The following is a 48810-nucleotide window of genomic DNA, read 5'->3' as shown; positions in this document are numbered from 1 at the left end:
CCCATCAGGCCGAGCACGCCGGTGATCATGGCGAAGAACGCCCCGGACTTGACCGCGAACACCGGCATGACGCGCACACCGACGACGTTGGTCTCGGTGCGGCCCGGGCCGGGGAACTGCGTGTGCTTCTGGAACCACACGAGCGCCAGGTGGGCACCGATCAGCGCCAGGATGATGCCAGGGATCAGCAGGATGTGCAGGGCGTACAGACGCGGGATCAGCACGGTGCCGGGGAAGTCGCCGCCGAACAGCGCCCAGTGCAACCAGGTGCCGATCACAGGCATACCCAGGGTGATCGAGGACAGCGCGGCGCGCAGGCCGATGCCGGACAGCAGGTCGTCGGGCAGCGAGTAGCCGAAGTAACCCTCGAACATGGCCAGGATCAACAGCAGCGAGCCGATGACCCAGTTGGCCTCACGCGGACGCCGGAACGCACCCGTGAAGAAGATGCGGGCCATGTGCACCATGATCGACGCGGCGAACATCAGGGCGGCCCAGTGGTGGATCTGGCGGACGAACAGACCGCCGCGGATCTCGAAGCTGATGTCCAGTGCCGTCTCGTAGGCACGTGACATCTGCACGCCCCGAAGTGGTTGGTACACACCGTTGTAGGTGACCTCGGCCATCGACGGATCGAAGAACAGGGTCAGCCACACACCGGTGATCAGCAGCACGATGAAGCTGTACAGCGCGATCTCACCCAGCAGAAACGACCAGTGGGTGGGGAAAACCTTGTTCAGCTGACGGCGTACCGCCGCTGACGGGTGATACCGCGAGTCGATCGCATCGCCTTGCGCGGCAGCCATCTTGGCAAGGTCAGGGCTCATGATTTGCGCTCCCAGAATGCCGGTCCGACGGGCTCGATGAAGTTGCCGTTGGCAACCAGGTAACCGTCTTTGTCAATGGTGATGGGCAGCTGCGCCAACGCGCGCGCAGCCGGACCGAAGATGGGCTTGGCGAAGTGCAACGCGTCGAACTGCGACTGGTGGCACGGGCACAGGATCCGATAGGTCTGCTGCTCGTACAGCGACGAGGGGCAGCCCAGATGCGAGCACACCTTGGTGAAGGCGAACAGCTCACCGAAGTTGAAGCTCTCCTGACCCTTACGCTTGACCACGCGGTGCATGTCCGCCGGCTTGATGCGGATCAGCATGACGGGGTTGCGCACGCCCATGGCGATCTCGGTCAGCTTGTGGTTGGACTCGACAGTGGTGCCGTCGCCATCCTCTTCGCGCCAAGGGAATACGGTTTCCATACCGCCCGCGTCCAGATCCTCGGGCCGCATCTTGACGAAGGGCGAGGAGCCGGGAACGCCGGTGGCGCGAGCGAGGTAGATGGTCTCGCCGTGGAACCGCGGCGTCCAGCCCGAGGTCCACAGCACGGCTTCCTTGCCATTGGCGGTGGGAACGACCGGCTTCCACGGGTTCTTGATCAGACCACCGATGAACGCCACCAGGGTGCCTGCACCGAACGCGCCGAGACCGATACCCAGCGACAGACCGATGAGCTTGCGCCGCTTGATGGTCGAGCCTTCAAGAGCGTCGGTCAGGTTGGCTGCGACGGTCTTGCGGGCCACCTCGGTGGAACGCCCGTCGTGGCGGTCCTGGATCGAGATTTCCTCGGGGATGAACTTCTTCTGGAACAGCACCGCGCCGACACCGATGGCCAGGACCGACAGACCGAAGGTCAGGCCGTACAGCGGGGTGGCCAGCGAGTAGAGGAACTGGCCCTCGGAACCGAAGGGCTTGTACTCCCATGGCCAGAAGATGAACACCAGCAGCAGGGCCAGGCCCGAAAGTCCGGCCAGCAGAAGCCAATACGCGACCAGACGCTCGGAGCGCTTCTCGGCCTTGGTACCCGGAACCGGCCAGCGCGGCTCCTTGAAGATGGTCTCGACTCCGTCGATCTTGCCGCCGAGTTCGACGAGTTCCTCACGCGTCATCGATGCCAGTTCGGCGTCGGTCGGCGTGCCTTCAGGGGTATTGGCGCTCATGCGCGTGCTCCGATCCACATCGCGATGCCGATGGCCGCGACGATTCCGATGATCCACATCGCCATACCTTCGGGCGCGGGGCCGAAGCCACCGAGGCCGTAACCGCCGTAGCTCGGGGTCTCGGCCGACTCGCGGACGTAGGCCACGATGTCGCGCTTCTCCTCGGGCGAGAGCTGGCGGTCGGAGAACTTGGGCATGTTCTGCGGACCGGTCAGCATCGCGGTGTAGATCTGGGCCGGGTTGGCCTCACCGAGATCAGGTGCGTACTTACCGGAGGACAGTGCGCCGCCCTTGCCGGTGAAGTTGTGGCACGACGCGCAGTTCAGGCGGAACAGGTCGCCACCGCGGGCCACGTTCGGACCGATCAGCGATTCCTGGGCAACCCCACCGTTGGCGTCACGGACGACGGTCGGGCCGCCGCCGTTGGCCTGAACGTAGGCACCCAACGCGTCGATCTGGGACTCGTCGAAGTGCTCGGGCTTGCGCGGGGCCTGGGCCTCGCCGCGCATGGCAGGCATACGGCCGGTGGACACCTGGAAGTACACGGCGGCCTCGCCGGTACCGATCAAGCTGGGCCCACGGTCGGGAACACCCTGCAGGTTGGCGCCATGGCAAGACACGCAGGACGTGTCAAACAGCTGCTTGCCGGTGCGCAGCAGGGCCGACTGTGATTCATCAGCGACCGCTACCTGCGGTGTCGGCGTCAGCGTTGCCGCCACACCCCCCGCGACTGCCAGGCCGATCAACAGCAGTAGGCCTGCTGACAATCGCCGGCGCAGCCGACGGCGCGACTTGCTGGTCATCGAACTCCTTCTCATCGGACTCATCGGCCGTCCGACTAGCGGACGAAGTAGATGGTGGCGAACAGTGCGATCCACACGATGTCGACGAAGTGCCAGTAGTACGAGACGACGATCGCCGCGGTGGCCTGCGCGGGAGTGAACTTACTCATCTTGGTGCGCGCGAGCAGGAAGATGAACGCAACCAGACCGCCGATCACGTGCATGCCGTGGAAACCGGTCGCCAGGTAGAACACCGAGCCATAGGCGCTGCTCGGGATCGTGGTGCCCTCGTGCACGAGCATGAAGTACTCGTACGCCTGGCCGCCGACGAAGAACGCGCCCATGAAGAAAGTCAGGACGTACCACCGGCGCAGGCCGAACACGTCACCGCGCTCGGCGGCGAACACGCCCATCTGGCAGGTGAACGACGACGCGATCAGCACCAGCGTCACCGGCACTGCCTCGGCGAGGTTCAGGTGCGTGGGTGGTGGTGGCCACACACCATCAGCCTGGGCGCGGGCCGTGAAGTACATCGCAAATAGCCCAGCAAAGAACATCAACTCACTGGAAAGCCATACTATGGTGCCAACACTCACCATATTCGGGCGGTTCAGCGAATGAACACGCGAGGTGATGGCGGTTCCCGAGGTGCCTACAGCGCTCGTCACCCCGCAAGTATGACGCTTTGTAGTTGTCGAACTCCACCCGGGTCGAGCAATTGGTCGGATTCGTGTCGCGGAGCCCCGGGCCGAACCGGGCCGGATCGACATCGGCGATCACGCCGGGCGATAGCATTCGGCGGTGGTCACCGGATCCTCGCAACCGTCCTCATCCCCGTCTCGCCCCGACGGAGCGCCGACGTGGCCGCACGTTCTGGGGCGGCTGACCACCGGGCAGAGCCTGCCCAACGGGCATGCGACATGGGCGATGGACCAGATCATGACGGGCGCGGCGACCCCCGCGCAGATCGCCGGTTTCGCGGTCGCCATGAAGATGAAACGGCCGACCTCGGCAGAAGTGGGCGAGCTGGCTGACAACATGCTGTCCCACGCCCGCCTGGTGCCCACCGACCGGATCGGCACCGAGACCGTCGACATCGTCGGTACCGGCGGCGACGGGGCCAACACCGTGAACCTGTCGACGATGGCGGCCATCGTGGTGGCCGCCGGCGGCGTCCCTGTCGTCAAACACGGCAACCGCGCGGCATCGTCACTGTCGGGCGGGGCGGACACGCTCGAAGCGCTCGGCGTCAAGATCGACCTCGGCGCCGACGACCTGGCCCGCAGCGTCGATGAGGTGGGCATCGGCTTCGCGTTCGCGCCGCAGTTCCATCCGTCCTACCGGCACGCATCGGTGGTTCGTCGCGAGATCGGCGTGCCGACGGTCTTCAATCTGCTTGGGCCGCTGACCAACCCGGCCCGGCCACGAGCCGGTCTGATCGGTTGCGCGTGGGCCGACCTGGCCGAGGTGATGGCGGGTGTTTTCGCCGCCCGCGGCTCCAGTGTGCTCGTGGTCCACGGCGACGACGGCCTCGACGAGCTCACCACCACGACCACCAGCACCATCTGGCGCGTGCAGGCCGGCACCGTGGAACGCCTGACGTTCGACCCGGCCGCCTTCGGCTTCGCCCGCGCGGAGATCACCGAGCTCGTCGGCGGTGACGCCGCCACCAACGCCGCCGAGGCGCGAGCTGTCCTGGGCGGAGCCAAGGGCCCGGTGCGCGACGCCGTGGTGCTCAACGCGGCGGGCGCGATGGTCGCCCACGCCGGACTAGCCAGCGACGCCAAGTGGGTTCCTGCGTGGGAGTCCGGTTTGGCTCGGGCCACCGAGGCGATCGACTCCGGAGCGGCCGAACAACTGCTCGCGCGTTGGGTGCGGTTCGGTCAGCAGCTCTGAGGGGGCCACTTCCTGCTGGGCTGCCACCCGGGCCGACCTTGCCGTCGCCGCCCACTGGGCGTAACGGCCCGCCGACTCCCGCGGCGTCGCCCAACCCACATCGGCTCGGACGATCCGTATCCCCGGCTGCGCCAGCCAGCGGGCGATGAGCCCCGTCTCCTCGACGAGTGCACCGCCGAGCGGGCCGTCGTCCGGCAGCACCACCTGCGCCGCCGCGCACAGCGCGTCCACGACCGGCATCGGCGGCACCCCGCGCGCGGCAACACCGGCCGCGGCCAGCTGACCGGACCGGATGACCGTCAGCTGCCAACCGCCGTTGCCGTCGCTGCGCGCGGCCACCAGCTCCGGTACGGCGACCAGGGCCCGCAGCCGCTGACCCCGCCACAGCGTCTCGATGGCCACGGCGGCATGGTCACGCACCCGGGCCGCGGTCTCGTAGCGGTTGGCCGCGGCGAGCTCGTCGATATGAGCGAGCACGGCTGCCAGCGGCGCACTTGAGGTCCCGTCGATCAGCGCGATGACGCGCTCGGGAGCGGCGGCATACGCGGCGGCGTCGGCGCCCTGCAGTGCCGGACACGGCGACAGCTCGCGTTCCGGGCACCGGTGCACGGCGGCGGCGCCGAATCGGGCGGTGCAGGTACGCATCCCGGTGAACCGGGCCAGCAGGTCGCCGGTCTGCACGGCGTCGGCGCGGGCCGAGAACGGCCCGATGGCAGTGCGCCGCCCAGGGTTTCGCACGACCGAGAAACGCGGGAACGCCTCATCGGTGAGCGCCAGCCACCACCAGCGCTGCGGAAACTTGGACCGGCGGTTGTAGGGCGGCGCGTGGGCCGCCAACAGCCGCAGCTCGCGTACCCCGGCCTCCAGCTCGTGTGCGCACTCGACGTGGTCGACCGCGCGGGCCAACGACGTCATCTCCTTCATGCTGGCCCGCGGGTCGGCACCGGTGAAGTACTGGCGGACCCGACGACGCAGGTCGACGGCGGTGCCGACATAGAGAACCTCGTCGGACGGCCCGCGGAACAGATACACCCCGGGCCGGTTCGGCAGCCGGTCGGCCAAAGCCCGGTTGCGGCGCTGAGCGGGTGTGGTGTTGGGCAGGTATGACCGCAGATCGGCGAATGTGTGGATGCCCTGATTGCCGACCCGCTCGATCAGGCCGTGCAGGACGTCGACGGTGGCCCGGGCATCGTCGAGGGCGCGGTGCGTCGGCGTGGTCGATGCGCCGAACAGTCGGGCCAGCGCGGCGAGTCGAACGCTTGGCGCCTCGTCGCGGGTGAGGACGCGGCGCGCCAGCTTCACCGTGCACAGCACTGGCGGACGCGGCCACGGCAGCTGAGCGCGTTGCGCCGCCGCCCGCAGGAAGCCGATGTCGAAGCCCGCGTTGTGGGCCACCAGCACCGCGCCCCGAGAGAATTCGAGGAATGCGGGCAGGACGCTGTCGATCCGTGGGGCGTCGCGCACCATAGCCGTTGTGATGCCGGTCAGTTGGACGATCTGCGGGGGGATGGCCCGGCCGGGGTCGATCAGGGTGGCCAGCTCGCCGAGCACTTCGCCGCCGCGCACCTTGACCGCGCCGATCTCGGTGATGGCGTCGTAGCCGCCGCCCGGCTGCGTCGCGGTGGCGCGCCCACCCGTGGTTTCCAGGTCGACCACCACGAAGGTGGTGTCGGCGAGGCTGACGGCCTCCAGCTCGTTCTCGAAGTCCAACGGCAGCTGCCCGGTGTCGGCGACGCGGCGCTGGCCCATGGCACAAGACGCTAGGCACAACCACCGACATCGCGACGCCGCCGCGCCAATCCGCTCCGCTAAATGTCGGTGCCCCCCGTTAGCGTGCGCCTAACACCGATCGAGAGGACGGTCAAGATGACATCTGCGCACCAACCGGGCAGGCCCGCGCCTGACATCGGCAGCGTGACCATCGACTGCGACGACTGCGCGGTCCGCGGTCCCGGCTGTCAGGACTGCGTTGTGAGCGTTTTGCTCGGCGTGCCTGAGAAGTTGCTGGACGACGAGCGCCGGGCGCTGGAAGTGCTGGCAGACGCGGGTTTGGCGCCCCGACTGCGGCTCGTGCCGATTCACCGAAACGGCACACCCGGGGTCGCCTGACGACACGCATCGCCGGTTGCGCAGGAAAATATTCCTCTGGGGCTGTTAGATTTGCATCTCCCGTCGGAGATTTCCATCTCCTGTTGGACAAGACCGATGCCGTTTCGTAACCTATCTGAGACCTAAGAGCAGTTCGAGGCGGCTCGCTAACGCCAGTTGTGAGGACGAAAACTTGAGGCACGACCGCGCGCACGGGCCCACAAGTCGTGTCAAGCGACCCATTGCAGGTGCAATCGCGGGCTTGACCGTAATGGCCGGACTTCTTGCCGGCGCTGCGCAGGCGGACCCTGCGCAGGACGCTCTGGCAAAGCTGAATGAGTTATCTAGGCAGGCCGAGCAGACTACCGAGGCGATGCACTCGGCGCAAATCGATCTGAACAAAAAGCTTGCGGCGCAACAGGATGCGGACAAGCGGCATGCTGATGACGTCGCGGCCGTCGATGCCGCCAAGGCTCAGTTGGCAACGTTCCAGACTGCCGTGGACAAGGTCGCCGCGACGCAGTACATGGGTGGCCGGACATCGGGCTTCGACGCGATGCTGACCGCCGACTCGCCGCAGCAGCTGATCGACCAACTCGCCGTCCAGCGCGTGATGGCCGCCGAGATGGCCGGGCAGATGCAGAGCTACCGCGAGGTCGGCAACAAGGCCGCTGACGCCGAGGCGGCGTCGGCCAAGTCCGCGGCCGATGCGAAGACCGCGGCCGAGCAGGCTGCCGCAGTGCGCGCGGACCTGCAATCCAAGCAAAGCCAGTTGCAGGTCCAGATCGCGATCGTCAAGTCGCAGTACCAGGCCCTCACCCCGGGACAGCGCGAAGCGCTCGCAGCTACGCCGCCGGCACCGGTCGCCCCGCCGCCACCAGCTCCGCAGGCGTTGCCACCGGCGGAGGATCCCAGCATCCAGGCCTCCGCACCCGACGGCATCCCGCCCGGCGACGTAGCGCCGCCTGCGGCAGCGACGCCCGGCGGTAGCGAGCATTCGGCAACGGTCATCCAGGCCGCACTGAGCCGCATCGGCTCGCCGTACTCCTGGGGTGCGGCCGGCCCGGGCTCGTTCGACTGCTCGGGTCTGGTGATGTGGTCGTTCCAGCAGGCCGGTATCTCGCTTCCGCACTCCAGCCAGGCCCTGGCTGCGGGTGGACAGCCGGTCTCCATGGATCAGATCCAGCCCGGCGATCTGGTGACGTACTACTCGGATGCCTCGCATGTGGGCATCTACATCGGCGACGGAATGATGGTGCACGCGTCGACTTATGGCGTCCCCGTTCGGGTCGCCCCGGTCAACAATGCGCCGATCTACGACATCCGTCGGTACTGATCCGTCGGTCTCTCGGCCGGTTCTGGGCACCGCTTTACTGGCTGAGCTGATCGCGGCGGCCGCCGTACTGTGGCCCGCCGCGGCACCCGCTCAATCCCCGTCGCCCCCGCCGTCGGCCCTGCCCGCGGTGAGCGTGGTTCCCGCCGTCAGCGCCCCGGACCCGGTGACATCGGTGGTCCTGCCCGATGGCCGCACAGCCCAGCTGCTCGGGCTGGGTGGTGAACGCACTGCGGCTCTGCTGGGCCGCCTCGACACCGAGTTGGGTACCGCCGCGACAGTGGTCACCGGCTTCTGGGGGCCCGACTGGCCCCATCAGATCAACCTGGTAGTCGCCGGATCCGACGACCAATTCCGGGTGCTGGCCGGGGGCGCAGAGGACATCGCCGCGACCACCACGGCGCAGCGCATCATGTTCGCCCCCGGGGCTGCCGACATGAGCCGGCCGGCACTGCGAATCGTGCTGCGCCACGAGCTGTTCCATTACGCGTCGAGAGCACGTACCGCACCCGACGCACCCCGCTGGCTCACCGAAGGCGTCGCCGATTACGTCGGGCGCCCGGCCGAGCCGCTCCCAGGTCCGACGCGCGCCGCCGAACTGGCCCAGTTGCCCACCGATGCCGACCTGGACTCGATCGGTGCCGCGAGATCGCTCGCCTACGACCGGGCCTGGTGGTTCAGCCGCTACGTCGCCGACCGGTACGGCCCACGTGCACTGCGTGATCTGTATCTGCGTGCCTGCGGATTCGGTCATCCCGACGTGGGTACCGCGGTGCACGATGTGCTCGGGATCGATCTTGATCAGGTACTCACCGACTGGCGGCAGTGGCTCAGCCGCTAGCCTGAAGCCGATGGTTAAGGTGAGGGCACAATGACGCGGGTTCTGTTGGTCACCAACGATTTTCCGCCGCGGCGTGGGGGCATCCAGTCATATCTCGAGGCGTTCGTCGGGCAGTTGACGAGCTCGGGTGAACATCGGTTGACGGTCTACGCGCCGAAATGGAAAGGCGCCGAGGCTTACGACGCGGCCGCCGCGTCCGCCTACCAGGTGGTGCGGCACCCGACCACGCTGATGATCCCGGAGCCGACGGTCGCAACGCGGATGTGCCGGCTCATCGGTGAACACGACATCGACACCGTCTGGTTCGGCGCGGCCGCACCACTGGCCCTGCTGGGACCGTTGGCGCGGCGAGCCGGAGCGAGCCGGGTGGTCGCCAGCACCCACGGGCACGAGGTGGGCTGGTCGATGCTGCCGGTGGCCCGCAGCGCGCTGCGCCGCATCGGCGATGACGCCGACGTCGTGACGTTCGTCAGCCACTACACGCGGGGACGGTTCGCTTCGGCGTTCGGACCCCGTGCCGCCCTCGAACACCTGCCGCCCGGGGTCGACACCGACCGGTTCCAGCCCGACCCGGCGGCTCGCGCCGAACTGCGCAAGCGCTACGGCTTGGGCGGAAGCCCTGTGGTGGTGTGCCTGTCGCGACTGGTGCCGCGCAAGGGCCAGGACATGCTCATCCGGGCGCTACCTGCGATCCGGCGGCGAGTGCCCGGCACCATTCTGGTCGTCGTCGGCGGTGGACCGTATCTGGACAAGCTCAAGCAGCTGGCGCACGAGTGCGACGTGGCCGAGCAGGTGGTGTTCACCGGCGGGGTGCCGAGTGACGAACTGCCCGCCCACCACGCCATGGCGGACGTGTTCGCGATGCCGTGCCGCACGCGGGGCGCCGGGTTGGATGTCGAGGGCCTCGGCATCGTCTACCTGGAGGCCTCGGCCAGTGGCGTGCCTGTGGTCGCCGGAACCTCCGGCGGGGCACCCGAAACCGTGCTCGACGGGCAGACCGGCACCGTCGTCGACGGCACCGACGTCACCGCGATCGTGACCGCTGTCGGTGATCTCCTGGCGGATCCGGGGCGGGCCGCCGCGATGGGCGTCGCGGGACGGCACTGGGCGGTGGACAACTGGCAGTGGCGGGCCAAGGGCGCCCGCCTCGCCGAGTTGCTTTCCGGCTGAACCGAATACCGCCGGCGGCGCTCAGCCGTAGAGCGCCGCGATCTCGTCGGCGAACTTCTCCGCGACGACCTTGCGCTTGACCTTCAGCGTCGGCGTCAGCTCGCCGGTCTCCTCGGTGAAGTCCACCGGCAGGATGCGGAACTTGCGGATGGCCTCGGCCTTGGACACCGCCTCATCGGCCTCCTTGACCGCCAGGTCGATCTCGGAAACCAGATCCGGATCGTTGGTCAGGTCGGCCACGGTGGCCGCGGCGTCCTTGCCGTTGCGCTGCTTCCAGCCCTCGAACGCCTCGGGGTCGATGGTGATCAGCGCGGCGATGAAGGGCTGCTGGTCGCCGACGCACATGGCCTGGCTGATCAGCGGGTGCGCCCGCAGGCGGTCTTCCAGGATGGCGGGGGCGACGTTCTTGCCGCCCGCGGTCACGATGATCTCCTTCTTGCGGCCCACGATGGTCAGGAAGCCGTCGTCGTCGATGGCGCCGAGATCGCCCGTGTGGAACCAGCCGTCTTCGATGGCCTCGGCGGTGGCTTGCTCGTTGTGCCAGTAGCCGTTGAACACCACGCCACCCTTGACCAGCAGCTCACCGTCGTCGGCGAGGCGCATGCTGTTGCCGGGCAACAACTTTCCGACCGAGCCGACCTTGAGCGCACCGACCTGGTTGACGGTGATGGCCGCGCTGGTCTCGGTCAGCCCGTAACCCTCGTAGATGGTCAGGCCGACGCCGCGGTAGAAGTGCCCGAGCCGCGCGCCCAGCGGTGCGCCGCCGGAGATGGACGCGCGGCAGTCCCCGCCGAGCGCCGCGCGCAGCTTGCCGTACACCAGCTTGTCGAACAGCGTGTGCTTGAGCTTGAGCAGCAAGCTCGGGCCACCGTGATCCAGGGCCTGGCTGTATTCGATCGCGGTGGCCACGGCCTGGTCGAAGATCCAGCCCTTGCCGTCGTTGCGGGCATTCTGCTCGGCGGTGTTGTACACCTTCTCGAACACGCGGGGCACCGACACCACCAGAGTCGGCTTGAACACCGCGAACATCGGAACCAGGTTCTTGATGTCGCTGCTGAAGCCGAGCGCCACTTTGTTGGTGAAGGCGGCCACGGTGATCGCCCGCGACAGCACGTGGGCCAGGGGCAGGAACACCAGCATCCGCTGACCCTTGGTCAAGAGGTCCGGGAACGCGGCTTTGGCGCCGTGGATCTCCGAGAGCAGATTGGCGTGGGTGAGCTGGCAGCCCTTGGGCAGACCCGTGGTGCCCGAGGTGTAGATGAGGGTGGCCGGATCCGACGACTTGACCGCGGCCAACCGGGTTTGCAGCTCGGCGGGGTCAGTGGACGCGCCGGCCTCGGCCAGTGCATCCAGTGCGGCGGGGCCGGTCCCGTCGATGCGCAGCACCTTGCGCACGGTGGGCAGCCGATCGCGCAACTGCTCGACCCGTTCGGCGTGGGCATCGGTCTCGGCGACCACCAGCACGGCCGAGGAGTTGTCCAGCACGTGGCGGATCTGCTCGGGCGCCGAGGTCTCGTAGATCGGCACCGTGACCGCGCCGATCGACAAGATGGCGAAATCGACGATGGGCCATTCGTACCGGGTGGCCGACAGGATCGCGACCCGGTCGCCGGGCTGCACGCCTTCGGCGATCAAACCCAAAGCGGTCGAGCGGATCTGTGCGGCGACCTGCGCGCAGGTGACGTCGGTCCAGGCGCCGTCGACGAGCCGCTGGAAGATGACGTAGTCGGGATCCTCGCGCTCGTGGGTGTATACGGCGTCGACAACCGTGTCGTGTTCGCCGATCTGAAACGTTGCCGGAACGCTGTACTCACGCACGATCTTGGGCCCCTTAGTCGCCGGTGGCAGAACTTCCGCGCGACAAGCCTAGTCGGCCCCGTCGATCACTCGGCAGCGCATATGTGAAGCTAGGTCCTCATGAACAGCGTCCAGATCGCGGATGAGACCTTCGTCTGCGCAGATCCCGCCGACGTCGGGCGTGCCGTTGCCGATTCCGCCGACTGGCGCCGCTGGTGGCCGGACCTGCGGCTCACAGTCATCGAGGACCGGGCCGAGAAGGGGCAGCGCTGGACCGTTGCCGGCGCCCTGACCGGCACCATGGAGGTCTGGCTCGAAGAGGCGCTGGACGGCGTGATCCTGCACTACTTCCTGCACGCCGAACCCGCCGGTGCCTCGGCGTGGGAACTGGCCAAGATGGATCTGGCCAAACTGAATCACCAGCGCCGCGTCGCGGGCAAGGTGATGGCGTTCGAGATCAAGCAACGGCTGGAGGCATCCCGACCTGTCGGGGTTTCCCGCGTGGTCTGACAACGCACCGCAGGCGATGCGGGAGAGTAGATTTTTCCGCGAAGGCGGTGGCAACTCCGCGTGGTGGGGAGAAGGGCGTGCAGTGGCCGACAAGACGGCGCAGACCATCTATATCGAGGCCGATCCGGCGACGGTGATGGACGTCATCGCCGACATCGACTCTTATCCGGAGTGGGTGGCCGAGTACAAGGAGACCGAGGTACTCGACGTCGACGAGAACGGCCTGCCGAAGAAGGCCCGGCTGGTGCTCGACGCGGCGGTACTCAAGGACACCATGGTGTTGTCCTACGTATGGCCCGCCGACCGGACATCGGTCAGCTGGACGTTGGAGTCGAGTTCGCTGCTGCGTGCGCTGGAGGGCACATATCGCCTGGCGCCCAAGGGATCCGGCACGGACGTCACCTATGAACTCTCGGTCGACCTGATGATCCCGATGATCGGGCTGCTCAAGCGGAAGGCGGAACGGCGGCTCACCGACACCGCGCTCAAAGACCTCAAGAAGCGAGTCGAGGTGCACTGACCTGAGCGGTGATGGGGCGCGGATCAGCCTGTTCGTCGGCAAGGGCGGGGTGGGCAAGTCGACGCTGGCAACCGCGACCGCGGTACGTGACGCCCGGGCCGGGCTACGGGTGCTCATCGTCTCCACCGACCAGGCGCATTCGACGGGTGACGTCCTCGGCACTGTGCTGACCCCGACCGGGCAGCGGGCACCTACCAGGGTCCTGGCCGACGATGCCGACGTCGGCGGCGGCTTTCTCGATGCCCTTGCGCTGGACACCCTGGCCCTGCTGGAGGCCCGCTGGCTCGAGGTGGTCACGCCGCTGTCCGAGCGGTTCAGCGAATCGGATCTGGGAGACGTTGCGCCGGAGGAACTTTCGGCGCTGCCGGGGATTCAGGAAGTGCTCGGCCTGCACGAGGTGGGGGAGCTCGCCGCGTCGGGTCGGTGGGACCACGTCGTGGTGGACTGCGCCTCCACCGCCGACGCGTTGCGGATGCTCACTCTGCCAGCGACATTCGGGCTGTACCTGGAACGGGCCTGGCCCCGGCATCGCCGGTTGTCGGGCGGCGCTGAGAACGCGGCCATCGTGGCGTTGCTCGAGCGCATCGATGCGGGCGTCTCGCGCTTGAGTTCCCTGCTCACCGACGGCGAGCAGGTGAGCGCCCATCTGGTGCTCACGGCTGAGCGCGTGGTCGCTGCCGAGGCGATCCGCACGCTGGGGTCGCTGGCGTTGATGGGCGTGGGTGTGGCCGAACTGATCGTCAATCAGGTTTTGGTGCAGGATGATTCGTTCGAGTATTCGAATCTTCCCGCGCATCCGGCGTTCGACTGGTACTCCGAGCGGATCGCCGAGCAGCGCACCGTGCTGGACCAACTCGCCGGGTCCATCGGCGACGTGCAGCTGGTGATGGTGCCGCACCTGGCCGGGGAACCGATCGGCCCCAAGGCGCTGGGGGAGCTGCTCGAGTGCGCCCGCAGGCGCGACGGCACGCCACCGCCGGGGCCGTTGCGTCCGGTCGTGGACCGCGAATCGGGGTCTGGGCTCGAGGCGGTCTACCGGTTACGGCTAGAGTTGCCGCAGGTCGACTCATCCGCGCTGACGCTTGGCCGGGTAGGCGACGACTTGATCATCGGTGTTTCAGGTGTGCGACGCCGGGTTCGGTTGGCGTCCGTGCTGCGGCGATGCATCGTGACGGACGCCCAGTTACGGGGCAGTGAGCTGACGGTGCGTTTTCGACCGGATCCGGAGGTATGGCCGGCATGAGTGGGTCTCATCCCGACCTGGGCCCGGAGCTACGGGAGTTGGCACAGGCCATCCTCGACCGGCTCGACCCTGCCGTACGGCTCGCGGCGGCCGGTTTGGCCGCAAGCGCGGCCGGGGTTCCCGGCAAATGCCAGCAGGTGTGGTGCCCGGTGTGCGCGCTGGCGGCACTGATCAACGGTGAGCAGCATCCGCTGCTCGGCGTGATCGCCGAGCACAGTGTCGCGCTGCTGACGGTGATCCGTGCGGTGCTCGACAACGATGCGCACCCCCCGGAACCGCCGACTCCTGACGGTGGACCGGATTCTCCGTCGCCCGACGATTCACCACCCGCAGGGCCCGGCCGCTACCAGCACATTCCCGTCACCGTCGAGGAGTGAGACCGGTCTCGCAGACGGGCGGTCCGGTGGTAGCCGCCACAACCCCTGAGTACAGTTGTCCCAGAGCATTCCGATGGGGAGGGTCCATGTGGTACTGGCTTTTCAAGTTCATCTTCATGGGACCCTTGCTGTCCTTGCTCGGTCGGCCGAAAGTCACTGGGCTTGAGCATGTTCCGGCGTCCGGTGCGGTGATCTTGGCCAGTAACCATCTGGCGGTGGCAGACAGTTTCTATCTGCCGCTGGTGGTGAGCCGCCGCATCACCTTCCTGGCCAAGGCCGAGTACTTCACCGGAACGGGGATCAAGGGCTGGTTCACCCGGTGGTTCTACACGGTGGCCGGACAGGTTCCGATCGACCGGACCGATGCCGATTCGGCGCAGAGCGCGTTGACCACCGCCGAACGCATCCTCAGCGAGGGCAAGCTGCTCGGCATGTACCCAGAGGGCACCCGTTCCCCGGACGGACGGCTCTACAAGGGCAAGACCGGCCTGGCCCGGCTGGCCCTGCAGACCGGAGTTCCGGTCATTCCGGTCGCGATGGTCGGCACCAATGTCGTGAACCCGCCCGGAAGCAAGATGTGGAAGTTCGGCCGCGTCGAGGTGCGATTCGGCAAGCCGATGGACTTCAGCCGTTTCGACGGCCTGGCGGGCAACCGCTTCATCGAGCGTGCGGTGATCGACGAGGTGATGTACGAGCTGATGAGCCTGTCCGGCCAGGAGTACGTCGACCTCTACGCCGCGGACGTGAAGTCCGGTCCCGCGAGCGCCGCGACGGGGAATCCGGCAGCGCGCCTTCCGCAGGCGGCCGCCGGCTGAGCCGGCAGTTCAGCCTGGGCCAGCTGAGCTGGTTTATCGGTACGACGCAACCGCTGCGTGGCTGGTGCGGTCGCCGGCATGTGCCGTCGACGTCAGCCCGGTCACCGCGATCACGGCCAGCGCCCACCACACATACGAGCAGCCGACCAGCTGCCGCCACAGGGATGCGGCAGTCTCGTGGTGCGGTGACATCAGAGTGATCGGTGTCCAGATCGTCAGCGCCATCCCGGCCACCGTGACCGCGGTCAGCGCGGCGTTGCGGCGCCGATAAGCGACGACTCCGGTCACCAGCAGTGTCGGCAGCGTCCAGACCCAGTGGTGCGACCACGACACCGGGGAGACGACCAGCCCGAACATAGCCACGCAGATCAACGCCAGCATCGACGACGCGTCGGCCTGGTCCGGATCGATCGATGCGACGCGCAGCGCGCGATGCGCGGCCCACACGGTCAGCGCCAACACCGCCAGGCAGGCCAGCACCCACAGCACGAAGCGGGGGGCCTCGCCGAGGCCTAGGCGAGCCAGCACGCCCGCGATGTTCTGGTTCGTGTTCAGCGTCGCGGTGCCGATCCGGTCGGTGTTGCGGACGGTTTCGGTCCAGTACTCCACCGAATCCCGAGCGGCCAGGGCGAAGCCGGCGAGTGTCGCGACGACGGTCGAGCCGGCAGTCCACAGCAGGGTCCGGACATCGCGGCGCAACAGGAAGTACAGCAGGAACACGGCGGGGGTGAGCTTGACCGCGATGGCCACGCCCAGCAGGATGCCGCGCGGCCACGGGGTACGCCGCGGTACGCAGTCCGCGATCACCAGTGTCATCAGCACGACGTTGATCTGGCCGAACTCGAAGTTGGACCGAATCGGCTCGAGGTAGACCACCGCGGGAGCGACCACGGCGGCGGCCAGCCAGCAGCGACGCAGCCAGGCCGGTTCGGAGGTGACCGTGGTCTGCGGCCAGACATCGAGCCGGGTCAGCACCAGGACGGTCGAGGCGATCAGCAACACCAGCGTGGTCAGCGTGATCGCGGCGCTGGCGGCAGGCAGGGACAGCCAGGCGAACGGAGCAAACGAGATGGCGGCCAGCGGGGGATAGGTGAACGGCAGATCCAGCCCGCCCTGAGTGTGGAAGATGGCGCCGTCGGAGTACAGCGGCTTGCCGTCCAGCCAGGCCCTTCCGCCCATCCGGTAGACGTCGATGTCGATGCGGTACGGGGTGTGGCCGAGCAGCTTGTAACCAGCCCAGGCCAGCGCCGCCAAAGTCAGCAGCTGGAAAATTCGCCATGCGATGGTCGGTGCCCAACCAGCCCAGCCGGGCGCCTTCCGCGTACTCATGTCCTCAACAGACTATCGGTGGCCACCTGGCACGGGTGAATCCACGGCCCCGGCGCGCTCTGCTCGGCGTAAGTTTTGTCAGCGTGCACGTGACCGCCCACCTCTATCTCGTGACCCGCGATCGCCTGCCCTTGCTGTGCTGCCTGGTGGCGTTCATCCTCACGTTCTTCGTGACCCGAACCCTGGTGCGTTACATCCGTCGGCACGCAAACAGCGACAAGCCGCCCAAGTGGTGGCAGCCCCGCAACATCTCGGTTTCGCAGGGCGGCGGCGGCATGCACATTCACCACATGGTGATCGGAATCATCCTGGTGATGCTCTCCGGGATCACGATGGTGACGTTGTCGGTCAGTGGTGGGGTTCCCGAATTCGCCGTGGCCTCGACGTTCTTCGGCATCGGTGCGGCGCTGGTGCTCGACGAGTTCGCGCTGGTCCTTCACCTTTCCGACGTGTACTGGGAGGAGGACGGTCGCACCTCGGTGGACGCGGTGTTCGCCGCTGTGGCCGTGGCGGGGTTGCTGATCCTGGGTTTCAATCCGCTGTCATTTTTCGATATCAATATCTGGCGTGAGGATCAGACCGTCTTCGCAAGGACGGTCGTGGTGGTGGTCGCGGTGATCACCCTGCTGCTCGCGGTCGTGGTGTTGCTCAAAGGCAAGGTGTGGACCGGATTGGTGGGTATGTTCATCACCCCGTTGCTGTTCGTCGGGGCCATCAGGCTGTCGCGGCCGCATGCGCCGTGGGCGCGTTGGCGCTACACCACCAGGCCCCGCAAGATGCACCGCGCCCTGGAGCGTGAGCGCTGGTTGCGCCGTCCGGTGGTGCAGGCCAAGCTGTGGGTCCAGGACGCGATCGCCGGGACACCGAAGTTCCCCGACGACGCCGCGGTCGACAAGCAGCTGGATCGGGAGATCCACGCCGCGCCTGCGCCGGGGCAGGTGGCCTGATGCGTTACTTCTACGACACCGAGTTCATCGACGACGGTCGCACCATCGACCTGATCTCGATCGGCGTGGTCGCCGAAGACGGTCGCGAATACTACGCGATATCAACGGAATTCGACCCGGAACGGGCGGGCCGCTGGGTGCGCAAGCATGTGCTGCCGAAGCTGCCCTCGCCGTCGTCGAAGCTGTGGCGGTCCCGCCGCCAGATTCGCGAGGAGCTCGAGGAATTCTTCGGCATCGACGGTGACGAGCCGATCGAGCTGTGGGCCTGGGTGGGGGCCTACGACCATGTGGTGCTGTGTCAGCTGTGGGGCCCGATGACCGAGCTGCCGCAGGCCATCCCTCGGTTCACCCGTGAGCTGCGCCAGCTCTGGGAGGATCGCGGTTCGCCGCGGATGCCACCGCGATCGCGCGACGCGCACGACGCGCTCGTCGACGCGCGGCAGAACCTGGAGCGGTTCCACTTGATCAGCGCAACGGGGCAGGCGCCGCAGGTCCACTTGATCAGCGGAACGGGGCCCGCACCGCAGGTCGAGTCCACTCAGGCCACAGAAACCGGCCTTAACCGGCGGTTACCATGAACGGGTGAACTGGACCGTCGACATTCCCATCGAGCAGCTGCCGCCGCTGCCACCGTTGACCGACGAGCTGCGGCAGCGTCTGGACGCCGCCCTGGCCCGGCCGGCCGCACAGCAGCCCAGCTGGGACGCCGATGCCGCCAAGGCCATGCGGACGGTTCTGGAGAGTGTGCCGCCGGTCACCGTGCCGTCGGAGATCGAGAAGCTCAAGGGTCAGCTCGCCGAGGTTGCGCTCGGCAAGGCGTTCCTGCTGCAGGGCGGTGACTGCGCCGAGACGTTCGTCGACAACACCGAGCCCCACATCAGGGCCAACATCCGCACGTTGCTGCAGATGGCCGTTGTGCTGACGTACGGCGCGAGCATGCCGGTGGTGAAGGTGGCGCGCATCGCCGGGCAGTACGCCAAGCCGCGGTCGACCGACATCGACGCGTTGGGCTTGGAGTCCTACCGCGGCGACATGGTCAACGGATTCGCCCCGGACGCCGCGGTCCGCGCCCACGATCCGTCGCGGTTGGTGCGCGCCTACGCCAACGCCAGCGCGGCGATGAACATGGTCCGCGCGTTGACCTCGTCGGGCCTGGCTTCGCTGCATCTCGTGCACGACTGGAACCGCGAGTTCGTCCGGACCTCGCCGGCGGGTGCCCGGTACGAGGCGCTCGCCGGTGAGATCGACCGGGGGTTGCGATTCATGTCGGCGTGTGGGGTGGCCGATCGCAACCTGCAGACCGCGGAGATCTTCGCCAGCCACGAGGCCCTCGTGCTGGATTACGAGCGCGCGATGCTGCGGCTGTCCGACGAGCTGGACGGCACGCCCCGGCTGTACAACCAGTCCGCGCATTACCTGTGGATCGGTGAGCGCACCCGGCAACTCGACGGCGCGCACATCGCCTTCGCCGAGGTGATCGCCAACCCGATCGGGGTGAAGCTGGGGCCGACGACGTCGCCGGAACTGGCCGTCGAGTACGTCGAACGGCTCGATCCGCACAACGAGCCCGGCCGGCTGACCCTGGTGACCCGCATGGGCAACAACAAGGTGCGCGATCTGCTGCCTCCGATCATCGAGAAGGTGCAGGCCACCGGCCATCAGGTGGTCTGGCAGTGCGACCCGATGCACGGCAACACCCACGAATCGTCGACCGGCTACAAGACCCGGCATTTCGACCGCATCGTGGACGAGGTGCAGGGCTTCTTCGAGGTGCACCACGCTCTCGGCACTCATCCGGGTGGCATCCACGTCGAGATCACCGGCGAGAACGTCACCGAATGTCTCGGTGGGGCGCAGGACATTTCGGATTCGGACCTGGCCGGCCGCTACGAGACGGCGTGCGATCCGAGGCTCAACACCCAGCAGAGCCTTGAGCTGGCATTCCTGGTCGCGGAGATGTTGCGCGACTAGGACATTCGGCCGTGGCGGTCAGATGAGCGCAGCGATGTTGCTGCCCAGCGTCCACGCCGCCGCGGCCACGAGCCCGGTGAACGTCAGCACGGCGATCACCCAGAACGCCAGCGCACGCTTCGCGCGTTGCTGCGCCCAGTAGAACTCGCTCATCTCGATTCCGGCGAATCTCGTTGCCGCAGCCCGGTATTCGGTGTATTCGCCGGAGTCGTCAGCAACCGCCACCCAGTCTTGGTCTCGGGTCAGTTCTCGCGTCAGTTGCCGGGGCGGCACCGGGGGATGAGCCGGTTGCGGCGCAGGCGGTGGCGTCATCTCGGCGGGCGGATCCTGGCGGCTGTGGACCCGCGTCGCTGCCAGGTGCTGTGCGGAGTTCCGCGGTGCCGGGACCCGGAAGGCGGGCAGCCCGAGTTCGGCGACGATATCGTGCAGATCGTCGCCCATCTCGTCGGCGTCGGCGTAGCGGTCCGCGGGGTCGCGCGCGGTGGCCCGGCGCACCAGCGCGTCGAACTCCGGTGGCACACCGGCGATCACGGTGCTGGGCGGTCGCACGTCGTGGTCCATCCGCTGATAGGCGACGGAGAGCGCGGAGTCGCCGGTGAACGGCGTCGTGCCGGAGAGCAGTTCGTACGTCAGGATGCCCACTGCGTAGACGTCGCTGCGTGGGTCGGCGTCACCGGTGCTGACCTGCTCGGGCGACAGGTATGCCGCCGTACCGAGAATCACGCTGGTGGAAGTGATCTTGGCTTCGGCGACCGCGCGCACGAGCCCGAAATCGGCGATCTTCACGTCGCCGCCATCGGAGATCAGCACGTTCTCCGGCTTGATGTCACGATGTACCAGGCCTGCGCGGTGCGCCACGGCGAGCCCGCCCAGTACCGGGGTCAGGACGGCGGCCACTGCGTGCGGCGGCATCGGGCCCCGCTCGGTCAGCAACTCCCGTAGCGTTCCGCCCTCGATGAGCTCCATCACGAGAAACGGCGGCTGATGAGCGGTGCCCCCGCCGCCCTGGTCGTAGACCGCCACCAGCCCGGGATGGCTCAGCCGGGCCACCGCCCGGGCCTCCCGCTGGAACCGTGCGAGGAAATGGGCGTCACCGGCGTACCGCGAATCCATGACCTTGATGGCGACCGGACGGTCGAGTCGGGTGTCGAGTCCGCGATAGACCGTCGACATCCCACCGGTGGCGATCGGAGTCTGAACCTCATACCGCCGATCCAGCACGGTGCCGACGAGCGGGTCCGATTGCTGGTGCGCCTCCACCGAACACATGTTACGAGTCGCCCGGGTAGTCCTAGAATCGGTGCGGTGAGCAGCATTCCGGCCGCCGATGACGTTCTTGATCCCGGTGAAGCCGTCTATGACCTTCCTACTGTCGCCGACATGCTCGGCATTTCCGTCACCAAAGTGCACCAACAACTGCGTGAAGGCCACCTCATCGCGGTGCGCCGCGACGGGGTGCTCGTGGTGCCCAAGATCTTCTTCGATGCCTCCGGGCATGTGGTGAAGTCCCTGCCGGGATTGCTCGTGGTGCTCAGTGACGGGGGTTATCGCAGCACCGAGATCGTGCGCTGGTTGTTCACGCCCGATGCGTCGCTGACCATCAGCCGCGACGGCTCGACCGACCGGCAGGCCAATGCGCGCCCGGTTGACGCGCTGCATTCCCACCAGGCCCGTGAGGTGGTCCGCCGAGCCCAGGCCATGGCGTACTGATCCCGTTGCGCTTGCACCGCTCCACTTGCACCGCGAGTGTGCGCGTCTGCTGCCCGACACGCCGCTGACCGCCAACGCCTAACGCACGTTCATGCGAGACGCGCGTGCGCGGAATGACGGCATGACCCGGCGTGTCGGCCGGCAGACACGCACGCTCGGCAGGATTAGGCGGCGGCAGGCTCGGGTTCGTCGGCTGTCGCGGCGTCGGGCTCGGGCGCCCGGTATAGCGAATACCACGCGATTGCAGCGCACGCCGTGGTGAGGAGCACATGCGCCCACGAGTACATGCCGTGGGCGCCGTCGGGCTTCCACATCACCATGATCCAGGTGGAGAACCCGGCGACCGCCGCTATCGCGGGCCGGGTCTGGATCAACGCGGCGGCGACCGCCAGCGGCCAGGTGTAGTACCAGGGGAGTGCCGCAGGCACGAACAACACCACGACGACCATCGCGAGGGCGATACCGGTGAGTGCTTCCCGGTCGGTGTGCCGGAAGCGCCACCACAGCAGCGGCAGCGCAACCACGATCACGACGATGCCGATGATCCGCGCAACCTCGAGCACCGCGTAGAAGTTCACCGGGAAGAGCAGGCCGCCAACGGCGTTGATGAGGTTGGACGCCGCGGTCGGGATGGTCAGCCAGTTGATGATCTTCACCGAGCCTGCCAGCGCGGTCAGCCAACCCAAGCCGACACCGGCCGCGAGTGACAACACGGCGAACACCGCCACGAAGATCAGGGCCGACGCCGCCGTGGCGGTCGCGAACGCCCGCACCGGGCGCAGGTTGCGGCGTTCCTGCAGTTGCCGCATCCATACCCAGACCAGAAACGGAAGGGCAAGTCCCGCGGTGGCTTTCACTGCGACGGCCACCGCGATGAGGCTTACTCCCCACACCGGGCGTCCCGCGAATGTCAACGCGATCGCGGCCATCATCAGGCCGACCATCAGCATCTCGTTGTGCACGCCGCCCATCAGGTGAATGATCACCAGCGGGTTCAGTACGCAGATCCACAGCGCCGCAGCGCCGTTGCCTCCGACGTGGCGGGCGACCCGCGGCGAGGCCCAGATCAGCAACACCAAACCGGGCAGCATGCACAGCCTCAACAGCATGGTGCCCGAGACGATGTCGTTGCCGACCAGCAGCGTGACGAACTTCGCGACGAGAATGAAGGCCGGCCCGTACGGTGCGGTGGTCGTGGTCCAGATCGGGCTGACGTCGTCCAACAAGGAGTTCGGGTTGTCCACCGGCCCAACCACATACGGGTCGAGTCCGTCACGCAGCAGGGCACCCTGAGCCAGGTAGGAGTAAGTGTCGCGGCTGAACAACGGCACGCTCAGCAGCAGCGGAGCCAGCCAGAAGCCGGTGGTGGCGACCATGGTGTATTCGGTTGCGGTGCGGTCGATCACCCGTCGGCCCAGCCACAGCCAGGCCATCAGCATCAAGGCGACGCCGACCCACAACAGCACCGACGAGAGCACCAGGCCGTGGCCGAACCGCAACCAGGACAGGTGCAGTGACTCCAGCAGGGGATCGTGCTGCCGGGTACTGCCCGCGCCGAGCCCGCCGATGGTCAGCAGCACGGCACCGAGGAACCCCAGCCGCGCCTGAGCGCCCTGCGGGGACATGGCGAACCCGACGAGACGCGAAATATGGTGCATCAAACCGCTGTTCGAGGTCGCAGACGCGGTGGGCGCGCTCATGCCGACCGGTTGGCGGCGAGCCGCGCGAGTTCGGCCAGGCCGGCCTTGGCCGGGGTGTGCACGGGAGCCGCGGTCAGCACCTCGAGCGCGCGCCGGGTGAGCATCCCGATGTGTTCTTCCACAGCGGCCAACGCTCCGACCGATTCGATGGCAAGGCGCAGCTCCCGGACCTGGACGTCGGTCAGGTCTGTGCCGACGGAGGTGCGCAGCAGTTTGGCCGCGACGGGATCGGTCTTGTCGGCCAGTTCAAGCGCTTCGGCGAGCAGTACCGTGCGCTTGCCCGACCGCAGGTCGTCGCCGGAGGGCTTCCCGGTCACCGCGGGGTCGCCGTACACGCCGAGCACGTCGTCGCGCAGCTGGAACGCCACGCCGAGGTCATTGCCGATGTGGTGGAAGATCTCCTGCACATCGGGCCGGTCGGCGGCCGCGGCGGCGCCCAGTTGCAGTGGCCGGGCCACGGTGTAGGACGCCGTCTTGTAGGTGTTGACGTTCATCGCCGAGGCCACCGATTCCGCACCGCTGGATTCGGCGACGATGTCGAGGTATTGGCCGCCCAGCACCTCGGTGCGGATGTGTGCCCACACCTGCTGGACACGCAGCCGCGCGTCGGCGGGTAGATCGGCGGTGGCCACGATGTCGTCGGCCCAGGCCAGGGCCAGGTCACCGAGCAGGATCGCGGCCGACAGACCGAACTGTTCGGAGGATCCGCGCCAGCGCCGCTCGCGATGCCGCTCAGTGAAGAGGCGGTGGACCGTGGGCAGGCCGCGCCGGGTCGCCGAATCGTCGATCACGTCGTCGTGCACCAACGCGCACGCCTGCAGGAGTTCCAGGGCCGCGAACAGGCGTAGGACCCCGGCGTCGGCCTGCGTATCCGGGGCATCGGCGACGGCGCGCCAACCCCAGTAGGCGAACGCGGGGCGCACCCGCTTGCCGCCGCGAAGCACGAATTCTTCGAGGGCCGCGGTCAGCTCCGCGTAGTCGGTGCCGATGTAAGCGCAGTCCTGCCGGCGTTCGTGCAGGTACTCGCGCAACTGTTCGGTGACGGCGCCGGCCAACTCCGCAGCCGATGGTGCCGCTGCATCCACGCTCAGCGCCCTACCCCTTTCGTTGTGTGTTCGCGCCCCCGCGGTGCCTTCAGCGTAGAGCCTGCTGCGGTCTTTTCAGGAACGGTTCGTCAGTCGTGCGTGGTCACGGGCTCGCCGGGTTTGGGCGTGCGGTCCCGGCTGTGCCAGGCGAGCCCGCCGATCACACCGGCGACCACGAACGCGCCCACCGCGAGCCAGATGGCGGCTGTGGTGAAGGAGCGGGCGCTGGGATCGGTGTAGCGGGCCTGCGCGCTCATCGTGCTCACGACGCCAGGCCGCAGCTTCCACTCCACGATCGACGAGCTCACCCGGGAACCGTTGGTGGAGGTCACCTCGCCGGGGAAGGACACGGTCAGCAGCACGTCGGCCTGCGGGTCGTTGAGCGTGGTGAGGTCGACACGCCCCTCGAGGATGACGAGTTCACCGGCGCGTCGCAGGGAGATGTCCACGCCTGCGGAATCGCGGTTCATCCCGGCCAGCTGCGGCAGCTCGGAGAAGCTGAGGTCGGAGAACACGGCCTGTGAGCCCACGTAGTCGTCGCGGCTGTAGGGGCTGACGGCGACCTTGGTGGCAAACGGCAGGTTGTTCAGCAGCTGCGGGCCCTTGTCGTTTGCGTCGCGGGGTTTGGCAGCGGCGATGATCTGGCCCGACACGCGATCGTCGGGAGAGACGGTCAGCGACGCGCGGACGCGGACGCACCCCACAGCCATCGGCAGTACCAGCAACAGCAGGATCACCAGTGCTGGTAGTCGGCTCCTGTTCCGGGAGCGGGCTCGTTCCACGCGTGAGGTGGACCATATCAACCGCTTGCGCACCTGGTCATCGTGCCAGATGGGGTGGGAATCACAGCGGCAGGGCGCGGCCGAGGATCGCGAAGGCGCGGGGGTCGCCTGCGAAGTGGTAACCGCGGATGACGTCGGTGAATCCCAATCGGCGGTACAGCCGCCACGCGCGGTTGGCCTCACCGTTGATCTCCGGCGTGGACAGCAACACGTGGGATTCTCCGCGTCCGGCGAGCAGCCGCCTGGTCAGGGCCTCGCCCAGCCCGCGACCCTGCGCCCGGGGCTCGATGTGCAGTTCGGTGAGCTCGAAATAGCTGCTCATCAGCTCGGAGATGTGGGCAGGATCGGCGCCGACCTGGCGCAAACCCGCCACCACCTGCTGCTGCCACCACTGATCGGGCGCGCCGCAGTAGCCGTAGGCGATGCCGAGCAGTGGGGCAGTGGCCAGCACCTCGCTGCTGGGCGTGCCGTCGTTGCTGAGCGCCGACTCGTCGACCTCGACGGCCGCGACACCCTTCCACCCGAGCCGTCGGGTGTGTTCGAGCCACAGCGACGCTCGCTGCTCCTCGGTGCCACGGGGGTACCGCATGGCGTCGACGTAGACCCGCAGCGCATCGGGAAGCCGGCGCTGCATGTCGTCCGGCGACAGATCGATGAGATACATCGCCAATTCGGTAGCCCTCCCGGCGGCTGTCGTTGCGGTCACACTCGATTATCGAAGTCATTATCCGGGCGGCGAGGTGCCCGGTCCCCGTTGTGCCCAACGACATACAATCGACGGCGAACTAGGTGGTACGGCTCGGATCGACCTCGTATCATTACTGTTAGGTGTCCGTGATGAACGGGCATCGAAGAATTTGGTCAGACTACTTCGGACAATGCGACGGCGGCGTCGGCAAGGAGGGACGAATGCCACTCTCCGATCATGAGCAGCGCATGCTCGATCAGATCGAGAGCGCGCTCTATGCCGAGGACCCCAAGTTCGCGTCGAGCGTTCGCGGTGGGACTCTACGCGCGCCTTCGGCGCGCCGCAGGCTGCAGGGCGCTCTCCTGTTCGTCCTCGGCCTGGCGATGCTCGTCGTCGGTGTCGCTGTGAAGGCGACCATGATCGGCGGCTTCCCGGTGTTGTCGGTCCTCGGCTTTGTGGTGATGTTCGCCGGCGTGGTGTTCGCCATCACGGGCCCGCGGGTGACGGGCGGGCGTGATCGCTCGGCTGCGGCACCCGGCTCGCCGCGGCAGCGCCGTCAGCGTGGTGGTTCGTTCACCAACCGGATGGAAGACCGTTTCCGCAGGCGTTTCGACGAGTAGGCCGGGACCGGTTCCGGGGTAGCCCACATGGGCTACCCCTTTTTTTGTGTTTCCGGCGAGTCTGCGACACGCCAGCGCGGGGCTGTCCGTGGTCATTTCCCCCACTCCGCCCCACTTCTGCCGCATGCTTGTCGACCTGGGGATTTTCCGTCGGTAGGTGGATGACGACGGGCTGTCCGCGTGAAAACACCAGTACTTTGCAGCCGAGCGTGGGGCGTTGCAACCAACTCGTGCCATCAATTGGAGCAAAGTGGGGGATTGTGGGGTAAAGTGGCGGCCAGCGGGGAAACCGGAACCCCGTGTGGGAGGTGGCCAGATGTTTCTGGGCACCTACACGCCCAAGCTCGACGACAAGGGGCGGCTGACGCTGCCCGCCAAGTTCCGCGACGCGCTGGCAGGAGGACTGATGGTCACCAAAAGCCAAGATCACAGCCTCGCCGTCTACCCGCGCGACGAGTTCGAAAAGCTGGCCCGACGCGCCTCACAGGCCTCCCGGAGCAATCCGGAAGCCCGTGCGTTCCTGCGTAACCTGGCCGCCGCAACCGATGAGCAGCACCCCGACGCGCAGGGCCGGATCACCCTGTCGGCAGATCACCGCCGCTACGCGAACCTCTCGAAGGATTGCGTGGTGATCGGCTCGGTCGACTACTTGGAGATCTGGGACGCCCAAGCCTGGCAGGAGTACCAACAGATCCACGAAGAGAACTTCTCCGCGGCCACTGATGAAACTCTGCGCGACATCATTTGATTCGGACGCTGACCCGAACGAGGCCCGTGCGGCGTGGCCTCTGCCCGAGCCGGCCCTGGCGTACTTCCCCAACGCCAGGTCCAAGGTTTCGGACAGAGACCTCGTCGCAGGGGCAGGCCATAGCGGAGGTATTGGTGTGGACGCGAACGTGGGGGACCACGGTCATATCCCAGTCCTGCTGGACCGCTGTGTCGAACTGCTCGGCCCCGCGCTGACCCGTCGCCACAACGATGGATCCGAAGCCGTGCTCATCGACGGCACCCTCGGTGCCGGCGGGCACTCCGAGCGCTTTCTCACCCAGTTCCCGGGTCTCCGATTGATCGCGCTGGATCGCGACCCCAATGCACTGGCCATCGCAGGTGCCCGGCTGGCCCCGTTCGCCGACCGGGTGACGTTCGTGCGCACCCGCTACGACGGCATCCCCGCAGCCATGGCCGAAGCCGGTGTCGACCGCGTCGACGGCGTGCTGTTCGACCTCGGCGTGTCCTCGATGCAACTCGACCAGAAGCAGCGGGGATTCTCCTACTCGGTCGACGCGCCACTGGACATGCGGATGGATCCCGATGCACGGCTGACCGCCGCGGAGATCCTCAACACGTACGACGCCAAAGACTTGGCGCGCGTGCTGCGGGACTTCGGCGAGGAGCGGTTCGCAGGGCGGATCGCCGACAAGATCGTCCGGCGGCGTGCCGAGCAGCCCTTCGAGACCACGGGCGAACTGGTCGAATTGCTCTACGAGGCCATTCCGGCCCCGGCGCGGCGGACCGGAGGGCACCCGGCCAAGCGCACGTTCCAAGCCCTGCGCATCGCGGTCAACGGTGAGCTCGAATCGCTGCGCGCCGCGGTGCCTGCCGCGTTGGCGGCATTGCGCCCCGGGGGACGCATCGTCGTGATGGCCTACCAGTCGTTGGAGGACCGGATCGTCAAGAACGCGTTCGCCACCGCGACGGCGTCCCGGACGCCACCTGGCCTGCCCATCGAATTGCCAGGGCACGAACCGGAATTCGTGACTCTGACCCGAGGCGCCGAGCGGGCCCGCGCCGATGAGATCGAACGTAATCCGCGTAGCGCCCCGGTGCGGCTGCGAGCACTCGAAAAGGTTGGGGGAAGGGGCAACTCATGAAGACGAAGCGACCTGCACCGGCGTCTGAGAGCAAGCGTCGACGCAACGCACGCAAGCCGGGCCGGGCCGTGGCCCGCCGGGCCACCGAGGCGCCGCCCCGCGCCCGCACCCGCAGGCCCGATGTCGATCAGCGGCGGGGCCGTTCGGCGCCCGCTACCGGTCCGATCCCGCGGCCCAAGACCCAGCCGGCCCGTCCCAAGAGCGCCAGCCAGGCCAAGGCCCGAGCCAAGGCCCGGAAAGCCAAGGCGCCCAAGGTTGTACGCCCGCCACTGCGGGAACGGTTGCTGGTCAGACTGGCTTCTGTCGAACTGAACCCGCGCGAGCTGATCGCCAGGGTTCCGTTCGTCGCCCTCGTGATCGCGGCGCTGGGCTTCGGGTTGGGCGTAACGCTGTGGCTGTCGACCGGCTCCGCCGAGCGGACCTACGAGTTGGGCCACGCCCGGCAGACGACGCAGGGCCTGCAGCAGCAGAAAGAGGCGCTGGAACGCGATGTGCTCGAAGCGCAGGCCGCTCCCGCGTTGGCGGAGGCGGCCCGCAACCTGGGCATGATTCCGTCGCGCGACACCGCGCATCTGGTTCAGGACCCCACGGGCAGTTGGACCGTGGTGGGTACCCCCAAGCCTGCCGAAGGCGTACCGCCGCCGCCGATGAATGTTCCGCTGCCCGACCCGACCACGCCGCCCCCGGCACCTCCCGCGCCGCGGGTGGTCGATCCCCGCGAGGTGACCGTGCACATGCCAGCCACGGGTCAGGTGCTGCCCGGTCAGCCGGTCCCGGGGCAGCTGCCCGGCCAGCCACTGGCAGCACCGGCGGCTCCCGGCGTCGTTCCGGCACCGGTGCCCGCGTCCGCGCCGCAGATCGCCGCACCGCCTGCGGCGCCGCAGGCCGAGGTGCCCGCACCGGTGCCCGCGGCACCTGTGCCCGCGCTGGCGCCGCCTCCTGAGGCCCCACCGGTCGCGGCTCCGGTCGCCCCGGCACCGGTCGCGGCGGCGCCGGTGCCAGGCGTGCCGTTGCCCGCCGGCCCGGTCCCAGGCGCCGAACAGGTCGTCCCGGCCCCCGCTCCCGTCCCCGCACCGGCGGCATGAGGGGGCGGCCGCAGCCGCCCAGGAAGGCGGACCAGACCGGCCAGGGGCGTCCGGCGAAGGCCCGGCGAGTTCGAGTCGCCACCCAAAGTGGTTCGGGCAGTGCGTCGTTCATGTTCCGCCACCGGACCGGCAACATCGTCATCTTCTCCGTGCTGGCCATCGCGGTGGCGCAGCTGTTCAGCCTGCAGGTTCCGCGCGCGGCGGGTCTGCGGGCCGAGGCAGCCAGCCAGCTCAAGGTCACCGATGTCGAACCGGCGTTGCGCGGCAGCATCATCGACCGCAACGGCGACAAGCTGGCGTTCACCATCGAGGCCAAGGCGCTGACGTTCCAGCCGGTGCGGGTCCGCAAGCAGTTGGCCGACGCCAAGGCCAAGTCGCCGAAGGCGCCCGATCCCGATCGCAGGCTCTCCGACATCGCCAATGAGGTGGCGGCGCGGCTGAACAACAAGCCCGACGCCAAGACGGTGCTGCGCAAGCTCAAGAGCGACGACTCGTTCGTGTATCTGGCGCGTGCGGTCGATCCCGCGATCGCCAGCGCCATCATGGACAAGTTTCCCGAGGTCGGCGCTGAACGACAGGATCTGCGCCAGTACCCCGGTGGAGCGCTGGCCGCCAACATCGTCGGCGGTATCGACTGGGACGGTCACGGACTGCTCGGTATGGAGGATTCGCTCGACGCCGAACTTTCCGGTTCGGACGGCTCGCTCACCTACGACCGCGGTTCCGACGGTGTGGTGATCCCGGGCAGCTACCGCAACCGCCACGACGCGGTCAACGGTTCCACGGTGCAGCTGACGCTCGACGACGACATCCAGTACTACGTGCAGCAGCAAGTGCAGATGGCCAAGGACGCCTCCGGCGCGAAGAACGTCTCCGCGGTGGTACTCGACCCGAAAACCGGTGAGGTACTGGCGATGTCGAACGACAACACGTTCGACCCCTCGCAGGACATCGGCAGGCAGGGCGAGCGGCAGATGGGCAACCTGCCGGTGTCCTCACCGTTCGAGCCCGGTTCGGTCAACAAGATCATCACGGCGTCCACGGCGATCGAGCTGGGCCTGACCAATCCCGATGAGGTGCTGCAGGTTCCGGGTTCGATCAACATGGGCGGGGTCACGGTCCGCGACGCCTGGAATCACGGCGTGATGCCGTATACGACGACCGGGGTGTTCGGTAAGTCGTCCAACGTCGGCACGCTGATGCTGGCCCAGCGGATCGGGCCGGACCGGTTCTACGACATGGTCCGCAAGTTCGGGCTGGGGCAGCGCACCAACGTCGGTCTGCCCGGTGAAAGCTCCGGGCTGGTGCCGCCCATCGACCAGTGGTCGGGCAGCTCGTTCGCGAACCTGCCCATCGGCCAAGGCCTTTCGATGACGCTGCTGCAGATGACCTCGATGTACCAGACCATCGCCAACGACGGCGTCCGGATCCCGCCGCGGATCATCAAGTCGACCATCGGCCCGGACGGCAGCGTCAAGGACGAGCCCCGCCCGGACGGTGTGCGGGTGGTGTCGCCCGATACGGCACGCACGGTGCGCAACATGTTCCGTGCCATCGTGCAGCGCGATCCGATGGGTTACCAGCAGGGCACGGGTCCGCAGGCGGCGGTCGAGGGCTACCAGATCGCGGGGAAGACCGGCACCGCCCAGCAGATCAACCCGGCGTGCGGCTGCTACTTCGACAACGTCTACTGGATCACCTTCGCGGGCATGGCGCCTGCGGACGATCCGCGCTACGTGGTGGGGATCATGATGGATGCGCCGCAGCGCGCGGCCGACGGTTCGCCGGGTTCGTCGGCGGCGCCGCTGTTCCACAACATCGCGTCGTGGTTGCTGCAGCGCCACAATGTGCCGCTGTCGGCGGACCCCGGTGCACGGCTGACGCTGCAGGCGACCTGACTGGGCAGCTCGCCGGATCGGCGGTAGGTACTGTGGCAGGGCCATGAAGCCGCGTCCCAGTCATTCCGCCGGCGAACTTCTCGTGTCGCTCGCCGAACAGATCCAGGCTGTTCCCTCAGGTGCTTCCGGATTACCCGAGCTCCGGGTGACCGGTGTGACGCTGCGCGGTCAGGACGCGCGGCCCGGCGATCTGTTCGCCGCGCTGCCGGGTTCTGCCGCTCACGGCGCACGCTACGCGGCCGATGCGGCGGCGCGCGGCGCGGTGACCGTGCTGACCGACGCGAACGGCGTCGCCGAACTTCCGGACCTGCCCGGCGTGCCGGTGCTGATCCATCCGGACCCGAGATCGGTGCTCGGCGAGCTGGCGGCCGCCGTGTACGGCCACCCGGCAGACCGGCTGCGGGTCATCGGTGTCACCGGAACCTCGGGCAAGACGACCACCACCTATCTGGTGGAGGCGGGGCTGCGGGCCGCGGGCCGGGTGGCGGGCCTGATCGGCACCGTCGGGGTCCGGATCGACGGCAACGACCTGCCCAGCGCGCTGACCACCCCCGAGGCGCCCGACCTGCAGGCGCTGCTGGCCGTCATGGTCGAGCGCGGGGTCGACACCGTGGTGATGGAGGTGTCCAGCCACGCATTGGTGCTCGGACGGGTGGACGGGCTGCGGTTCGCGGTCGGAGGGTTCACCAACCTCTCGCGCGATCATCTGGATTTCCACCCGACGATGCAGGACTACTTCGAGGCAAAGGCCCGGTTGTTCGATCCCGCATCGCCCAACCACGCGGCCGCGGCCGTGATCTGCGTCGACGACGAGGCCGGTCAGGCCATGGCGGAGCGCGCCGAGGACCCGGTGACCGTCAGCGCGACCGGTCGCCCTGCGAATTGGGCTGTCCAGGCGGTCGCCGCGGCAGGGGCAGGCGCCCAGGAATTCAGCGTGACCGACCCGGCCGGCGTGCATCACCAACTCGGCATCGGGCTGCCCGGCCGGTACAACGTGGCCAACGCCGCGCTGGCTCTGGCGCTGCTGGATGCGGTGGGGGTTTCGCCCGAGCAGGCGGCCCCGGGGCTGCGCAATGCGGCTGTTCCGGGCCGCCTGCAGGCCATCGACCGGGGCCAGCCGTTTCTGGCGCTGGTGGATTACGCCCACAAGCCGGGTGCGCTGGAGGCGGTGCTGCAGACGCTTCGGCAGAGCGCCGACAGCCGTGCCCGGCTGGCCGTGGTGTTCGGGGCGGGCGGCAACCGGGACGCGGGCAAGCGCGAGCCGATGGGCCGGGTGGCCGCGGACCTGGCCGATCTGGTGGTGGTCACCGACGACAATCCGCGCGATGAGGATCCTGCGACGATTCGGGCCGCGATCTTGGCCGGCGCGACCGCCGGAGCCGCCGAAGTGGTCGAGGTGGGCGACCGCCGGGCGGCCATCGAGCATGCGGTGGCCTGGGCGCGGCCGGGCGACATCGTGTTGATCGCGGGCAAGGGCCATGAGTCCGGGCAGACCAGCGGTGGCCAGACCAGGCCGTTCGACGATCGCGACGAGCTCGCGGCGGCACTGGAGAAGTTGCAGGCAGAGGCACAGCGGGTCGGGGAGCCAGGAGAGTCGGGCGCATGATCGAGATGACCGTCGCCAGGATCGCCGAGATCGTGGGCGGCGAACTGGCCGACATCACCGCCGAGCAGGCCGCGCAGACGCGGGTCACCGGCACCGTCGAGTTCGATTCGCGAGCCGTCGGCCCGGGTGGCCTGTTCCTGGCGCTGCCCGGGGCCCGATCGGACGGCCACGACTTCGCCGCGACCGCCGTGGCGGCGGGTGCCGTCGCGGTGCTCGCCGCACGACCGGTCGGGGTGCCCGCGATCGTCGTGCGGCCCGAACCCGGGGCAGCCGACGCGGCGTCGGGCGCGCTCGAACATGACACCGACGGTTCGGGGGCGGCGGTGCTGGCGGCGCTGGCTCGGCTGGCCGCCGCGGTGGCCGCCGAACTGGCCGAAGGTGGGCTCAAGATCATCGGGGTCACCGGGTCGTCCGGTAAGACCTCGACTAAGGATCTGCTGGCGGCGGTGCTCGCCCCGCTGGGTGAGGTGGTCGCCCCGCCGGGGTCCTTCAACAATGAGCTCGGCCATCCGTGGACGGTGCTGCGCGCCACCAGGGACACCGACTTCCTGATCCTGGAGATGTCGGCGCGGCACCCCGGCAACATCGCGGCGCTGGCCGCGATCGCCAGGCCGTCGATCGCCGTCGTGCTCAACGTCGGTACCGCACATCTGGGCGAGTTCGGCTCACGTGAAGTCATCGCCCAGACGAAAGGTGAACTGCCGCAATCAGTTCCGAGTTCCGGCGTGGTGGTGCTCAATGCCGACGACACCGCGGTGGCGGCGATGGCCGCGCTGACCGACGCACGGGTGGTGCGAGTGTCGCGCGAGCCGGGGACGACGGTGGACGTGTGGGCCGGTCCCGTCACGCTCGACGAGTTGGCCCGCCCGCGGTTCACCTTGCACACCGCCGACGGGCAGGTCGAGATCGCCCTGGCGGTGCACGGAGACCATCAGGTCTCCAATGCGCTGAGCGCGGCTGCGGTGGCCCTGGAGTGCGGCGCGACGCTGGAGCAGGTCGCCGAAGCGCTGGCGGGTGCCGGGCCGGTGTCGCGGCACCGCATGCAGGTGAGCACCCGGGCCGACGGCGTCACGGTCATCAACGACGCCTACAACGCCAACCCGGATTCGATGCGCGCCGGGCTGAAGGCATTGGCCTGGATGGCCAGTGACAGGACCAGCGAACGCGGCACCGGGCGGCGCAGCTGGGCGGTGCTCGGTGAGATGGCCGAGTTGGGCGAGGATGCGATAGCCGAGCACGATCGCATCGGTCGACTGGCGGTGCGCTTAGATGTTTCTCGACTCATCGTCGTCGGAACCGGGAGGTCGTTGGGCGCCATGCACCACGGGGCGGTAATGGAGGGTTCGTGGGGTTCGGAGTCCACGATGGTCGCCGACGCGGATGCCGCACTGGAGCTTTTGCGCGCCGAGCTGCAGCCGGGTGACGTCGTGCTGGTGAAGGCGTCCAATTCGGCGGGGCTCGGTGCGCTGGCCGACGCCATCGCTTTCGATGCCGGTGCCGCCGGAGCCGGCCGATGAAGCTGATCCTCATCGCCGTCGGCATCGCGTTGACGGTCTCTATTCTGCTGACCCCGGCGTTGATCCGGTTGTTCACCAAGCGGGGTCTCGGCCACGAGATCCGCGAAGACGGCCCGGCCAGCCACGCCAAGAAGCGGGGCACCCCGTCGATGGGCGGTGTGGCTATCGTCGCGGGCATCTGGGCCGGTTACTTGGGCACCCACCTGGTCGGCATGGCCATGGGCGGCGACGGTCCGTCGGCGTCGGGCATGATCGTGCTCGGTCTGGCGACCATGCTCGGCGGTGTCGGTTTCCTCGACGATCTGATCAAGTTGCGGCGGTCGCGCAACCTGGGGCTGAACAAGACCGCCAAGACGGTCGGTCAACTGCTCGCCGCGGTGCTGTTCGGCGTGCTGGCCCTGCAGTTCCGCAACAGCGACGGGCTGACACCGGCCAGCCCCGAGCTGTCCTATGTGCGCGAGATCGCCACGGTCACGCTCGCGTCGTGGGTGTTCGTGCTGTTCTGCGTGGTGATTGTCAGTGCCTGGTCGAATGCGGTGAACTTCACCGACGGACTGGACGGTCTGGCCGCCGGTGCGATGGCGATGGTCTGCGCGGCCTACGTGCTGATCACGTTCTGGCAGTTCCGCAATGCCTGTGCCACCGCACCCGGGCTGGGCTGCTACAACGTGCGTGACCCGCTGGACCTGGCGCTGATCGCGGCGGCCTCGGCCGGTGCCTGTATCGGCTTTCTGTGGTGGAACGCCGCACCCGCCAAGATCTTCATGGGGGACACCGGATCGCTGGCCCTGGGTGGCATCATCGCCGGCCTGTCGGTGATGAGCCGTACCGAGATCCTCGCAGTGGTCCTGGGTGCGTTGTTCGTCGCCGAGGTCACCTCGGTTGTGGTGCAGATTCTCGCGTTCCGCACGACGGGCCGCAGGGTGTTCCGGATGGCGCCGTTCCATCATCACTTCGAGCTGGTCGGATGGGCCGAGACGACCGTGATCATCCGGTTCTGGCTGCTGACGGCGATCGCGTGTGGACTCGGCGTCGCGCTGTTCTACAGCGAATGGCTGACCGCTGTCGGGGCCTGATGTGGCCGGGCCCGCACACGAGGACAGAGAACTTCCCGCGCCGTTGACCGCGGGGGCGCCGGTGCTGGTCACGGGCGCGGGCATCACGGGCCGGGCCGTGCTGGCGGTACTGGCACCGCTGGGGGTCGCCGCCACGCTGTGTGACGACAATGTCGAGGCTTTGCGGTCGTACGCGGACGAGGGTGTCGCCGTGGTGGATCCGGCCGGGGCGGTCGCCGCGATCGCTGACTACGCGCTGGTGGTGACGAGTCCGGGATTCCCCCCGAGCGCGCCGGTGCTGGCGGCCGCGGCCGCTGCGGGCGTGCCCATCTGGGGTGACGTCGAGCTGGCCTGGCGGCTGGATGCGGCGGGATGCTTCGGCCCGCCGCGACGCTGGCTGGTGGTCACCGGGACCAACGGCAAGACCACGACCACGTCGATGCTGCACGAGATGCTGGTGGCGGCCGGTCGCCGCAGTGTGTTGTGCGGCAACATCGGTGACCCGGTGCTCGCCGTGCTCGATCAGCCCGCCGAGCTGCTGGCTGTCGAGCTGTCGAGTTTCCAGCTGCACTGGGCGCCTTCGCTGCGGCCCGAGGCCGGTGTGGTGCTCAACGTCGCAGAGGACCATCTCGACTGGCACGGGTCGATGGACGCCTACGCGCGCGACAAGTCCCGCGTGCTCGACGGCGGGGTGGCCGTCGTGGGGTTCGACGACCCGGTTGCCGCCGGGCTACTCGATTCCGCCGCGGCGCCCGTGCGGGTCGGTTTCCGGCTCGCCGAGCCCGCGCCGGGGGAGCTCGGGGTGCGCGCCGGCAAGCTCGTCGACCGGGCCTTCGGCGACGACGTCGAGTTGGCTGACGCGGCGACCATCGGGGTCGCCGGCCCGGTCGGTGTGCTCGACGCGCTCGCTGCGGCGGCGCTGGCGCGGGCTGTCGACGTGCCGCCCGAGGCCATCGCGGCCGCACTCGCCTCGTTTCGGGTCGGCCGGCACCGGGCCGAGGTGGTCGGGACCGTCGACGGGGTGCGTTACGTCGACGATTCGAAGGCCACCAATCCGCACGCCGCGCAGGCATCGATCACGGCCTACCCGCGGGTGGTGTGGATCGCCGGTGGTCTGCTGAAGGGCGCTTCGGTCGATGAGCTGGTACGACACGTCGCGAGCCGGCTCGCCGGTGCGATTGTGCTCGGGCGCGACCGCCGAACGGTTGCCGAGGCGTTATCGCGACACGCACCGGATGTCCCCGTCGTCGAGCTTGTGGCGGGGGAGGATTCTGGGGTGCTTGAGACTAGTGGGTCTATTGGTAATCATGTGACTCGTGTGATTGAAGTGGCGGAGCGGCCGGTCTCGGAAGCTGTCATGGCCGCCGCCGTCGACGCCGCCCGCCAGCTGGCGAAGCCCGGTGACACGGTGTTGCTGGCCCCGGCCGGAGCGTCCTTCGATCAGTTCAGCGGCTACGGCCAGCGCGGCGACGTGTTCGCTGCGGCCGTGCGCGCTGTCACCGGGTAGCTGCCGTGGGCAACATCCTCAACCGGTTCCGCCGGGGCAAGGAGAGCGCCGCCACGCCCGCCGCCGATCCGGCCGCGGGCAGCTCCGAGTCCGCTGCGACGGTGAAGGAGCCGCGCACGCGGTTCGGGGCGTGGCTGGGCCGTCCGATGACGTCGTTCCACCTCATCATCGCGATCACGGCGTTGCTGACGACGCTCGGCCTGATCATGGTGCTCTCGGCGTCGGGCGTCTACTCCTACGACATGGACGGTTCGCCATGGGCGGTGTTCGGCCGCCAGGTGATGTGGACCGTCGTCGGCTTCATCGCGTTCTATGTCGTGCTGCGGGTGCCGATTAAGACGATGCGCCGCTTCGCGTTCCCGATGTTCGCCTTGACGATCGTGGCGCTGGTGCTGGTGTTGATCCCCGGAATCGGCACGTACTCCAACGGATCCCGCGGTTGGTTCGTGGTCGCCGGGTTCTCCATGCAGCCCTCCGAACTGGCCAAGATCGCCTTCGCGATCTGGGGTGCACACCTGCTTGCGGCGCGCCGCCTGGAACACGCCTCGCTGCGGGAAATGCTGATCCCGCTGGTTCCGGGCGCCGTCGTCGCGCTGGCACTCATCGTGGCCCAGCCCGACCTCGGTCAGACGGTGTCGATGGGCATCATCCTGCTCGGCCTGCTCTGGTACGCGGGCCTGCCGCTGCGGGTGTTCGTGACGTCGCTGATGGCGGCGGTCGCAGCGGCCGCGGTCCTCGCGGTGTCCGCCGGCTACCGGTCCGACCGCGTGCAGTCCTGGTTGAACCCGACAGCGGACGGCCAGGGTTCGGGCTACCAGTCGCGGCAGGCACGGTTCGCCCTGGCCAACGGCGGCGTGTTCGGCGACGGGCTCGGGCAGGGCACCGCCAAGTGGAACTATCTGCCCAACGCCCACAACGACTTCATCTTCGCGATCATCGGGGAGGAACTCGGCCTGGTCGGTGCGGTCGGCCTGCTCGCCCTGTTCGGGCTGTTCGCCTACACCGGGATGCGGATCGCGCGTCGCTCGGCCGACCCGTTCCTGCGGTTGCTGACGGCGACGACCACCCTGTGGCTGGTCGGCCAGATGTTCATCAACGTCGGCTACGTGGTGGGTCTGCTGCCGATCACCGGCCTACAGTTGCCACTGATTTCGGCGGGTGGATCAGCCCAGGCCACAACGCTTTTGATGATGGGCCTGATCACCAACGCGGCCCGGCACGAACCCGAGGCGGTCGCGGCGCTGCGCGCAGGCCGCGACGACCGGGTGAACCGGCTGCTGCGCCTACCCATGCCGGAGCCGTATGTCCCGACCCGGCTGGAATCGGCTCGTGACCGGTTGCGCACCCGAAAGGCCGCGTTGCCCGCCAAGGCCAAACCGGCGCGCAAACCGGAGCGCAGGCCCGAGCGCAAACCGGACCGCAGAATGGACCGGCGCCCCGACCGCAAGGCGGTGGCCAACCGGCGCAAGCCGCAACCGGGCGATCGAACGGTACGCCGGTCCGATCGCACCCGCGCCGACCAGCCGGTTGGGGCGGCAACGGCGTCGGTCCGCTATGGTTCGGGCCAGCGGAACCAGGGCCGTCGGGCCCGAGCACTGGAAGGTCAGCGTTACGGGTGAGCGAGGCTTCTCGGGGCATGTCGGAACGCAGCGAGCAGGCGATTTCCGTCGTCCTGGCTGGTGGCGGCACTGCCGGCCACGTCGAACCGGCGATGGCGGTGGCCGACGCGTTGCGCGCCCTCGACCCGAACGTCCGGATCACCGCGCTGGGGACCGCACGCGGCCTGGAAACCCGGTTGGTGCCCGAGCGCGGCTATGACCTGGAACTGATCACACCCGTGCCGTTGCCCCGTAAACCGTCGGGCGATCTGGCCCGGCTGCCGTTGCGGGTCCGTACGGCGATCCGGCAGACCCGCGCGGTGCTGGCCGACGTTGACGCCGACGTGGTGGTGGGCTTCGGCGGCTACGTCGCGTTGCCCGCCTATCTGGCGGCACGCGGCAACAAGCTGACCCGGCGCAGGCCTGTGCCGGTGGTCGTCCACGAGGCCAACGCGAGCGCCGGGCTGGCCAACCGGGTGGGCGCGCTTTCGGCGCGGCGGGTGCTCTCGGCGGTTCCCGATCCCGGCTTGCGCCGCGTCGAGGTGGTCGGGATGCCGGTCCGCGAGGCGATCACATCGCTCGACCGAGCGGCGCTGCGGCAGGCTGCGCGCGCCCACTTCGGCTTCGCCGACGACGCCAAGGTGCTGTTGGTGTTCGGCGGTTCCCAGGGTGCCCAGTCCATCAACCGGGCTGTGTCGGCCGCGGCCGATCAACTGGGCGCGGCAGGCATCTCGGTACTGCACGCGCACGGTCCCAAGAACACCCTCGATCTCCCGGAATCGCCTGGCGGGCAACGGCCGCCGTACCGGGCGGTGCCCTATCTGGACCGGATGGACCTGGCGTACGCGGCGGCCGACCTGGCCATCTGCCGCTCGGGCGCGATGACGGTGGCCGAGGTGACGGCCGTCGGTCTGCCCGCGGTGTATGTCCCACTGCCGATCGGCAACGGTGAACAGCGCCTCAATGCCCAGCCGGTGGTGGCCGCGGGCGGCGGGCTGCTCATCGACGATGCCGAACTGAGTCCGCAATTCGTCGCCGACACCGTTGTCGGCCTGTTGACCGACGACGCCCGCCTGGCGGAGATGACGGCGGCCGCCTCGCTGTCGGGACATCGTGATGCCGCGCGCAGGGTGGCCCAGGTCGCCCTGGATGTGGCCCGCGACAGACGAAAGAAGCTGCAGTGAACGGCAATTCGCTGCCCGCCGAGCTGCAGCGGGTGCACATGGTCGGCATCGGCGGAGCCGGCATGTCCGGCGTGGCCAGGATCCTGCTGGATCGCGGTGCCATGGTGTCGGGTTCGGACGCCAAGGAATCGCGCGGCGTGGTGGCGCTGCGGGCCCGGGGCGCTCAGATCCGGATCGGCCACGACGCGTCGTCGCTGGATCTGTTGCCCGGCGGCCCCACCGCGGTGGTCACCACCCACGCGGCGATCCCCAAGACCAATCCCGAGCTGGTGGAGGCCCGCCGCCGCGGGATCCCGGTGATCCTGCGTCCCGTGGTGCTGGCCAAGCTCATGGCCGGATACACCACGCTGATGGTGACCGGAACCCACGGCAAGACCACGACCACGTCGATGCTCATCGTGGCGTTGCAGCACAGCGGTTTCGACCCGTCCTTCGCGGTGGGCGGTGAGCTGGGCGAGGCAGGCACCAATGCGCATCACGGCAGTGGTCGCTGCTTCGTCGCCGAGGCCGACGAGAGCGACGGCTCGCTGCTGGAGTACACCCCGGACGTGGCTGTGGTGACCAACATCGAGGCCGACCACCTTGACTTCTTCGGCACCGAGGACGCGTACGTCGCGGTGTTCGACTCCTTCGTCGAGCGGATCGCGCCGGGCGGGGCACTGGTGGTGTGCACCGACGACCCAGGCGCTGCCGCGCTCGCCGACCGCACGGACGCGCTCGGGATCCGGGTGTTGCGTTATGGCAGTTCCGGCGGTGCGCACGCGAGGAGCAATGAAGCTTCTGCCCTCGCAGGCGAGCTGCTCAGCTGGGATCAGCAGGGGACCGGCGCGGTGGCGCACATCCAGCTCGCCGGTGAGCCGCATCCGCGGGCGATCCGGCTCGCGGTGCCCGGCCGGCACATGGCGCTCAATGCACTGGCGGCGGTGCTTGCCGCGGTGGCCGTCGGCGCACCCGCCGAAGCGGTCCTCGACGGGCTGGCCGGATTCGAGGGGGTGCGCAGGCGCTTCGAGCTGGTCGGCAGCACCGACGGTGTCCGGGTCTTCGACGACTACGCGCACCATCCCACCGAGGTGCGCGCCACCCTGGCGGCTGCCCGCTCTGTCGTGGCGGCGACCGGCGGTCGGCTGATCGTCGCCTTCCAACCCCATTTGTATTCGCGCACAGCAACTTTCGCGGGTGATTTCGGTGCGGCCCTGGACGCCGCGGACGAGGTGTTTGTTCTCGACGTCTACGGCGCCCGGGAACAGCCGATCGCCGGGATCAGCGGCGCCACGGTCGCGGGGCACGTCGGTGTCCCGGTGACCTATGTCCCGGACTTCTCGGCGGTGGCCGCCGAGGTCGCGGCCTCGGCCCGGCCCGGTGATGTCGTGATCACCATGGGTGCCGGCGACGTCACCATGCTGGGCAGCGAGATTCTCACCGAATTGCAGATCAAGTCGAACCGCAGCGCTCCCCGCACGCGAGGAGGACCAGAACACGCCAGCGGGCGCGACGAACAGGGAACGCCGTGACCGGACCTGATCCGGAAACGGCCGGTGCCGTCGAGGAACAGGGGCCCGCGCAGGCGGGACCGGATGAGGCCGGTTCGGACTTGCCGCCGGCGGCTGGGTCCGATTTGCCGCCGGCAGCCGCGGAAGACTACGAGGGTCCACGCCGCCGTGCCCGCCGCGAACGCGAGGAGCGTCGCGCGGCCCGCGACCGCGCGATAGCCATCGAGCAGGCCCGCAGGGAAGCCAAGCGCCGGGTGGCCGGGTCCGCCGGTGAGTCGGTGAAAGTGCCTGCCTCGGGCGCGATTCGGGGCGTCAAGGTGTTGTTGTGGTCGGCATTGGCGAGCGTGGTGGCGGTCGCGATCGGGCTGTTGCTGTACTTCACGCCGATCATGTCGGCCCGCAACGTGGTGGTGGCCGGGCTCTCGACCGTGAGCCGCGAAGAGGTGCTGGGAGCTGCGAGCATCCCGTCCGGTACCCCGCTGTTGCAGGTCAACACCGACGCGGTCGCCGAGCGGGTGGCCGCGATCCGGCGGATCGCCACCGCCAGGGTGCAGCGGGAGTATCCGTCGACGCTGCGCATCACAGTGGTCGAGCGAGTTCCGGTGGTGGTCAAGGACTATCCGGACGGCCCCCACCTGTTCGACCGGGACGGGGTCGATTTCGCCACCGGGCCCGCCCCGCTCTCGCTGCCGTACCTGGACACCGACAACCCGGGGCCGAGCGATCTGCCGACCCTGGCCGCGCTCAAGGTGATGTTGGCTCTGCCGCCTGACGTGGCCGGGCAGGTCGGCCGCATCGCGGCACCGTCCGTGGCGTCGATCACGTTGACGCTCACCGACGGTCGGGTCGTGGTGTGGGGCACCAACGACCGGACGGACGAAAAGGCCTTGAAGCTGGCGGCTTTGTTGACTCAGCCCGGTCATACCTACGACGTCTCGAGCCCGGACCTCCCCACGGTCAAGTAGAAATTGCCGCGCGGCGCGTCGGCGCGCCTGACGCGTTCGCGCGGGTTGGCCCCCTACCGTTCTGTTTGCGCGGAACTACTTGACATAACTCTAAGCCTATGGTTGAGGTTGAGGGTTTGCAGGAGAGGGGTTCGGCGTCACGAACACCCCAACCAGGGAGGAAGACGATCCATGACCCCCCCGCATAACTACCTGGCAGTGATCAAGGTGGTTGGCATCGGCGGCGGCGGCGTCAACGCCGTCAACCGGATGATCGAGCAGGGCCTCAAGGGCGTTGAGTTCATCGCGATCAACACCGACGCCCAGGCGCTGTTGATGAGCGATGCCGACGTCAAGCTCGATGTCGGCCGCGATTCCACCCGTGGGCTCGGCGCAGGCGCGGACCCTGAAGTGGGCCGCAAGGCTGCCGAGGACGCCAAGGACGACATCGAAGAACTGCTGCGTGGCGCCGACATGGTGTTCGTCACCGCGGGCGAGGGCGGTGGTACTGGTACCGGCGGTGCGCCCGTCGTGGCGACCATCGCACGCAAGCTCGGTGCGCTGACAGTCGGCGTGGTGACGCGGCCGTTCTCCTTCGAGGGCAAGCGCCGCAGCAACCAGGCCGAGGCAGGCATCACCGCGCTGCGCGAGAGCTGCGACACCCTCATCGTGATCCCCAACGACCGGCTGCTGCAGATGGGCGACGCCGCGGTGTCGCTGATGGACGCGTTCCGCAGTGCCGACGAGGTGCTGCTCAACGGCGTTCAGGGCATCACCGACCTGATCACCACGCCAGGTCTGATCAACGTCGACTTCGCCGACGTCAAGGGCGTGATGAGCGGCGCAGGCACGGCCCTGATGGGCATCGGCTCGGCCCGCGGCGACGGCCGCGCGCTCAAGGCCGCCGAGATCGCCATCAACTCGCCGCTGCTGGAAGCCTCGATGGAGGGCGCGCAGGGCGTGCTGCTGTCCGTCGCGGGTGGCAGCGATCTGGGACTGTTCGAGATCAACGAGGCCGCCTCTCTGGTGCAGGACTCGGCCCACCCCGAGGCCAACATCATCTTCGGCACGGTGATCGACGACTCGCTCGGCGACGAGGTCCGGGTCACCGTCATCGCGGCCGGGTTCGACATGGCCGGTCCCAGCCGTAAGCCGGTGACCAGCCCCAGCCAGGCGCCTACTCAGCCGATCGCGACGGCCCGCTCCGGGAAGATGACCACGTCGCTGTTCGAGCCGACGGATGCCGCCAGCGTTCCCGCGCACACCAACGGGGCCACGGTGAGCATCGGCGGGGACGGCGGTATCGCTGACGACGATGTCGACGTCCCGCCGTTCATGCGGCACTGAGTCGGGCCCGCGACTGCGGACTTCGGATACTGGGATTGTGAGTGTTCGCATACGTCGGGTGACCACCACCCGTGCCGGTGGTGTCTCGGCCCCACCCTTCGACTCCTTCAATCTCGGCGACCACGTCGGCGACGACCCTGCCGCTGTCTCGGCCAACCGCCACAGGCTGGCCAAGGCGATCGGCGCCGACGCCGTGGTCTGGATGAACCAGGTGCATGGGGATCGCGTGGTCACCGTGACCGCGCCGCCCGAATCGGGTGCCGCCGTCGATAATGCCGACGCATTGGTGACCACCACCCCTGGTTTGGCATTGGCGGTCGTGACGGCGGATTGCGTTCCGGTATTAATGGCCGACGCGCGCGCGGGCGTCATCGGCGCGGCGCACGCCGGTCGGGTGGGTGCGCAGTTGGGTGTCGTGGTGCGCACGCTGGAGGCCATGCTGGCCCGTGGCGCACAAGTGCAGGACGTGTCCGTGCTGCTCGGCCCCGCGGTCAGCGGCCGCAACTACGAGGTGCCTGCCGAGATGGCCGACGAGGTGGAGGCGGCCTTGCCGGGGAGCCGCACCACGACGGGACGGGGTACGCCGGGCCTGGACCTGCGTGCTGGAATAGCCCGGCAGTTAAAGGATTTGGGCGTCCGCGCGGTCGACGTGGATCCGCGCTGTACGGTCGATGACCGAACGTTGTTCAGTCATCGCCGGGACGCACCGACGGGACGCCTGGCGTCGCTGGTGTGGATGGAGTCGAGCCGCGAATGACCACCGAGCAGCAGTCGCGTGATGCCGATCGAGTCGGTGAACTGACCACTGCGCTGGGAGCGGCGCGGGCGCGGCTGGCGCGGGCCGCGGAATCGGCCGGACGAAATGTCAATGAGATCGAATTACTTCCCATTACAAAATTCTTTCCGGCCACCGATATTCTCATTTTGCACCGTTTAGGTTGTCACGCATTCGGTGAATCCCGCGAACAGGAAGCGGCCGCGAAAGTCGCTACGGTGCGCGAGGAATTGCCCGGCGAGCCGATTCGCTGGCACATGGTGGGCAGCATCCAGCGCAACAAGGCTCGCGCCGTGGCCAGTTGGGCCTACGCCGCACACTCCGTCGACAGCGTCCGGCTCGTCGGTGCGCTGGACCGCGGTGCCACGTCCGCGCTGGAGAGTGGCGTCCGGACCGAGCCGCTGCGCGTCTACCTGCAGATCAGCCTCGACGGGGATACCGACCGCGGCGGTGTCGATGTCGGCCAACCCGCTCTGGTCGACGAACTCTGTGCGGCGGCCCAGGACGCGAAGGGGCTCGAGTTCGTCGGATTGATGGGGATACCGCCGCTGGATGCCGATCCCGAGGAGGCCTTCGCGCGGCTGGCAGGGGAGTTGGAGCGGGTGCAGCGGGACTATCCGCAGCGCCTGGGGCTGTCTGCGGGGATGTCGAACGACCTGGAGGTTGCCGTGCGACACGGTTCGACGTGTGTGCGTGTCGGTACCGCGCTTATGGGACGGCGGCCGCTAACGTCACCACCAGTTGTCACACCAGTCACATCTTCATCACAGACATCACCACTCCCACGGTCAGCAGAAGGGTCGCCGAGATGAGCACACTGCACAAGGTCAAGGCCTACTTCGGCATGGCGCCGATGGATGACTACGACGACGAGTACTACGAGGACGACGACCGTGGCGCCGCCCGTAGCTACGCCCGGCGTCCGCGTGAAGAGCGCTTCGAGGACGAGGGCTACGGCTACGAGGGCCGGGAGTTCGACGAGGGGCCTGCCTACCGCGGCGGCTACCCGGGCGGTGGCTACGCCGAGGAGCCCCGGTTCGAATCGCGCATGCGCGCCCCGCGTGAATTCGAGCGTCCTGCACAGCGTTTGGGCACCTTGGCCGGCTCCACGCGGGGCGCACTGGCCATGGATCCGCGCCGCATGGCCGAGCTGTTCGAAGCGGGCAGCCCGCTGTCGAAGATCACCACGCTGCGGCCCAAGGACTACAGCGAGGCCCGCACCATCGGCGAGCGGTTCCGCGACGGCACGCCGGTGATCATGGACCTGGTGTCGATGGACAACGCCGACGCCAAGCGACTCGTCGACTTCGCCGCCGGGCTGGCCTTCGCACTGCGCGGATCGTTCGACAAGGTGGCGACCAAGGTCTTCCTGCTGTCGCCCGCCGACGTCGACGTCAGCGCCGAGCAGCGCCGCCGGATCGCCGAGGCCGGCTTCTACGCCTACCAGTAATTCGCGGGCCGCCTGCTCCACGCGTGCTGCAGCTGCCCTGCTCCTCGCGTGCGCGGCACCCGTCCGGCGGCCGGGTAGGCTGGCGGCGTCGCACAATCGGCCGGTTATACCGCTGAGGCGACCTGTATCGAATGTCATACATCTGCCTGAGTGAGGTCGGCCCAGTTGTCGCTGCTCTTCGAGATCCTGTTCTTCGCGCTGTTCATCTTCTGGCTGTTGCTCATCGCGCGGGTCGTTGTCGAGTTCATCCGGTCGTTCAGTCGTGACTGGCACCCCAAGGGTCTGACGGTGGTGATCCTGGAGGTCATCCTGACGCTCACGGATCCGCCGGTGAAGCTGCTGCGCCGCATCATCCCGCAGCTGACCATCGGCGCGGTCCGGCTGGATCTGTCGATCATGGTGCTGCTCCTCGTGGTGTTCATCGGCATGCAACTGGCTCTCGGGGCGGCAGGCTGACCCGGCCGGTCACGGCGCTTCACCTGCGCTGAGATCGTTTGCCGGAGCGCCGGAAAACGCGTAAGAAGATTGAAATTCGTTCTTAAAAATTGGCCTCGACTGCAACCTCCGGTTCTGGTGTGACAGGATGGACGCCAGTTGCGTCCAAACAAGGCTCTACACAACAGGCTCTACACTTCGAGATCGATTGACGGTCCAAGACTCCAAGGGGGCAGACAATGCCGCTCACACCGGCGGACGTCCACAACGTCGCGTTCAGCAAGCCGCCCATCGGCAAGCGCGGGTACAACGAGGATGAGGTCGACGCCTTTCTCGATCTGGTTGAGAATGAGCTGACCCGACTCATCGAAGAGAATGCCGATCTCCGGCAGCGCGTCTCCGAGCTCGACTCCGAGCTGGCGTCCGCCCGCTCCGGTGGTGGCGCTGCTCAGTCGACCAAGTCGATCCCGCTCTACGAGCCTGAGCCCGAGCCGGAGCCGGCCCCCGCGCCGAAGCCGGTCTACGAGGCACCGGCCGCGCCCGCAGCGCCGGTGGCGACCAACGAGGACACCGCGGCCCGCGCTGCGCGCGTGCTCAGCCTGGCGCAGGACACTGCCGACCGGCTCACCGGTTCGGCCAAGGCCGAGTCGGAGAAGATGCTCGCCGACGCACGGGCACAGGCCGACGCCATGGTCAGCGATGCGCGCAAGACGGCGGAGACGACGGTCACCGAGGCCCGGCAGCGCGCCGACGCCATGCTCGCCGATGCACAGACCCGCTCGGAGACCCAGCTGCGCCAGGCCCAGGAGAAGGCCGACGCACTGCAGGCCGACGCCGAGCGCAAGCACTCCGAGATCATGGGAACCATCAACCAGCAGCGCACGGTGCTGGAAGGACGGTTGGAACAGCTGCGGACGTTCGAACGCGAATACCGCACGCGGCTGAAGACCTACCTGGAATCTCAGCTCGAAGAACTCGGTCAGCGCGGTTCGGCCGCGCCGGTCGATTCCAGCGCCAACAGCGACGCCAGCGGTTTCGGCCAGTTCAACCGGGGCAACAACTGACCCCTGACCGGAACGCGACCGTTCAGGCCACCTACCTAGCTAGGGTTGATTGATGCTGATCATTGCGCTAGTGCTCGCCGTCATCGGTCTGGCCGCGCTGGTGACCGCCGTGGTGACCAGCAACGAGCTGATCGCCTGGGTGTGCATCGGTGCCAGCGTGCTCGGCGTGGTGCTGCTCATCGTCGATGCGCTGCGGGAACGTTCCCGTGGGGCCGCCGAGAAATCGGCCGACGAGACTCCGGCGGCCGCCGAGTCCACCGAGGACGCTGTCGAGGACTATCCCGATGAGTCGGCCGAGGCCGAAGCCGAGCCGGCCGCAGAGGAAGAATCTGCCGACAAGACCGACGAAACCGCCGAGGCGGAATCGGCCGAGTCGGACGAACCCGCTGAGTCCGCCGACGGCGATGCGCATGAGGTCGAGCCCACCGCGGAGGAAGCGGCAGAGGAGCACAAGGGCTAGTCCGGCGCGCGCACGGTCGGCGTCGCCAGCAGGGCCCGCACTTCGTCGTCGGTGACCTGGTGAAAGTCGGCGAACGCCTGGCCGACGGCCGAAAACTCCGTGGGTGTGCTCGCGCACACCACCTCGTCGGCTTCCTGGGCGAGTTCCCGGCATGCCGACGCGGGCCCCACCGGTACCGCGACCACCAGCCGGCGCGCGGCGCGCACGGCCCGTACTGCGGCAAGCATGCTCGCGCCGGTCGCGATGCCATCGTCGACCAGAATCACCGTTTTACCGGCCGGCTCCGGGGGCGGGCGGCCGCCTCGATACGCATGTTCGCGCCGGGTCAGCTCGGCCGTCTCCCGCTCGATCGCGGCGTCGAGGTCCTCCTGGCTGATCCCGAGCCGCTGCACAAGCTGTTCATTGATCACGATTCCGCCACCGCTGGCCAGCGCGCCCATCGCCAACTCGGGCCACTGCGGCACACCCAGCTTGCGCACCAGGAACACATCCAACGGAGCCTTTAGGCCGGCCGCCACTTCCCAGCCGATCGGTACGCCGCCGCGGGCCAAGCCCAACACCACGACGTCAGCCTGGCCGCGGTAGGGCATCAATTCCTGGGCCAGGACCTGGCCCGCCTCGCGGCGGTCCTGGAACACCCGCCCGGCATCGTGCCGGGTAACGCTGCCCCATGCACACATGGCGAATTTGGACTTCCAGTGACCACCCTACGGCTGCGGCGTGGCGCCGACCACCCGCGTCAGGTAATTGCGTACCAACGCGCGAACGCGCTGCGCTGCGTCGTCGCTGAGTTCTTTTGTCTCGACGCGCAATTCGTCGTGGGTCCGGCCGACCTTGCCGGCCTGGCCGTCGCGGTCGTCGGCCAGCCAGTATTCCAACACGGTCTCATCGAGCTCGGGGTGGAACTGCAGGGCCAGCGCCCGGCCGAGCACGAACCCCTGTGATGCGTTGCCGTTGCGGGCGATCTCGGTGGCCCCCGGCGGCACCGTCCAGCGGTCGATATGCCACTCGAACCATGGACCGGGCGGGATCAGCTCGGGATCGTCGGTACTGACTTCGTACCAGCCGATCTCCGGTGAATCGGACCTGCTGACCGACCCGCCGAAGGTCTGTGCCAGCAACTGGCCACCGAAGCACACACCGAATAAGCCCACGCCTGCGTCGGCGGCCTCCGTCAGCTGGGTCATCAACGTGCCCATCCAACTGGCGCGCAGGCTTTCGTCGTACACCGACCAGCGCGCGCCCAGCACGACCACGACGTCATAGCGGGTCAGATCGGGGAACTGCACGTCGGCCACCGGAGAATCGAGACGGTCGGCGGGCACCA

Annotated in this window: 47 protein-coding genes and 1 pseudogene (1 of these 48 only partly in view); 34 read left to right on the top strand and 14 right to left on the bottom strand. The window is 68.3% G+C overall.

Annotated features, from left to right (window positions below; all coding sequences use genetic code 11):
- From BST13_RS22585 to ctaE, 4 genes are all read right to left on the bottom strand, one after another.
- Positions 1-827, bottom strand: an 827-nt coding sequence (locus tag BST13_RS22585; protein ID WP_142282825.1) for a cytochrome b, incomplete at its 3' end; no start/stop codon positions are given.
- A complete protein-coding gene (qcrA, locus tag BST13_RS22580; RefSeq protein ID WP_083166249.1) occupies positions 824-1993 on the bottom strand; it encodes a cytochrome bc1 complex Rieske iron-sulfur subunit in 1170 nt (389 codons plus the stop codon). The genes qcrA and BST13_RS22585, both read right to left, overlap by 4 nt.
- Entirely contained in the window at positions 1990-2820 is an 831-nt protein-coding gene (gene qcrC, locus BST13_RS22575) for a cytochrome bc1 complex diheme cytochrome c subunit (RefSeq protein WP_170064313.1), read from the bottom strand. The genes qcrA and qcrC overlap by 4 nt, the downstream gene beginning before the upstream one ends.
- A gap of 11 nt (positions 2821-2831) precedes the next feature.
- Positions 2832-3443 (bottom strand): aa3-type cytochrome oxidase subunit III, encoded by a 612-nt coding sequence (gene ctaE, locus BST13_RS22570; protein WP_062830356.1) that lies wholly within the window; start codon positions 3441-3443, stop codon positions 2832-2834.
- A gap of 133 nt (positions 3444-3576) precedes the next feature.
- Between ctaE and trpD the strand changes: the two genes are divergently transcribed.
- The gene (gene trpD, locus BST13_RS22565) at positions 3577-4671 is read left to right on the top strand and encodes an anthranilate phosphoribosyltransferase (protein ID WP_083166248.1); all 1095 of its coding nucleotides are present in this window, start codon (positions 3577-3579) and stop codon (positions 4669-4671) included.
- Here trpD and BST13_RS22560 read toward each other — a convergent pair.
- A pseudogene (locus BST13_RS22560) lies at positions 4609-6420 on the bottom strand (DEDD exonuclease domain-containing protein); the annotation flags it as partial. The gene trpD and the pseudogene BST13_RS22560 overlap by 63 nt on opposite strands.
- 117 nt (positions 6421-6537) lie before the next feature.
- Here BST13_RS22560 and BST13_RS22555 point away from each other — a divergent pair.
- The 4 genes from BST13_RS22555 (at position 6538) to pimB (ending at position 10103) form a co-directional block, all read left to right on the top strand.
- Positions 6538-6780: a hypothetical protein gene (locus BST13_RS22555; protein WP_083166246.1), complete on the top strand. Its 243-nt coding sequence runs from the start codon at positions 6538-6540 to the stop codon at positions 6778-6780.
- A gap of 172 nt (positions 6781-6952) precedes the next feature.
- Positions 6953-8095, top strand: coding sequence for a peptidoglycan hydrolase RipC (ripC, locus tag BST13_RS22550; protein ID WP_083166245.1), 1143 nt, complete (start codon positions 6953-6955; stop codon positions 8093-8095).
- Positions 8064-8933, top strand: a complete 870-nt coding sequence (locus BST13_RS22545) for a gluzincin family metallopeptidase (RefSeq protein ID WP_083166244.1) — start codon at positions 8064-8066, stop codon at positions 8931-8933. The genes ripC and BST13_RS22545 overlap by 32 nt, the downstream gene beginning before the upstream one ends.
- A 30-nt stretch (positions 8934-8963) precedes the next feature.
- A complete protein-coding gene (gene pimB / locus BST13_RS22540; RefSeq protein WP_083166243.1) occupies positions 8964-10103 on the top strand; it encodes a GDP-mannose-dependent alpha-(1-6)-phosphatidylinositol monomannoside mannosyltransferase in 1140 nt (379 codons plus the stop codon).
- A 21-nt stretch (positions 10104-10124) separates the two neighbouring features.
- On the opposite strand, the gene BST13_RS22535 is transcribed toward pimB, so the two are convergent.
- Positions 10125-11921 (bottom strand): AMP-dependent synthetase/ligase, encoded by a 1797-nt coding sequence (locus tag BST13_RS22535; RefSeq protein WP_083166242.1) that lies wholly within the window; start codon positions 11919-11921, stop codon positions 10125-10127.
- 99 nt (positions 11922-12020) lie between these two features.
- Between BST13_RS22535 and BST13_RS22530 the strand changes: the two genes are divergently transcribed.
- The 5 genes from BST13_RS22530 (at position 12021) to BST13_RS22510 (ending at position 15365) form a co-directional block, all read left to right on the top strand.
- Positions 12021-12410 (top strand): polyketide cyclase / dehydrase and lipid transport, encoded by a 390-nt coding sequence (locus BST13_RS22530; protein ID WP_083166241.1) that lies wholly within the window; start codon positions 12021-12023, stop codon positions 12408-12410.
- 82 nt (positions 12411-12492) lie between these two features.
- On the top strand, positions 12493-12930 hold the full coding sequence (locus BST13_RS22525; RefSeq protein WP_083166240.1) for an SRPBCC family protein: 438 nt from the start codon (positions 12493-12495) through the stop codon (positions 12928-12930).
- Position 12931: 1 nt separating this feature from the next.
- Complete coding sequence (locus BST13_RS22520; protein ID WP_083166239.1) at positions 12932-14173, top strand: ArsA family ATPase; 1242 nt, start codon at positions 12932-12934, stop codon at positions 14171-14173.
- Positions 14170-14550 (top strand): hypothetical protein, encoded by a 381-nt coding sequence (locus tag BST13_RS22515; RefSeq protein WP_083166257.1) that lies wholly within the window; start codon positions 14170-14172, stop codon positions 14548-14550. The genes BST13_RS22520 and BST13_RS22515 overlap by 4 nt, the downstream gene beginning before the upstream one ends.
- An 86-nt stretch (positions 14551-14636) precedes the next feature.
- Entirely contained in the window at positions 14637-15365 is a 729-nt protein-coding gene (locus tag BST13_RS22510; RefSeq protein ID WP_083166238.1) for a lysophospholipid acyltransferase family protein, read from the top strand.
- Positions 15366-15398: 33 nt separating this feature from the next.
- On the opposite strand, the gene BST13_RS22505 is transcribed toward BST13_RS22510, so the two are convergent.
- Positions 15399-16694 carry a glycosyltransferase family 87 protein gene (locus tag BST13_RS22505; RefSeq protein ID WP_083166237.1) on the bottom strand — a complete coding sequence of 432 codons (1296 nt, stop codon included), beginning with the start codon at positions 16692-16694 and terminating at the stop codon, positions 15399-15401.
- Between the two features lie 83 nt (positions 16695-16777).
- Between BST13_RS22505 and BST13_RS22500 the strand changes: the two genes are divergently transcribed.
- Genes BST13_RS22500 through BST13_RS22490 form a run of 3 tightly spaced genes read left to right on the top strand, consistent with a single transcriptional unit; the run spans position 16778 to position 19612 of the window.
- Positions 16778-17641 (top strand): hypothetical protein, encoded by an 864-nt coding sequence (locus BST13_RS22500; RefSeq protein WP_083166236.1) that lies wholly within the window; start codon positions 16778-16780, stop codon positions 17639-17641.
- Complete coding sequence (locus BST13_RS22495) at positions 17641-18219, top strand: polyadenylate-specific 3'-exoribonuclease AS (RefSeq protein WP_083166235.1); 579 nt, start codon at positions 17641-17643, stop codon at positions 18217-18219. Before BST13_RS22500 ends, BST13_RS22495 begins: the two co-directional genes overlap by 1 nt.
- 4 nt (positions 18220-18223) lie before the next feature.
- Complete coding sequence (locus BST13_RS22490) at positions 18224-19612, top strand: class II 3-deoxy-7-phosphoheptulonate synthase (RefSeq protein WP_083166234.1); 1389 nt, start codon at positions 18224-18226, stop codon at positions 19610-19612.
- A gap of 18 nt (positions 19613-19630) precedes the next feature.
- Here the strand turns inward: BST13_RS22490 and BST13_RS22485 are convergent, their stop codons facing one another.
- The gene (locus BST13_RS22485) at positions 19631-20881 is read right to left on the bottom strand and encodes a protein kinase domain-containing protein (RefSeq protein ID WP_083166233.1); all 1251 of its coding nucleotides are present in this window, start codon (positions 20879-20881) and stop codon (positions 19631-19633) included.
- Between the two features lie 36 nt (positions 20882-20917).
- Between BST13_RS22485 and BST13_RS22480 the strand changes: the two genes are divergently transcribed.
- The gene (locus tag BST13_RS22480) at positions 20918-21322 is read left to right on the top strand and encodes an Rv2175c family DNA-binding protein (protein ID WP_083166232.1); all 405 of its coding nucleotides are present in this window, start codon (positions 20918-20920) and stop codon (positions 21320-21322) included.
- A 164-nt stretch (positions 21323-21486) separates the two neighbouring features.
- On the opposite strand, the gene BST13_RS22475 is transcribed toward BST13_RS22480, so the two are convergent.
- The 4 genes from BST13_RS22475 to BST13_RS22460 form a co-directional block, all read right to left on the bottom strand.
- Positions 21487-23022: an alpha-(1->6)-mannopyranosyltransferase A gene (locus tag BST13_RS22475; protein WP_083166231.1), complete on the bottom strand. Its 1536-nt coding sequence runs from the start codon at positions 23020-23022 to the stop codon at positions 21487-21489.
- On the bottom strand, positions 23019-24107 hold the full coding sequence (gene idsA2 / locus BST13_RS22470) for a bifunctional (2E,6E)-farnesyl/geranyl diphosphate synthase (protein ID WP_083166230.1): 1089 nt from the start codon (positions 24105-24107) through the stop codon (positions 23019-23021). Before idsA2 ends, BST13_RS22475 begins: the two co-directional genes overlap by 4 nt.
- 89 nt (positions 24108-24196) lie before the next feature.
- Complete coding sequence (locus tag BST13_RS22465) at positions 24197-24817, bottom strand: LppM family (lipo)protein (protein WP_281254764.1); 621 nt, start codon at positions 24815-24817, stop codon at positions 24197-24199.
- Positions 24818-24950: 133 nt separating this feature from the next.
- On the bottom strand, positions 24951-25559 hold the full coding sequence (locus tag BST13_RS22460) for a GNAT family N-acetyltransferase (protein WP_083166229.1): 609 nt from the start codon (positions 25557-25559) through the stop codon (positions 24951-24953).
- Between the two features lie 239 nt (positions 25560-25798).
- Between BST13_RS22460 and BST13_RS22455 the strand changes: the two genes are divergently transcribed.
- The 20 genes from BST13_RS22455 (at position 25799) to BST13_RS22360 (ending at position 47483) form a co-directional block, all read left to right on the top strand.
- Positions 25799-26197 (top strand): DUF3040 domain-containing protein, encoded by a 399-nt coding sequence (locus BST13_RS22455; protein ID WP_083166228.1) that lies wholly within the window; start codon positions 25799-25801, stop codon positions 26195-26197.
- A 316-nt stretch (positions 26198-26513) separates the two neighbouring features.
- A complete protein-coding gene (mraZ, locus tag BST13_RS22450; protein ID WP_064945953.1) occupies positions 26514-26945 on the top strand; it encodes a division/cell wall cluster transcriptional repressor MraZ in 432 nt (143 codons plus the stop codon).
- Entirely contained in the window at positions 26920-28068 is a 1149-nt protein-coding gene (gene rsmH / locus BST13_RS22445) for a 16S rRNA (cytosine(1402)-N(4))-methyltransferase RsmH (protein ID WP_245839771.1), read from the top strand. Before mraZ ends, rsmH begins: the two co-directional genes overlap by 26 nt.
- Complete coding sequence (gene ftsL, locus BST13_RS22440; protein ID WP_083166226.1) at positions 28065-29153, top strand: cell division protein FtsL; 1089 nt, start codon at positions 28065-28067, stop codon at positions 29151-29153. The genes rsmH and ftsL overlap by 4 nt, the downstream gene beginning before the upstream one ends.
- Positions 29150-31051, top strand: coding sequence for a peptidoglycan D,D-transpeptidase FtsI family protein (locus BST13_RS22435; RefSeq protein ID WP_083166225.1), 1902 nt, complete (start codon positions 29150-29152; stop codon positions 31049-31051). The genes ftsL and BST13_RS22435 overlap by 4 nt, the downstream gene beginning before the upstream one ends.
- 43 nt (positions 31052-31094) lie before the next feature.
- Positions 31095-32657, top strand: coding sequence for a UDP-N-acetylmuramoyl-L-alanyl-D-glutamate--2,6-diaminopimelate ligase (locus BST13_RS22430; protein WP_083166224.1), 1563 nt, complete (start codon positions 31095-31097; stop codon positions 32655-32657).
- The gene (locus BST13_RS22425; RefSeq protein ID WP_083166223.1) at positions 32654-34174 is read left to right on the top strand and encodes a UDP-N-acetylmuramoyl-tripeptide--D-alanyl-D-alanine ligase; all 1521 of its coding nucleotides are present in this window, start codon (positions 32654-32656) and stop codon (positions 34172-34174) included. The genes BST13_RS22430 and BST13_RS22425 overlap by 4 nt, the downstream gene beginning before the upstream one ends.
- On the top strand, positions 34171-35250 hold the full coding sequence (gene mraY, locus BST13_RS22420; RefSeq protein WP_083166222.1) for a phospho-N-acetylmuramoyl-pentapeptide-transferase: 1080 nt from the start codon (positions 34171-34173) through the stop codon (positions 35248-35250). Before BST13_RS22425 ends, mraY begins: the two co-directional genes overlap by 4 nt.
- Positions 35237-36736: a UDP-N-acetylmuramoyl-L-alanine--D-glutamate ligase gene (gene murD, locus BST13_RS22415; protein WP_425437035.1), complete on the top strand. Its 1500-nt coding sequence runs from the start codon at positions 35237-35239 to the stop codon at positions 36734-36736. Before mraY ends, murD begins: the two co-directional genes overlap by 14 nt.
- A 5-nt stretch (positions 36737-36741) precedes the next feature.
- Entirely contained in the window at positions 36742-38355 is a 1614-nt protein-coding gene (ftsW, locus tag BST13_RS22410; RefSeq protein WP_083166220.1) for a putative lipid II flippase FtsW, read from the top strand.
- A gap of 17 nt (positions 38356-38372) precedes the next feature.
- Positions 38373-39518, top strand: a complete 1146-nt coding sequence (gene murG, locus BST13_RS22405) for an undecaprenyldiphospho-muramoylpentapeptide beta-N-acetylglucosaminyltransferase (protein WP_083166219.1) — start codon at positions 38373-38375, stop codon at positions 39516-39518.
- Between the two features lie 38 nt (positions 39519-39556).
- Positions 39557-41029: a UDP-N-acetylmuramate--L-alanine ligase gene (murC, locus tag BST13_RS22400; protein WP_425437034.1), complete on the top strand. Its 1473-nt coding sequence runs from the start codon at positions 39557-39559 to the stop codon at positions 41027-41029.
- Positions 41026-41973 carry a cell division protein FtsQ/DivIB gene (locus BST13_RS22395; RefSeq protein WP_083166217.1) on the top strand — a complete coding sequence of 316 codons (948 nt, stop codon included), beginning with the start codon at positions 41026-41028 and terminating at the stop codon, positions 41971-41973. Before murC ends, BST13_RS22395 begins: the two co-directional genes overlap by 4 nt.
- Positions 41974-42144: 171 nt before the next feature.
- Positions 42145-43299, top strand: coding sequence for a cell division protein FtsZ (ftsZ, locus tag BST13_RS22390; protein ID WP_083166216.1), 1155 nt, complete (start codon positions 42145-42147; stop codon positions 43297-43299).
- Between the two features lie 37 nt (positions 43300-43336).
- Positions 43337-44056: a peptidoglycan editing factor PgeF gene (gene pgeF, locus BST13_RS22385; RefSeq protein WP_095533665.1), complete on the top strand. Its 720-nt coding sequence runs from the start codon at positions 43337-43339 to the stop codon at positions 44054-44056.
- Positions 44053-44886: a YggS family pyridoxal phosphate-dependent enzyme gene (locus tag BST13_RS22380; protein WP_083166214.1), complete on the top strand. Its 834-nt coding sequence runs from the start codon at positions 44053-44055 to the stop codon at positions 44884-44886. The genes pgeF and BST13_RS22380 overlap by 4 nt, the downstream gene beginning before the upstream one ends.
- Positions 44883-45524 carry a cell division protein SepF gene (locus BST13_RS22375; RefSeq protein ID WP_083166213.1) on the top strand — a complete coding sequence of 214 codons (642 nt, stop codon included), beginning with the start codon at positions 44883-44885 and terminating at the stop codon, positions 45522-45524. Before BST13_RS22380 ends, BST13_RS22375 begins: the two co-directional genes overlap by 4 nt.
- Before the next feature lie 165 nt (positions 45525-45689).
- Entirely contained in the window at positions 45690-45980 is a 291-nt protein-coding gene (locus tag BST13_RS22370; protein ID WP_029368355.1) for a YggT family protein, read from the top strand.
- Between the two features lie 218 nt (positions 45981-46198).
- Positions 46199-47023: a DivIVA-like cell division protein Wag31 gene (gene wag31 / locus BST13_RS22365; RefSeq protein WP_083166212.1), complete on the top strand. Its 825-nt coding sequence runs from the start codon at positions 46199-46201 to the stop codon at positions 47021-47023.
- A gap of 52 nt (positions 47024-47075) precedes the next feature.
- Positions 47076-47483 carry a hypothetical protein gene (locus BST13_RS22360; protein ID WP_083166211.1) on the top strand — a complete coding sequence of 136 codons (408 nt, stop codon included), beginning with the start codon at positions 47076-47078 and terminating at the stop codon, positions 47481-47483.
- Here the strand turns inward: BST13_RS22360 and BST13_RS22355 are convergent.
- Together BST13_RS22355 and BST13_RS22350 are read right to left on the bottom strand one after the other, a co-directional pair.
- Entirely contained in the window at positions 47480-48163 is a 684-nt protein-coding gene (locus BST13_RS22355; protein WP_083166210.1) for a phosphoribosyltransferase, read from the bottom strand. The genes BST13_RS22360 and BST13_RS22355 overlap by 4 nt on opposite strands.
- Before the next feature lie 27 nt (positions 48164-48190).
- Positions 48191-48810, bottom strand: the 3' portion of a protein-coding gene (locus BST13_RS22350; protein ID WP_095533664.1) for a type 1 glutamine amidotransferase. It continues 103 nt past the right edge of the window; the window shows 620 of its 723 coding nt (coding positions 104-723); the start codon falls outside the window, past its right edge; it ends in the stop codon at positions 48191-48193.

It is taken from the genome of Mycobacterium aquaticum, from assembly GCF_002086485.1.
Lineage (GTDB): Bacteria > Actinomycetota > Actinomycetes > Mycobacteriales > Mycobacteriaceae > Mycobacterium > Mycobacterium aquaticum.
This window is presented reverse-complemented; position numbering and strand designations above follow the sequence as displayed.

What these genes read in the sequence shown, in the direction of transcription:
- qcrA (WP_083166249.1), bottom strand. Translation starts at nt 1,993, where the DNA reads ATGAGCGCCAATACCCCTGAAGGCACGCCGACCGACGCCGAACTGGCA.
- qcrC (WP_170064313.1), bottom strand. Translation starts at nt 2,820, where the DNA reads ATGAGTCCGATGAGAAGGAGTTCGATGACCAGCAAGTCGCGCCGTCGG.
- BST13_RS22555 (WP_083166246.1), top strand. Translation starts at nt 6,538, where the DNA reads ATGACATCTGCGCACCAACCGGGCAGGCCCGCGCCTGACATCGGCAGC.
- BST13_RS22545 (WP_083166244.1), top strand. Translation starts at nt 8,064, where the DNA reads ATGCGCCGATCTACGACATCCGTCGGTACTGATCCGTCGGTCTCTCGG.
- pimB (WP_083166243.1), top strand. Translation starts at nt 8,964, where the DNA reads ATGACGCGGGTTCTGTTGGTCACCAACGATTTTCCGCCGCGGCGTGGG.
- BST13_RS22530 (WP_083166241.1), top strand. Translation starts at nt 12,021, where the DNA reads ATGAACAGCGTCCAGATCGCGGATGAGACCTTCGTCTGCGCAGATCCC.
- BST13_RS22515 (WP_083166257.1), top strand. Translation starts at nt 14,170, where the DNA reads ATGAGTGGGTCTCATCCCGACCTGGGCCCGGAGCTACGGGAGTTGGCA.
- BST13_RS22510 (WP_083166238.1), top strand. Translation starts at nt 14,637, where the DNA reads ATGTGGTACTGGCTTTTCAAGTTCATCTTCATGGGACCCTTGCTGTCC.
- BST13_RS22505 (WP_083166237.1), bottom strand. Translation starts at nt 16,694, where the DNA reads ATGAGTACGCGGAAGGCGCCCGGCTGGGCTGGTTGGGCACCGACCATC.
- BST13_RS22495 (WP_083166235.1), top strand. Translation starts at nt 17,641, where the DNA reads ATGCGTTACTTCTACGACACCGAGTTCATCGACGACGGTCGCACCATC.
- BST13_RS22485 (WP_083166233.1), bottom strand. Translation starts at nt 20,881, where the DNA reads ATGTGTTCGGTGGAGGCGCACCAGCAATCGGACCCGCTCGTCGGCACC.
- BST13_RS22475 (WP_083166231.1), bottom strand. Translation starts at nt 23,022, where the DNA reads ATGAGCGCGCCCACCGCGTCTGCGACCTCGAACAGCGGTTTGATGCAC.
- BST13_RS22465 (WP_281254764.1), bottom strand. Translation starts at nt 24,817, where the DNA reads ATGGCTGTGGGGTGCGTCCGCGTCCGCGCGTCGCTGACCGTCTCTCCC.
- BST13_RS22455 (WP_083166228.1), top strand. Translation starts at nt 25,799, where the DNA reads ATGCCACTCTCCGATCATGAGCAGCGCATGCTCGATCAGATCGAGAGC.
- mraZ (WP_064945953.1), top strand. Translation starts at nt 26,514, where the DNA reads ATGTTTCTGGGCACCTACACGCCCAAGCTCGACGACAAGGGGCGGCTG.
- rsmH (WP_245839771.1), top strand. Translation starts at nt 26,920, where the DNA reads ATGAAACTCTGCGCGACATCATTTGATTCGGACGCTGACCCGAACGAG.
- ftsL (WP_083166226.1), top strand. Translation starts at nt 28,065, where the DNA reads ATGAAGACGAAGCGACCTGCACCGGCGTCTGAGAGCAAGCGTCGACGC.
- BST13_RS22435 (WP_083166225.1), top strand. Translation starts at nt 29,150, where the DNA reads ATGAGGGGGCGGCCGCAGCCGCCCAGGAAGGCGGACCAGACCGGCCAG.
- BST13_RS22430 (WP_083166224.1), top strand. Translation starts at nt 31,095, where the DNA reads ATGAAGCCGCGTCCCAGTCATTCCGCCGGCGAACTTCTCGTGTCGCTC.
- BST13_RS22425 (WP_083166223.1), top strand. Translation starts at nt 32,654, where the DNA reads ATGATCGAGATGACCGTCGCCAGGATCGCCGAGATCGTGGGCGGCGAA.
- mraY (WP_083166222.1), top strand. Translation starts at nt 34,171, where the DNA reads ATGAAGCTGATCCTCATCGCCGTCGGCATCGCGTTGACGGTCTCTATT.
- murG (WP_083166219.1), top strand. Translation starts at nt 38,373, where the DNA reads ATGTCGGAACGCAGCGAGCAGGCGATTTCCGTCGTCCTGGCTGGTGGC.
- murC (WP_425437034.1), top strand. Translation starts at nt 39,557, where the DNA reads ATGGTCGGCATCGGCGGAGCCGGCATGTCCGGCGTGGCCAGGATCCTG.
- ftsZ (WP_083166216.1), top strand. Translation starts at nt 42,145, where the DNA reads ATGACCCCCCCGCATAACTACCTGGCAGTGATCAAGGTGGTTGGCATC.
- BST13_RS22380 (WP_083166214.1), top strand. Translation starts at nt 44,053, where the DNA reads ATGACCACCGAGCAGCAGTCGCGTGATGCCGATCGAGTCGGTGAACTG.
- BST13_RS22375 (WP_083166213.1), top strand. Translation starts at nt 44,883, where the DNA reads ATGAGCACACTGCACAAGGTCAAGGCCTACTTCGGCATGGCGCCGATG.
- wag31 (WP_083166212.1), top strand. Translation starts at nt 46,199, where the DNA reads ATGCCGCTCACACCGGCGGACGTCCACAACGTCGCGTTCAGCAAGCCG.
- BST13_RS22360 (WP_083166211.1), top strand. Translation starts at nt 47,076, where the DNA reads ATGCTGATCATTGCGCTAGTGCTCGCCGTCATCGGTCTGGCCGCGCTG.
- BST13_RS22355 (WP_083166210.1), bottom strand. Translation starts at nt 48,163, where the DNA reads ATGTGTGCATGGGGCAGCGTTACCCGGCACGATGCCGGGCGGGTGTTC.